This window comes from Pedobacter suwonensis (assembly GCF_900111825.1).
Lineage (GTDB): Bacteria > Bacteroidota > Bacteroidia > Sphingobacteriales > Sphingobacteriaceae > Pedobacter > Pedobacter suwonensis.
The window spans coordinates 1-57671 of sequence record NZ_FOJM01000020.1 but is presented as its reverse complement, the minus strand read 5'-3'; the positions used below and the strand labels follow the sequence as shown (position 1 = coordinate 57671).

At 38.4% G+C, this 57671-nt stretch carries 58 protein-coding genes and 1 riboswitch (1 of these 59 running past the window's edge); of the genes, 35 read left to right on the top strand and 23 right to left on the bottom strand.

Features of this window, described 5'->3' with window-relative positions; translation table 11 throughout:
• Nucleotides 1–644 carry the 5' portion of a 3'-5' exonuclease gene (locus BM107_RS21915; protein WP_090987337.1) on the bottom strand. The gene continues 70 nt to the left of window position 1, outside the view, so only the first 644 of its 714 coding nucleotides appear in the window; the start codon lies at nucleotides 642–644; the stop codon falls past the left edge of the window.
• A 291-nt stretch (nucleotides 645–935) separates the two neighbouring features.
• The gene (locus BM107_RS21910; RefSeq protein ID WP_186462382.1) at nucleotides 936–2132 is read right to left on the bottom strand and encodes a pyridoxal phosphate-dependent aminotransferase; all 1197 of its coding nucleotides are present in this window, start codon (nucleotides 2130–2132) and stop codon (nucleotides 936–938) included.
• Nucleotides 2133–2245: 113 nt separating this feature from the next.
• On the opposite strand from BM107_RS21910, the gene BM107_RS21905 reads away from it, so the two are divergent.
• From BM107_RS21905 to bioA, 3 genes are read left to right on the top strand one after another with little or no spacing between them, the layout of a single operon-like run.
• Nucleotides 2246–3232, top strand: a complete 987-nt coding sequence (locus BM107_RS21905) for a cation diffusion facilitator family transporter (protein ID WP_090987335.1) — start codon at nucleotides 2246–2248, stop codon at nucleotides 3230–3232.
• A complete protein-coding gene (locus BM107_RS21900) occupies nucleotides 3219–3665 on the top strand; it encodes an NUDIX domain-containing protein (protein ID WP_090987333.1) in 447 nt (148 codons plus the stop codon). Before BM107_RS21905 ends, BM107_RS21900 begins: the two co-directional genes overlap by 14 nt.
• Before the next feature lie 6 nt (nucleotides 3666–3671).
• Complete coding sequence (gene bioA / locus BM107_RS21895) at nucleotides 3672–4973, top strand: adenosylmethionine--8-amino-7-oxononanoate transaminase (RefSeq protein WP_090987331.1); 1302 nt, start codon at nucleotides 3672–3674, stop codon at nucleotides 4971–4973.
• 162 nt (nucleotides 4974–5135) lie between these two features.
• Here the strand turns inward: bioA and BM107_RS21890 are convergent, their stop codons facing one another.
• The 5 genes from BM107_RS21890 to BM107_RS21865 all read right to left on the bottom strand — a co-directional run bounded on the left by BM107_RS21890 (nucleotide 5136) and on the right by BM107_RS21865 (nucleotide 9534).
• Nucleotides 5136–5552 (bottom strand): VOC family protein, encoded by a 417-nt coding sequence (locus BM107_RS21890; RefSeq protein WP_090987329.1) that lies wholly within the window; start codon nucleotides 5550–5552, stop codon nucleotides 5136–5138.
• Between the two features lie 604 nt (nucleotides 5553–6156).
• Nucleotides 6157–7530 (bottom strand): exonuclease domain-containing protein, encoded by a 1374-nt coding sequence (locus BM107_RS21880; protein WP_090987326.1) that lies wholly within the window; start codon nucleotides 7528–7530, stop codon nucleotides 6157–6159.
• 125 nt (nucleotides 7531–7655) lie between these two features.
• Nucleotides 7656–8285, bottom strand: coding sequence for an outer membrane beta-barrel protein (locus BM107_RS21875; RefSeq protein WP_134203517.1), 630 nt, complete (start codon nucleotides 8283–8285; stop codon nucleotides 7656–7658).
• Nucleotides 8286–8297: 12 nt separating this feature from the next.
• Entirely contained in the window at nucleotides 8298–8651 is a 354-nt protein-coding gene (locus tag BM107_RS21870) for a response regulator (protein WP_244278888.1), read from the bottom strand.
• Between the two features lie 124 nt (nucleotides 8652–8775).
• Nucleotides 8776–9534 (bottom strand): LytR/AlgR family response regulator transcription factor, encoded by a 759-nt coding sequence (locus tag BM107_RS21865; RefSeq protein WP_090987320.1) that lies wholly within the window; start codon nucleotides 9532–9534, stop codon nucleotides 8776–8778.
• Nucleotides 9535–9957: 423 nt separating this feature from the next.
• Between BM107_RS21865 and BM107_RS21860 the strand changes: the two genes are divergently transcribed.
• Genes BM107_RS21860 through idi form a run of 3 tightly spaced genes read left to right on the top strand, consistent with a single transcriptional unit; the run spans nucleotide 9958 to nucleotide 12227 of the window.
• On the top strand, nucleotides 9958–10851 hold the full coding sequence (locus BM107_RS21860) for a MerR family transcriptional regulator (protein ID WP_090987318.1): 894 nt from the start codon (nucleotides 9958–9960) through the stop codon (nucleotides 10849–10851).
• The gene (locus BM107_RS21855) at nucleotides 10848–11684 is read left to right on the top strand and encodes a phytoene/squalene synthase family protein (RefSeq protein ID WP_090987317.1); all 837 of its coding nucleotides are present in this window, start codon (nucleotides 10848–10850) and stop codon (nucleotides 11682–11684) included. The genes BM107_RS21860 and BM107_RS21855 overlap by 4 nt, the downstream gene beginning before the upstream one ends.
• Nucleotides 11685–12227, top strand: a complete 543-nt coding sequence (gene idi, locus BM107_RS21850; protein ID WP_090987315.1) for an isopentenyl-diphosphate Delta-isomerase — start codon at nucleotides 11685–11687, stop codon at nucleotides 12225–12227.
• A 202-nt stretch (nucleotides 12228–12429) separates the two neighbouring features.
• Here the strand turns inward: idi and BM107_RS21845 are convergent, their stop codons facing one another.
• The 3 genes from BM107_RS21845 to BM107_RS21835 are packed head-to-tail and all read right to left on the bottom strand — an operon-like array spanning nucleotide 12430 to nucleotide 13797.
• Nucleotides 12430–13167 carry a DNA-formamidopyrimidine glycosylase family protein gene (locus BM107_RS21845; protein ID WP_090987313.1) on the bottom strand — a complete coding sequence of 246 codons (738 nt, stop codon included), beginning with the start codon at nucleotides 13165–13167 and terminating at the stop codon, nucleotides 12430–12432.
• 1 nt (nucleotide 13168) lies between these two features.
• Nucleotides 13169–13372, bottom strand: a complete 204-nt coding sequence (locus tag BM107_RS21840; protein ID WP_090987310.1) for a KTSC domain-containing protein — start codon at nucleotides 13370–13372, stop codon at nucleotides 13169–13171.
• A gap of 44 nt (nucleotides 13373–13416) precedes the next feature.
• Nucleotides 13417–13797, bottom strand: coding sequence for a hypothetical protein (locus BM107_RS21835; RefSeq protein ID WP_090987308.1), 381 nt, complete (start codon nucleotides 13795–13797; stop codon nucleotides 13417–13419).
• Nucleotides 13798–13909: 112 nt separating this feature from the next.
• Here BM107_RS21835 and BM107_RS21830 point away from each other — a divergent pair, with 112 nt between their 5' ends.
• The 4 genes from BM107_RS21830 (at nucleotide 13910) to BM107_RS21815 (ending at nucleotide 17625) form a co-directional block, all read left to right on the top strand.
• Complete coding sequence (locus tag BM107_RS21830; protein ID WP_090987306.1) at nucleotides 13910–14098, top strand: hypothetical protein; 189 nt, start codon at nucleotides 13910–13912, stop codon at nucleotides 14096–14098.
• 366 nt (nucleotides 14099–14464) lie between these two features.
• Nucleotides 14465–15256, top strand: coding sequence for a HipA family kinase (locus BM107_RS21825; protein WP_090987304.1), 792 nt, complete (start codon nucleotides 14465–14467; stop codon nucleotides 15254–15256).
• Entirely contained in the window at nucleotides 15234–15617 is a 384-nt protein-coding gene (locus BM107_RS21820) for a DUF3037 domain-containing protein (RefSeq protein WP_090987302.1), read from the top strand. The genes BM107_RS21825 and BM107_RS21820 overlap by 23 nt, the downstream gene beginning before the upstream one ends.
• A 100-nt stretch (nucleotides 15618–15717) precedes the next feature.
• Nucleotides 15718–17625: an AAA domain-containing protein gene (locus tag BM107_RS21815; protein ID WP_090987300.1), complete on the top strand. Its 1908-nt coding sequence runs from the start codon at nucleotides 15718–15720 to the stop codon at nucleotides 17623–17625.
• Between the two features lies 1 nt (nucleotide 17626).
• Here BM107_RS21815 and BM107_RS21810 read toward each other — a convergent pair whose 3' ends face one another.
• Complete coding sequence (locus BM107_RS21810) at nucleotides 17627–19480, bottom strand: DNA topoisomerase 3 (RefSeq protein WP_090987298.1); 1854 nt, start codon at nucleotides 19478–19480, stop codon at nucleotides 17627–17629.
• 202 nt (nucleotides 19481–19682) lie between these two features.
• Between BM107_RS21810 and BM107_RS21805 the strand changes: the two genes are divergently transcribed.
• The gene (locus BM107_RS21805; RefSeq protein WP_090987296.1) at nucleotides 19683–20135 is read left to right on the top strand and encodes a hypothetical protein; all 453 of its coding nucleotides are present in this window, start codon (nucleotides 19683–19685) and stop codon (nucleotides 20133–20135) included.
• Here BM107_RS21805 and BM107_RS21800 read toward each other — a convergent pair.
• On the bottom strand, nucleotides 20132–20917 hold the full coding sequence (locus BM107_RS21800; RefSeq protein ID WP_090987294.1) for a murein L,D-transpeptidase catalytic domain family protein: 786 nt from the start codon (nucleotides 20915–20917) through the stop codon (nucleotides 20132–20134). The genes BM107_RS21805 and BM107_RS21800 overlap by 4 nt on opposite strands.
• Before the next feature lie 243 nt (nucleotides 20918–21160).
• Between BM107_RS21800 and BM107_RS25240 the strand changes: the two genes are divergently transcribed.
• Nucleotides 21161–21283 (top strand): hypothetical protein, encoded by a 123-nt coding sequence (locus BM107_RS25240; protein WP_262987391.1) that lies wholly within the window; start codon nucleotides 21161–21163, stop codon nucleotides 21281–21283.
• Here BM107_RS25240 and BM107_RS21795 read toward each other — a convergent pair.
• Nucleotides 21267–23174, bottom strand: a complete 1908-nt coding sequence (locus BM107_RS21795; RefSeq protein ID WP_244278883.1) for a DUF3857 domain-containing protein — start codon at nucleotides 23172–23174, stop codon at nucleotides 21267–21269. The genes BM107_RS25240 and BM107_RS21795 overlap by 17 nt on opposite strands.
• Nucleotide 23175: 1 nt before the next feature.
• Complete coding sequence (locus BM107_RS21790; RefSeq protein ID WP_090987287.1) at nucleotides 23176–25149, bottom strand: transglutaminase family protein; 1974 nt, start codon at nucleotides 25147–25149, stop codon at nucleotides 23176–23178.
• Between the two features lie 185 nt (nucleotides 25150–25334).
• Between BM107_RS21790 and BM107_RS21785 the strand changes: the two genes are divergently transcribed.
• Together BM107_RS21785 and BM107_RS21780 are read left to right on the top strand one after the other, a co-directional pair.
• Nucleotides 25335–26288 (top strand): exonuclease domain-containing protein, encoded by a 954-nt coding sequence (locus tag BM107_RS21785; protein ID WP_090987285.1) that lies wholly within the window; start codon nucleotides 25335–25337, stop codon nucleotides 26286–26288.
• A gap of 87 nt (nucleotides 26289–26375) precedes the next feature.
• Complete coding sequence (locus BM107_RS21780; RefSeq protein ID WP_090987283.1) at nucleotides 26376–28235, top strand: M1 family metallopeptidase; 1860 nt, start codon at nucleotides 26376–26378, stop codon at nucleotides 28233–28235.
• Between the two features lie 186 nt (nucleotides 28236–28421).
• Here BM107_RS21780 and queG read toward each other — a convergent pair whose 3' ends face one another.
• The gene (gene queG, locus BM107_RS21775; RefSeq protein ID WP_090987281.1) at nucleotides 28422–29357 is read right to left on the bottom strand and encodes a tRNA epoxyqueuosine(34) reductase QueG; all 936 of its coding nucleotides are present in this window, start codon (nucleotides 29355–29357) and stop codon (nucleotides 28422–28424) included.
• A 137-nt stretch (nucleotides 29358–29494) separates the two neighbouring features.
• Here queG and BM107_RS21770 point away from each other — a divergent pair, with 137 nt between their 5' ends.
• A complete protein-coding gene (locus BM107_RS21770) occupies nucleotides 29495–29701 on the top strand; it encodes a hypothetical protein (protein ID WP_090987441.1) in 207 nt (68 codons plus the stop codon).
• Nucleotides 29702–29780: 79 nt separating this feature from the next.
• On the opposite strand, the gene BM107_RS21765 is transcribed toward BM107_RS21770, so the two are convergent.
• Complete coding sequence (locus BM107_RS21765; protein WP_090987279.1) at nucleotides 29781–31289, bottom strand: bifunctional GNAT family N-acetyltransferase/carbon-nitrogen hydrolase family protein; 1509 nt, start codon at nucleotides 31287–31289, stop codon at nucleotides 29781–29783.
• A 216-nt stretch (nucleotides 31290–31505) separates the two neighbouring features.
• Between BM107_RS21765 and gatB the strand changes: the two genes are divergently transcribed.
• The 5 genes from gatB (at nucleotide 31506) to BM107_RS21740 (ending at nucleotide 37695) form a co-directional block, all read left to right on the top strand.
• The gene (gatB, locus tag BM107_RS21760; RefSeq protein ID WP_090987277.1) at nucleotides 31506–32969 is read left to right on the top strand and encodes an Asp-tRNA(Asn)/Glu-tRNA(Gln) amidotransferase subunit GatB; all 1464 of its coding nucleotides are present in this window, start codon (nucleotides 31506–31508) and stop codon (nucleotides 32967–32969) included.
• On the top strand, nucleotides 32969–34081 hold the full coding sequence (locus tag BM107_RS21755) for a TlpA disulfide reductase family protein (RefSeq protein WP_090987275.1): 1113 nt from the start codon (nucleotides 32969–32971) through the stop codon (nucleotides 34079–34081). Before gatB ends, BM107_RS21755 begins: the two co-directional genes overlap by 1 nt.
• A gap of 103 nt (nucleotides 34082–34184) precedes the next feature.
• Nucleotides 34185–34874: a response regulator transcription factor gene (locus BM107_RS21750; RefSeq protein WP_090987272.1), complete on the top strand. Its 690-nt coding sequence runs from the start codon at nucleotides 34185–34187 to the stop codon at nucleotides 34872–34874.
• Nucleotides 34875–35105: 231 nt separating this feature from the next.
• On the top strand, nucleotides 35106–35828 hold the full coding sequence (locus BM107_RS21745) for an RluA family pseudouridine synthase (protein ID WP_090987270.1): 723 nt from the start codon (nucleotides 35106–35108) through the stop codon (nucleotides 35826–35828).
• Between the two features lie 76 nt (nucleotides 35829–35904).
• Nucleotides 35905–37695 (top strand): chloride channel protein, encoded by a 1791-nt coding sequence (locus tag BM107_RS21740; protein WP_090987268.1) that lies wholly within the window; start codon nucleotides 35905–35907, stop codon nucleotides 37693–37695.
• Between the two features lie 168 nt (nucleotides 37696–37863).
• On the opposite strand, the gene BM107_RS21735 is transcribed toward BM107_RS21740, so the two are convergent.
• A complete protein-coding gene (locus tag BM107_RS21735) occupies nucleotides 37864–39267 on the bottom strand; it encodes a sigma-54-dependent transcriptional regulator (protein WP_090987265.1) in 1404 nt (467 codons plus the stop codon).
• A gap of 273 nt (nucleotides 39268–39540) precedes the next feature.
• Nucleotides 39541–39735, top strand: a riboswitch (cobalamin riboswitch).
• Between the two features lie 98 nt (nucleotides 39736–39833).
• On the opposite strand from BM107_RS21735, the gene BM107_RS21730 reads away from it, so the two are divergent.
• From BM107_RS21730 to BM107_RS21700, 7 genes are all read left to right on the top strand, one after another.
• A complete protein-coding gene (locus BM107_RS21730) occupies nucleotides 39834–41699 on the top strand; it encodes a TonB-dependent receptor plug domain-containing protein (protein ID WP_090987263.1) in 1866 nt (621 codons plus the stop codon).
• Between the two features lie 38 nt (nucleotides 41700–41737).
• The gene (locus tag BM107_RS21725) at nucleotides 41738–42328 is read left to right on the top strand and encodes a DUF6580 family putative transport protein (RefSeq protein ID WP_090987261.1); all 591 of its coding nucleotides are present in this window, start codon (nucleotides 41738–41740) and stop codon (nucleotides 42326–42328) included.
• A 126-nt stretch (nucleotides 42329–42454) separates the two neighbouring features.
• Complete coding sequence (locus BM107_RS21720; RefSeq protein WP_090987259.1) at nucleotides 42455–43396, top strand: ABC transporter substrate-binding protein; 942 nt, start codon at nucleotides 42455–42457, stop codon at nucleotides 43394–43396.
• Between the two features lie 7 nt (nucleotides 43397–43403).
• Entirely contained in the window at nucleotides 43404–44087 is a 684-nt protein-coding gene (locus tag BM107_RS21715; protein WP_090987257.1) for an SIR2 family NAD-dependent protein deacylase, read from the top strand.
• Nucleotides 44080–44802, top strand: a complete 723-nt coding sequence (locus tag BM107_RS21710; RefSeq protein ID WP_090987255.1) for a Dph6-related ATP pyrophosphatase — start codon at nucleotides 44080–44082, stop codon at nucleotides 44800–44802. Before BM107_RS21715 ends, BM107_RS21710 begins: the two co-directional genes overlap by 8 nt.
• Before the next feature lie 133 nt (nucleotides 44803–44935).
• Nucleotides 44936–45427 (top strand): YMGG-like glycine zipper-containing protein, encoded by a 492-nt coding sequence (locus tag BM107_RS21705; protein WP_090987439.1) that lies wholly within the window; start codon nucleotides 44936–44938, stop codon nucleotides 45425–45427.
• Nucleotides 45428–45526: 99 nt separating this feature from the next.
• Complete coding sequence (locus BM107_RS21700; RefSeq protein WP_090987253.1) at nucleotides 45527–45865, top strand: Dabb family protein; 339 nt, start codon at nucleotides 45527–45529, stop codon at nucleotides 45863–45865.
• A gap of 826 nt (nucleotides 45866–46691) precedes the next feature.
• Here the strand turns inward: BM107_RS21700 and BM107_RS21695 are convergent.
• Nucleotides 46692–46943 (bottom strand): hypothetical protein, encoded by a 252-nt coding sequence (locus tag BM107_RS21695; protein WP_090987251.1) that lies wholly within the window; start codon nucleotides 46941–46943, stop codon nucleotides 46692–46694.
• A gap of 16 nt (nucleotides 46944–46959) precedes the next feature.
• Nucleotides 46960–47649: a DUF3291 domain-containing protein gene (locus tag BM107_RS21690; protein WP_090987249.1), complete on the bottom strand. Its 690-nt coding sequence runs from the start codon at nucleotides 47647–47649 to the stop codon at nucleotides 46960–46962.
• Between the two features lie 128 nt (nucleotides 47650–47777).
• On the opposite strand from BM107_RS21690, the gene BM107_RS21685 reads away from it, so the two are divergent.
• The 8 genes from BM107_RS21685 to BM107_RS21650 all read left to right on the top strand — a co-directional run bounded on the left by BM107_RS21685 (nucleotide 47778) and on the right by BM107_RS21650 (nucleotide 54046).
• Nucleotides 47778–48257, top strand: coding sequence for a GAF domain-containing protein (locus tag BM107_RS21685; RefSeq protein ID WP_090987247.1), 480 nt, complete (start codon nucleotides 47778–47780; stop codon nucleotides 48255–48257).
• Between the two features lie 13 nt (nucleotides 48258–48270).
• Nucleotides 48271–48876 carry a DNA-3-methyladenine glycosylase gene (locus BM107_RS21680; protein WP_090987245.1) on the top strand — a complete coding sequence of 202 codons (606 nt, stop codon included), beginning with the start codon at nucleotides 48271–48273 and terminating at the stop codon, nucleotides 48874–48876.
• Nucleotides 48877–48930: 54 nt separating this feature from the next.
• Nucleotides 48931–49419 carry a pyridoxamine 5'-phosphate oxidase family protein gene (locus BM107_RS21675; protein ID WP_090987243.1) on the top strand — a complete coding sequence of 163 codons (489 nt, stop codon included), beginning with the start codon at nucleotides 48931–48933 and terminating at the stop codon, nucleotides 49417–49419.
• 63 nt (nucleotides 49420–49482) lie between these two features.
• On the top strand, nucleotides 49483–50772 hold the full coding sequence (kynU, locus tag BM107_RS21670) for a kynureninase (protein ID WP_090987241.1): 1290 nt from the start codon (nucleotides 49483–49485) through the stop codon (nucleotides 50770–50772).
• Between the two features lie 12 nt (nucleotides 50773–50784).
• Nucleotides 50785–51645 carry a bestrophin family protein gene (locus BM107_RS21665; RefSeq protein ID WP_090987238.1) on the top strand — a complete coding sequence of 287 codons (861 nt, stop codon included), beginning with the start codon at nucleotides 50785–50787 and terminating at the stop codon, nucleotides 51643–51645.
• Nucleotides 51645–52547, top strand: coding sequence for a histone deacetylase family protein (locus BM107_RS21660; RefSeq protein WP_090987236.1), 903 nt, complete (start codon nucleotides 51645–51647; stop codon nucleotides 52545–52547). The genes BM107_RS21665 and BM107_RS21660 overlap by 1 nt, the downstream gene beginning before the upstream one ends.
• 41 nt (nucleotides 52548–52588) lie before the next feature.
• Nucleotides 52589–53272, top strand: a complete 684-nt coding sequence (locus tag BM107_RS21655) for a pseudouridine synthase (RefSeq protein ID WP_090987235.1) — start codon at nucleotides 52589–52591, stop codon at nucleotides 53270–53272.
• A gap of 39 nt (nucleotides 53273–53311) precedes the next feature.
• The gene (locus BM107_RS21650) at nucleotides 53312–54046 is read left to right on the top strand and encodes a hypothetical protein (RefSeq protein ID WP_090987233.1); all 735 of its coding nucleotides are present in this window, start codon (nucleotides 53312–53314) and stop codon (nucleotides 54044–54046) included.
• A 199-nt stretch (nucleotides 54047–54245) separates the two neighbouring features.
• Here BM107_RS21650 and BM107_RS21645 read toward each other — a convergent pair whose 3' ends face one another.
• The 4 genes from BM107_RS21645 to BM107_RS24810 all read right to left on the bottom strand — a co-directional run bounded on the left by BM107_RS21645 (nucleotide 54246) and on the right by BM107_RS24810 (nucleotide 57598).
• Nucleotides 54246–55598 carry an MATE family efflux transporter gene (locus BM107_RS21645; RefSeq protein ID WP_090987230.1) on the bottom strand — a complete coding sequence of 451 codons (1353 nt, stop codon included), beginning with the start codon at nucleotides 55596–55598 and terminating at the stop codon, nucleotides 54246–54248.
• A 282-nt stretch (nucleotides 55599–55880) separates the two neighbouring features.
• Nucleotides 55881–56510 carry an AlbA family DNA-binding domain-containing protein gene (locus BM107_RS21640; RefSeq protein WP_090987228.1) on the bottom strand — a complete coding sequence of 210 codons (630 nt, stop codon included), beginning with the start codon at nucleotides 56508–56510 and terminating at the stop codon, nucleotides 55881–55883.
• A 10-nt stretch (nucleotides 56511–56520) separates the two neighbouring features.
• Entirely contained in the window at nucleotides 56521–57006 is a 486-nt protein-coding gene (locus tag BM107_RS21635) for a DUF4442 domain-containing protein (protein ID WP_090987226.1), read from the bottom strand.
• Nucleotides 57007–57292: 286 nt separating this feature from the next.
• Nucleotides 57293–57598, bottom strand: coding sequence for a hypothetical protein (locus BM107_RS24810; protein ID WP_159435297.1), 306 nt, complete (start codon nucleotides 57596–57598; stop codon nucleotides 57293–57295).
• Between the last annotated feature and the right edge of the window lie 73 nt (nucleotides 57599–57671).

Sequence of the window (57671 nt, the reverse complement as noted above, 5' to 3'; positions counted from 1 at the left end):
GTAGTAATTACATCTTTCTGGCAATAGGTCACAATCCGGGGCAGGTTTTTTTCTTCATAATATACCTGTTTTACCTGACTGCCGTTAATGTCATCTTTTGGCGTTGGGATATCAAGAATGGCAGCAAGCAGGTTAAGCGAGGTGAAATGTTTGTAGTCGCCAAATTTCCAGAGTTCCATGGTATCAATATGATTAACTTCCCAGGGTCTTCTGCCCGATAATTCCAGCTGTGCAGGAATTTCTATCTGGTTAATTAAAAGCCTGCGGCACAGGTATGGAAAATCAAATTCCTTTCCGTTATGGGCGCAGAACATCAGGTTAGGTGTTTGCTTATAAAGCAGCGCTGCAAATTCAGAAAGTATTAGATGTTCATCGTGCCCCGAAAAGGATTTGATGCGCAGTTTGTGCGTGTTTTCCTCAATATAGAAAATGCCCAGGCTGATGCAGATAATTTTACCAAATTCAGCCATGATACCTGCACGGTCGTAAAAGTCTTCAGCACTTTGCTCGCCATTGCGTTGATAATGCGTTTTTTGTTCCCAAAGTTCTTGAAAATGGGGTGGTACTTCCTGAAAAGAAGCATATTGCGGAACGGTTTCAATATCAAGCACCATTACCTGGCTCAGATCTAGCGTTTTTAACATATAAACAGTTTTCAGTTAACAATTTACAGTTTTCTGTTTATAATTAAAGCAGGTGGAAAATATTTTATCAGATTTCGATAGGTTGAATAACAAAATCCAACAATTTCTAACAGATATTATGATGCTACGATAAAAAAAGTATGCTGTTAGAAAGGTGATGGCACATTATTCGAATAATCTCAAACTCACTTGATGGCCAAAAATCGTATAATATGTTTATAAATAAAGGCCGTACAATCAGTTTTTATCGTACGGCCTTTATGTTTTTAGTTAACTAAAATCTATGGTGAATCAGGCTAATTTACCTAAAGCTTCCTTAATTCTCCTCAAAGCTTCAACCAAACTTTCATCTGAAGCGGCATAAGATAAACGGATGTAATTATTGTTGCCAAAAGAATCGCCACCTACGGTTGCCACGTGACCAACATTTAATAAATATAAAGCTAAGTCTGAAGAATCTTTGATGACATTTCCGTCAGCATCTTTTTTACCAAAAAAAGAACTGATTTCAGGAAAAAAGTAAAAAGCCCCATCTGGAAGATTAGTTTTTACACCCGGAATATCATTTAACAGGTTGTAAACCAATTCTCTGCGGCGCAAAAATGCTTCTTTCATCTCTAGCACACTCGCTAAGCCTTGCTCGTAAGCTACAATCCCGGCCCTTTGGGCAATGGAACATGTGCCCGAAGTGGTTTGTCCCTGTAATTTATCGTTCGCAGCAGCAATCTCTTTATTTGCTGCAATATAACCTAACCTCCAGCCCGTCATGGCAAAAGCTTTAGAGAAACCATTAACGATAATTACGCGGTCTTTAATGCTGTCGAACTGCGCAATAGACTCGTGTTTATCTACAAAGTTGATATGCTCGTAAATCTCATCGGAAAGGATGTAGATGTTGGGATGTTTTTCGAAAACAGCTACCAATGCCGCTAATTCTTCTTTGCTGTAAACCGATCCTGTTGGATTACATGGCGAAGAAAACATAAATAATTTCGATTTCGGTGTAATAGCGGCTTCCAGTTGTGCCGGCGTAATTTTAAAATCACTCTCTATATCTGTATCTATGAAAACAGATTTTCCTTCTGCCAGGGTAACCATTTCCGAATAAGAAACCCAGTAAGGCGTTGGGATAATGACTTCATCGTCCGGATCGATCAAGGTGAGAATAACATTTGATAAAGATTGTTTTGCACCTGTTGAAACAACGATCTGCGAAATATCATAATCCAGGTTGTTTTCTGTTTTCAGCTTGTTAACAATGGCCTGGCGTAGTTCCGGATAACCTGGTACTGGCGAATAACGGGTATAATTTTCGTCCAATGCTTGTTTAGCAGCATTTTTTACGTGCTCTGGCGTGTTAAAATCGGGTTCACCAACACTTAAACTGATTATATTAATGCCCTTTGACGCTAGTTCGCGACCAAGTTTGGTCATTTTAAGGGTTGCAGATTCTGATAGACTGTTGATTCTTTTAGATAAGGTGCTCATGGTTAATTACTTTGACCGCAAATATATAAACCAAATATTATTCTGCACTAAAAAAGACGCAGTTTTTCTCATTTAATTTATCCGATAAGCGTATTTTTGAAAAAAATATTCGTGTGTCGGTAAAAAAGAAAGCAATAATAATTTCCCTTGTTGTGAGCGTGGTGCTAATGTTGGCTAAGTTTCTTGCGTATTTTATCACAGGTTCAAATGCGATTTTAACTGATGCTGCTGAGAGTATTGTAAATGTAATTGCCGGTAGTTTCGCCTTTTATAGCATTTACCTAAGTACGCGGCCGCGCGACGAAAACCATCCTTACGGACATGGAAAAGTGGAATTTTTTTCTGCTTTTGTTGAAGGAATCCTCATTCTGATTGCGGGAGTAGTAATTATTTTTAAATCATCATACAATCTTATTTATCCTCATGTAGTGGGGGAACTGTTAACCGGAACGTTGATAATTGGAATTACTGGAGTAATTAATATGATTGTAGGCTTATACCTGATCAATGTAGGTAAAGATCAGCATTCAATTACTTTGCAGGCTGATGGGCGACATTTATTAACTGATACTTATACCAGTGTAGGGATTGTACTGGGCTTGATTTTAATTCAGCTGACAAATATAATTTGGCTGGATAGCTTCCTTTCTGCTTTGGTCGGCTTTTATATCATTTATTCGGGTTATACGCTTACCCGAGGTTCGGTAGGAGGCTTAATGGATGAAAGTGATTTTAAACTGGTTGAAGAAGTAGTGGAAGTGCTGCAAAAAAACAGGCATAATCCATGGATTGATGTGCACAACCTGCGCACACAGCAATATGGACCTGAATTCCATATCGATTGCCACGTAACATTGCCTTATTATTTTGATTTAAACCAGGTTCACCGGGAAATCTCTCAGATTGATGAACTGATTAATTCTAACGGTGTACGTAAAGCTGAACTGTTTATCCATGCCGACCCTTGTTTGCCTGAGTGTTGCCATTACTGCCATATGAGCGAATGCCCGGTGAGGGCGGAGGCTTTCAAAAAAGAAATTGTTTGGACACCTGAAATCGTAATCAAAAACAAAAAACATTTCGATAATGAGCTACTTTAATGTCCGTGTTTACGGGATCTTGATTAACCACCATAATGAGGTTTTAGTAAGTGACGAAGAGGAATATGGAATCCGTTTCAGTAAATTCCCAGGTGGCGGTTTAGAATTGGGTGAAGGTTTGATTGATGGATTAAAGCGCGAATTTATGGAAGAGTGCCAGGCCGAAATAGAGGTATTATCACATTTTTACACGACAGATTTTTACGAAAAATCATCGTTTAACGATAGCCAGGTGATCAGTGTATACTATCTGGTTAAGGAAAAAGCACCCCTGCAGTTAGCATTTAAACAAACCATTTACGATTTCGATGGAGAGGGGGAGATCCTTCAGGCTTTCAGATGGGTAAAAATTGATGATTTAAATCTCGATGACATCACCTTTAAAACAGATAAAACTGTAGCTCAGCTTCTAAAAAATCAATATAAATCATAAATTCTGATGTCCGATATCTCCAAACCCCAAACTCCAAACTCTGAACTTAATTTAACTGAGCGCGATAAAAAGGTTATCTGGCACCCTTATACCCAAATGAAAAACGCTTTGCCGCATATTCCGATTGTGCGGGGAGAGGGCGTTTATGTTTTTGATGAAAACGGCAAAAGGTATATTGATGCGGTTTCATCATGGTGGGTGAATATCCATGGCCATGCACACCCTCATATTGCAAAAAAGGTAGCCGAACAGCTTTCGGTACTTGAGCATGTAATTTTTGCAGGCTTTACGCACGAACCTGCCGTATTGCTCGCGGAAAGGCTATTGCCCATATTACCAGGTAAACAGGAAAAAGTTTTTTATACTGATAACGGTTCAACAGCGGTTGAGGTAGCTTTGAAAATGTGTTTGCAGTATTGGGACAATAAGGGGAAGCCTAAAACCCGGATTCTGGCTTTTAAAAATGCCTATCACGGAGACACTTTTGGCGCCATGTCTGTAAGTGGGCGCAGTATTTTTACAGATGCTTTTAATAGTTTGTTGTTTGATGTAGATTTCATCGATCTGCCTGGTGAAGATAATATCTCATATCTAACCGCTTACATCTCACATCTTACCGATACAGCATGTTTCATTTTTGAACCCTTGATTTTAGGTTCTGGCGGTATGCTGATGTATGAAGCAAAATATCTTGATGAACTAATTGCTGCCTGTAAGCAAGCAGGTATTTTGATCATTGCTGACGAAGTAATGACTGGTTTCGGCCGAACGGGCAGTTACTTTGCCTGTGATAAACTAAGCAATAAACCCGATATTGTTTGTTTAAGTAAAGGTTTAACCGGTGGAACTATGCCGTTGGGAATCACAACCTGTATCAATGAAATATATGAAGCTTTTTTAAGTGATGATAAATTAAAAACGCTTTACCACGGACACTCTTTTACTGCAAACCCGATTGCTTGTGTTGCTTCTTTAGCAAGTTTAGATATTCTGCTGCAAGATGAAACAATGGCTAACATTAAAAGGGTAGAGACCAAACACGCCCTGTTCTTACAAGATATAAAGGCGCATCCTAAAGTTAAAGCGGTTAGGCAAACAGGAACCATTATTGCCATTGAATGGGAAACCGGAAATGAAACTTCTTATTTAAGTAACCTTCGTAACCTATTGTATACGTACTTTTTAGACAGAGGAATTATATTGAGGCCTTTAGGGAATATTATTTATATTCTTGCCCCTTATATCATTAGTGATGAAGATCTTGATTATATCTATACAACTATAAAAACAGCCTTAGAAGACGTGTAAATATTCTAGGTCGTAGCGAGAAGCTACGACCAGTGATCAGATTATATCTATTCAAATATAAAAAAGGCCTTAGCAGAAGTGTAAATATTTTAGGTCGTAGCGAGACGCTACGACCAGTGATCAGACACTATAACCACTTATCAGTTTTCTACGAAAAGAAAACTAACCCAAAGGCATCTTACTCATGTCCATGTAAAGAATATTCCATCTTTGGCCATCCAAATCAACAAAACCACAACCGTACATCCAGCCATCTTTGTAACCAGGTTCTCCGTAGAGTGTGCCACCGGCATCCACCACTTTTTGAGCAAGGCTATCTACCTCTTCCGGACTTTCTGCATCGAAAGAAAATAACACTTCGCCTCCATTACGTCTATCGGCAATGTTCATACCTATAAAACTCTCATACAGATTTTCTTCGAAAAGCATGATTGCGAAGTTGCTTTCTCCTACTAAAAGGCAGGCCGAATCCGCTCGGGCGCCATATTGCAGGTTAAGGCTGAAGCCTAAAGCTGTAAAAAACGCCTTAGATTTATTGATGTCCTTTACCGGAAGGTTGATCCATAGTGATTTTGTCATAACGTTTATATTTTGTTTAAGGTAAAGATAGGTAAGTGATAGATAGGACTAGCTTGCTAAAAACGAAAATTTAGAGGGTTGTTTGAGACAATTAGTGTTTCCCTGTTTTTATTCATCAATGGTAATTAAATTATAAGTAATGATTTACGACGAAATTTAATAGCTATTGAAAATGTGCTTCGGCAACTGTTCGCCAATCTGTAATGTTAATAATGACAATTTTTCGTTACTATCATGAAAATAGAGTGTGTTCGACTCTAATTTAAATGGAAGCTCTTCAGGCATATCAAAGTAATATTGCGCGTTAACTTTTTTACTTGAATTGTAAAATATCAGTTTGCTCTGTCCGTGGTATACAATATCAGCCCTAAATCTCATAAATTCTGTAACAACATAAAATCTAACCTTACCACTTGTATCTGATATTTTTCCAAGATAAGTCGACTTTAAATCGCCTCCTTTTGATTTTTTAAAGAGACTTTTCCCGATATTTTGCTGATTCAAATCAATATTTGGGCTATTGTTACTCTGACCCAAACACCACGATGATATTAGTGATAATAGTAAAATTGAAATAACCTTGAGTAGCACTGGAAATAAGTTTTTACAATTTATACAATTTCTGCGGGTTTTGCTCTGCGTAATTTAGAATTAAGTTTAAAATGTAACTATTGGATTGATAGGTTGCTAAATCATTTTTAATTGGCGCTAATCCATCTGATAAATAATTTTGATCCGTAAAGTAACCCATGCCATAAAATTTCCCGTTTTCTACTAACAAACAACTGAATTCATCTTCCTTTCTTCCGTCATCTACCAATGCAAAGCTGGGTTGCTGGTTTTGAACATCCATCAAGGCCGCATTTAGTTTTTTGTTGTAAACACTTACCGTTTCTATTCCACTGCATGCACCAAAACATTGTCCATTCTCATGCGCATAACATTTGGTTGCTGTTTTCTGCAGATAGCAGAGCTTGGCACAAAGCTGGTATTTATCAATCAAATGATTTAAAAAGTTATAACCTTCCAGTAAACTGTTAAAACTTTGCAGGGCATTATTGTTCTTTTTGTGTTTATCTATTGCTAAGCGCAAATAGCCGTTTTGGTCTTCGAAAACGTATAAGTCATATTTATGTTCATAACGTTTCATTGCCCGGTTGTTTTCAGGCCAGAGACGTTTAATTTCATTGGCTTCTAAAATCAGGGCCATCAGTTCGGTTCCACACGTTACATAATCTACATGATGGATGTTACGTAGAAATTCCTGACGCTGCCGATTGGGTGTATTACCGGTAAAGTGACTGGTTACCCGTTTCTTAAGATTTTTTGCCTTTCCGACATAAATAATTTTGCCTTTATTATCCTTGAAATAATAAACGCCAGGCTGTTGGGGCAGTTTCAGGATAGACGCTTTATCTAAATGAGGAGGTAAAACCTGCTCTTTCGATGTTTTTTTAAGCATTTCTGCGATGACGCCCTCCCGGTCGTACTCCAGCAACAAATTGAACAGGATACTGGTTGCGTCCGCATCTCCTGCAGCGCGATGCCGGTTTTGAATGGGGATCTGTAAGGCTGTACAAAGCTTTCCAAGGCTATAAGACGATTTACCCGGAATTAATTTTCTGCTCAATCTTACGGTACACAGCTTTTTGCATTGTAAACCATATCCTGAAGCTGCCAGATGATGCTTTAAAAAGGAATAGTCGAAATTAACATTGTGCGCCACAAAAACCTTATTACTTAAGAGTTGATAAATCTGTAGTGCAACTTCGTCAAATGTCGGGGCATCCATCAACATGTCATCATCAATTCCGGTAAGTGCCGTAATGTGCGCAGGTATTGGCTGCCTGGGATTAATCAGCGTAGTATAAGATTCAACGATTTCGTTACCATCATGAATGTTAATGGCAACTTCGGTAATGCCATTTGCCGAGGCATGACCACCAGTGGTTTCAATATCTACTACTGCGTATAACATTAAAATAATTTGAATTACAAATTTATACTAAAATAATTAGTATAAGAAATATTTTGATTATTTCTTTAACACAAAAAAAGCGGTTACCTATTTAGCGTAACCGCTCTGAAATTTGTATATTACTATTATTTAAGTTTATTAAGCAATTTGCTTAAGTTAGGTTTAATACCCACAGAGATGGGTACAGTATTAAAGGTCCTGTCCTGTATTTTACTAAAACCATACATGTAACCGGCTTCAACAAACAAGTTGGCACCTCCAATATTGTATTCTATACCGGCACCACCTTCAGCAATCCCTAAACCATTAGATTTATTATTTTGTATAACCTGTAAGCTTGATGAATTAACTGTCGCCTGAGGAGTCAGGATAAACCCGCCACCTGCACCGGCAAAACCATAAAATGCCCACTTGTTAACGATTTTACGGTAACCCAAGGCTACGTTTAACAGATAGGTAGTTGCTCTTCCTTTCTGTAAGGTATAATTGTAACCTTCATCTGGCGTAATCTGATTAAAAGTGAAAGCATGTAAGCTTACTTTTGGATAAAGGAACAAACCATCATTACCCAAACCTAAATTCAGGCCTAACGAAGTTGAGAATTTTGGTTTAAAATAATCTGAGGTCTCGCCCACAGGGAATGCAAATCCGATCCCGCTCATGGAATAAAGTTTATCTGGCCTGCTTTGTGCCATGATCCTGGGTGAAGCCATGATCAATAGTAGTAGAAAGGTTGGAAGTAGTTTTAAGCTCATACTTTAATTTTTTTAATTTTCCATTAATGCACCTACTTTTCGAAGTAAATCTGTGATGTTGAAGGGTTTTTCCAAATAATCATCGGGATGGTATTTTTGTGATGCAATATAATTTTCATCATACCTGGCCGATGCCATAATAATAGGTATGCCAGCTGTTTCAGGGTTTAACCTTAATTCTTTAAACACAGCCCGGCCATCCATTCCATTCAACATGATGTCCAGAATAATCAGATCGGGTCTGAAATCTTTAATGGTTTTAAAAATATATCTTGGAGAAAGTAATGGGTAAACCTTATAATGTTCAGTCTCTAATACCTCCTGGAAAACTTCTAATACATCTGGATCATCATCCACAACCAACACTCTTTTCAAAACAGATAAAATCAATTAAATAATAAAATAGTTTATCCTAATACAAAGTTTTGAACGTAATGTTTCAATCCTGCATCAAAATGTGTTGCAGGTGTTGATATCAGACGGTTAAATGCTACATCAGGGTGTTTGGATGAGCATCTTTCTGTAAAGAATTCTGTTCGATAAATTTTGAAAAAAGTTCTATATAAGTTTGTGAAACAGTGAAAGATGTCTCACCCGAAAGGAGTATTTTGTCGTCAAGAACACTTTTAATGTATTGCTTTGCAATCACTACCGTTGGGGTGATCTGAATAAAAGCTGGATTCTCCTTTAGCATCTTAAGCGTTTTCGTGAAGTTATATTTCGAACTCAGGAAAGTATTTTTTGTGGTTTTAAATTGAATGTCTTCACCTATTTCTTCTATAGCAATCAGCTCATTCAAATCTATCCTTACCAGGTCGCCATTTTCTCCCTTTAGGGGTATATAGAAAAAATGTTCATCTAAAATAGAAAAAGGATGTCTGGTTCTTGTCCCGGTGGGATAAAGGTTGTTTATCGTTTTTGCCAGATGTATAATAGAGTAGGGCTTAAGCAAATAAGCATCTGCCTGTACCTTAAAGGCATCGAGTGCATACCTGGTATGTGCTGTGGTAAAAACCAGATAATTTGTTTTTTGCCTTAATAAGCCGGCCAGTTCGATTCCGGAAAGCGAAGGCATTTCAACGTCCATAAAAATAATGTCGACCTGGTTGGACGCCGTTATTTCTGAAAGGGCTTGAAGCGGTTCGGTAAAAGTTTTGATGAGCTTTAAGTCAGGAAGTTTTTCCATATATGTCACCAAGCTCTCCAAGGAATGAGGGTCATCATCAATCGCAATGCAACTTATCGACATTTTTTATAGGTTAGTTGGTGCAAATTACAATTTCATTAAATAAAACAAAAGAAAAACACGTTGCGGAAGTATTTTTTTATGTATTTGAAAAGTTGATATTCTTTTAAATCGTATATACCTATTATAGGGACTCATGACTTGCCATTATCTAGCATTCAGTTTTACTTTTGAATTTCATCAACTTTTTAATTCGATCTTATCACTATTATTTCTTCAGGTTACAAATGGTACCGCCAGGTATACAACAGATATTAAGCTTACTTATTAATGTATGAAATGCCAGAATTCAGGATGCTGCAAATGTAATTTTTTAAATAGGTCATCTGCGGGACCTTAAGTTTAAGGCTGATTTACTGTACATTTAATCAAAAACTTTTTTACCTGCTTTTTGTTTAAGTTTTTATTGTATATATTTAAACAAAAATGACCTACTCTATAGCAGATCTTGAACAGCTGTCCGGCATCCAGTCTCATACCATCAGGATCTGGGAGCAACGTTACCATGCACTGAGTCCGTTGAGATCTCAAGGCAACACGCGTTTATACGATGATCAGCAGCTTCGGAAACTGTTAAATATTGTAAGTTTAAATAAAAGTGGTTTAAAAATTTCAAAAATATGCAGCCTTTCGGATAGCGAAATGGATAAACTGCTTGATGAACAGTTCAATTATTCTCTTGGCGATAAACAAGACGATTATTATGTTGCACAATTGATTAAATATGGACTGGCTTTTGATGAACACGTTTTTAATGAGCTAATGGACCAAAGCATTAATCAATTTGGACTTTCTAACTGCTACCGGAAAATAATCTATCCTTTATTGTTACGCTTAGGGTTGATGTGGCGAAAAGATGATATCTGCCCGGCACATGAACACTTTTTATCCAATATTATCCGCCAAAAAATATTTACCCATATTAACAATCTTCCTTTAACGGAAAATTCCGGGCAAAGCTGGCTGCTTTTTTTACCTGAAGATGAGGACCATGATATCGGACTGCTTTTTGCCAGCTACATGCTGAGGATGCAACATCATCACGTAATTTTTTTAGGTAGCAGAGTTCCGCTGGATTCGATTGAGCGCATATTTTCTACGTTAAATGTAGGTCATGTTATGCTTTTTATGATCAAATCGAGGTTAGCGCCTGCGGCACAACAATACATCGATCAACTGTCTGAAATTTGCTCGGACACAAAAATCCATCTCGCCGGGAATAGTGAGGTGATTGGTAAGCTTGAACATATCGATCACATCAATTGGATTAAAACGCTTGATGAATTTGAAAAAACAATAGAATTACCCTCACATACATGAAAGAAATCTTCGATCAATTATCTGGCAATTGCAGCCGGCTTACCACTAAGTTATACAGCACAAGCTTTTCTTATGGTATTTATTTTCTCGGCAAAGAAATTCGCCAACCCATACATGCTATCTACGGCTTCGTACGTTTGGCAGATGAAATTGTAGACAGCTTTCATCAATATGACAAGAAATTTTTACTGGAAAAATTTAAGGAGGATACTTTTGAAGCCATTAACCTCGGCATAAGCTTAAATCCTATCCTGAATTCATTTCAAAAGGTTGTCAATCAGTATCAGATAGATGAAGAGCTGATTATCCTTTTTCTCAGAAGTATGGAGATGGACCTGTCCACACAAAAATATACGCCCGAACTTTACAACGATTACATTTTAGGTTCAGCAGAGGTAGTTGGGTTGATGTGCTTAAAAGTTTTTACGCATGGAAGTGATGTCGATTACGAATATCTTAAACCGTATGCTATGAAGCTGGGTTCTGCATTTCAAAAAGTTAATTTTTTGAGGGATGTTAAGGCTGATCATCAAACACTTAGCCGAAATTATTTTCCCAATGTGAACTTGGCTGTATTCTGCGATCAACAAAAACAGGAAATTGAAGAAGATATTGAAAAGGAATTTGCTATTGCGCTAACTGGTATCAAACTGCTGCCTGCCTCTTCCAGAAACGGCGTCTATTTATCTTATATCTACTATAAAAAGTTATTCGCGAAGATAAAGCGCTTAAGTGCAGAGAAGATTATGACCGAACGGATCAGGATTTCGAATACCCGTAAGGTTGGGTTGATGTTTGATTCGCTGATCCGCAATAAGCTAAATGTAATTTAAATGGAAGAACAAGTTATTCTCGTAGATGAGGAGGATGTGCCGAAAGGGCAGATGGATAAAATGGAAGCCCACGAAAAAGGTTTGTTGCACCGTGCCTTTTCCGTTTTCATTTTTAATTCCAAACTTGAGTTGTTACTGCAACAAAGAGCGATGAGTAAATATCATTCGAGGGGCTTGTGGACGAATACCTGTTGCAGCCATCCGAGAATTGGCGAAAGTAATATGCAGGCCGCTAAAAGGAGGTTAATGGAAGAAATGGGGATGGATTGCGAATTAAATTACCTGTTTAAATTTGCCTATAGAGCGACATTCGAAAACGGCTTAACTGAACATGAGATCGATCATGTGTTTTTTGGTATGAGCGACAAATTACCGGTGATCAATCGTGAGGAAGTAGAAGCCTTTAAATATGTTGATCTGGATACCTTAGCGCAGGATATCGCGCTTAATCCCGACGCTTACACCCCCTGGCTGAGGATCTGTTTGAACGACGTAATCGCACATGCATCAACGGCACAAATAAAAAACGGGCATACAGCCTAAGCCATATACCCGTATCTAAATTAACGCTCTCGAGGACAAATATAAGGCTAGTTTGGAAAACTCCAAAAATTATTTTAAATAAAACATTTCTTTTACTTTAAGATTATAATTATTGTTATGAGTGGGCGCCAGCTGAATTTAATTCGCTGATATTTAGTATTTTAATTGTTGCGTAAAAACAGAATATTTATAGTTTTTTGTATTAACTATAAATTTTTTGACATTTTTTGCAAAAGTAAGTCTGGCGGTGTGTTTTGCCCAATTCTTTTTTATCGATTTTATGTTTAAGAGGACAAACTTTCTGGTTATATACCTCCCAATGTTTACTTAACGTATTTTCCTTTTTCCATTTTAAAAAATCAAAACTATAATTCCTGGCCTCGGTAACCAATGCCTTTAATTTTACAGGCGACAAGTCTTCAACTTTATTTAGTGGATGTATGCGGGTACGGTATAAAACTTCATTTTTGATAATGTTGCCCAATCCGCTGAAAATTTGCTGGTCGAGCAATACGTCGCAAACCATTGCCTGAGGTTTGTCTTTCAGTTTTTTAATTGCTGCCTTGCTATTCCATTCATCAGCCATTACGTCGTTTTCCCAGGAGTAATGTTCTTTGACGTTTCCTTCCAAAAGGTCAACTTTGCAGGTATAAAAGTTTAATTCATCTTTTTTAAAAACAATGCCGAGTTTTAAAGGTGTTTTTTTTCGGGCATTAATAAGATAGCTGCCAAAAAGCATGAAATGGATCCGGATGGTAAAATCCTTGAAACAGATCAAAAAGTGTTTTCCCCAGCTTTTAAAATCCTCAACCTTTTGATGGAATAATTTATCCTTATCAAAATTGTTTACATTACCCGTTACTTCCAGCACCTCGGGCTTGCCTAAATGTAACTCTTGTATTAAATCTTTTAAAATTACGATTGATGGACCTTCGGGCATATTATGTTTCTTCTATTTTTTGAAATTTAAATTTATCTTTAATATTGCTATTAAAATATCGCCCTTTTGATCCTGACGCCTTTAACATCTTGTAGATATTTTCAGGAACATTTTTGTATAGATAAACCATGTCGGTCACAAAAATGATTTTTAAGGTTTTTGTAACTTCATCATAACTGAAATACTTAATTACTGATGATGGCATAACAATAGGTTATGATTTCAAAACATCAGTAATTAGAATTGGTTTCAGTCATTTTTTAGCGTTGATTCCTCTTTCTGAACTTTTATTTTTTCTTTCTTCAGATCAATGCGGATAATGTTATACAAGCTCATGTAAACATTTGCTATCCATACGATGGAGAAAAACGCGATGATATAACCACGCCAGTCTGGATAAATTAAGGTAAACCTGGTAATGAAAAGCAAGATCAAAGTTACATAGTGGCTAAAACAGTATTCACAGGTAAATACATAAAAAAACTTCCTTTTTAACAGTTTATTGCAGTTTTTAGAACGGTCTACACAAAATTCACGGGCTTCTCTGAAAATCTCTTCCTTTGTAACTGTCCAGGCGATGCAGGCTACGGGCAAAGCCATAAAAAAAAGATAATACAGGTGTGTTTCCATAGTAATTAAATCAAGATATAGATACAACCTTAATCCCTCGAAAATGTTTAATTAAGCAGTAAACATTTTAATTGCCTGTATGTTAATTAAAAAATAACTAATTGACAATGTTATGGAAAGATCAGAAATCATATCTCTACTTGAGGTAATCAATCAACAGGTTAGTTCTTCGGTTTTGGGCGGGATGGAAGAAGAATATGAAGAATTGGAAAGTATGGGGCTAATTAAGATTAATCGCGAATCGGTACAATGGTCATCTGCTATAACGCCTGCAGGCATAGCCTATTTAGGGCATGATTGATGCGCTTATTTAATACCGAAAATCGTTTGCCAGTCTGATTATAGCCGAAGTCGTTTTAAGCTAAATTCCTGACCATATAAAAGAGATAAAGTCTTTTGTTATTATATAATTAAAATCGTCTGGAATCCGTTTAATCTCATTTTAATAACATTCTGATTGTAATTGCTACTATTGCCCAATGTCCTCAACGTTGATCAATAGCATTGCCATTCAACAAAATTTTTTTATTTTAACAATTGATCTGCAGGGTTGCTACCAAGATCTTGCCTCTTAAACTTTAAACGATTAATTGTTGAAATTCTAGTAGTTTTGCGGTAAGTTTAGATTGTGCCGCAATAAATCATAACGGCTTTTCTAGCTGAAGATATGAACGATTTACAACTTAGAACGGTAAATGTAACCAGATACGTTACACCATTGCGAGAAGGTGGGTCCCTGCCTGCCATTGCAGAGGCTGATGATCATTTTTTATATGTACTGAAATTTAGAGGGGCAGGACAGGGCCCGCGGGCTTTAATTGCCGAATTGATTGGTGGCGAAATTGCCCGCTATTTAGGATTGCGCGTACCTGAGTTGGTTTTTGCCAATTTAGACGAAGCTTTTGGGAGAACTGAGCCCGACGAGGAAATTCAGGATCTGCTTAAGGCCAGTGTAGGGTTAAATCTGGCGCTGCATTATTTATCGGGAGCGATAACATTCGATCCAACCGTAACTAGGGTAGATGCCAAACTTGCCTCGCAAATTGTGTGGCTCGATTGTTTTTTAACCAATATGGACCGCACCTGCCGAAATACCAATATGTTACTTTGGCACAAAGAACTGTGGTTAATAGACCATGGTGCTGCGTTATATTTTCATCATTCATGGCAAAATTGGGAAGAACAGGCAATTAAGCCTTTCTTTTTGGTAAAAGATCATGTATTGTTGCCATGGGCCTCTGAATTGGAAAGTGTAAATAAAGAATTCAGCGAATTACTTAATCCCGAAAAGATAGCATCAGTGATTAACCTGATCCCTGATGACTGGCTGGAAGGTGAAACCAGCTTTGACAGCAAAATAGCCCATCGCGAGGCCTATAAAAATTTTCTTACAAACAGATTGGCACATTCTGATATATTTTTAAAAGAAGCACAGCATGCAAGAGAAATTTTTATTTGAGTATGCTGTGATTCGCGTAATGCCAAGGGTAGAACGTGAGGAATTTATTAATGTGGGTATTATTTTGTTTTGTGCCAGGCAAAAGTTTCTGAAAAGTATTTTTTCTTTGGATGAGAAAAAAATAAGGGCTTTTTCTGCAGAAACAGATTTAAACGAACTTAGCTTAAACTTGTGTGCATTCGAAAGAATAAGTTTGGCTGCGGAGGGTTCTGGTCCAATTGGTCAATATGATCAGGCTTCCCGTTTTAGATGGCTTACTGCAACCAGAAGTACAGTAGTGCAGTGCTCAAAAGTGCACCCTGGTTTTTGCGATGATCCCGAAGAGACGTTGTTAAGGTTACACCAGGAGCTGGTTTTATAGCGTTATGCTCGTGGCGCCTGGCACATAGCGTTAAATTTAAACAATCCATTATTTTAGCAATCGCATAATACAACAATTAACCATTTAACCTACTTTCTCCTTGCCGAAAGAATATTTTAAAAATCTTCAGGATCTGCTTGATACCGAACGTAAAGAAGATTTACAATCGTATTTAAAACTTACTGAAAACACTTCGCCTGCCGACAGAAGGGCTTTAGGCTTAACCTGGTACCCGATTGCCATCAGAAATACGGAAGTTGGCCGTGGTGATTATTTAACAGTTGAGCTGGAAAGAACTACCCATCAGGATTTTTCTCATCAGTTCCGTTTTGGCGCTGCTGTGGTATTATTTTCGAATCATGATGCCAAAGAAAATCGGCTGGAAGGGATTATTAATCATCAAAGTAGCAGCAGGATGAAAATCAGCTTCCGTGTTGATGAACTGCCCGATTGGACGAGAGATGGCAAATTGGGTGTGGATCTGCTTTTTGATAACAACAGCTATGATGAAATGCAGCGTGCACTTAAGCAAGCTTCAAACTTAGCCGAAAATGATGCAGACAATAAACTGATCCGTATTTTAACAGCAGGAGATAAACCGTCCTTTCGGGGAGAAGAGAAGTTTGTTATTCCCAATACGCTAAACGATTCACAGCAATTGGCCGTGAATAAAATCATTGCAGCTGATCATCTGGCTATAGTTCATGGCCCGCCAGGTACTGGAAAAACAACTACGCTGGTGCATGCTATAAAATCATTGGTGAAGCATCACGATCAAAAAATGCTCGTGGTAGCACCAAGTAATACCGCTGTTGATTTACTTACAGAGAAGTTGGCTGCCGAAGGACTAAAAGTAATCCGGGTAGGAAATCCTGCAAGGGTTTCAGAGAAGTTAGTAGCAGCTACGCTTGATCATCAGATGGCCGATCATCCGGAGATGAAAACCATTAAAGCCTTAAAAAAACAGGCGAGTGAGTACAAAAATATGGCGCACAAATATAAGCGGAGTTTTGGTAAAGCAGAACGCGATCAACGTAAAGCCTTGTTTGATGAAGCACATAAAATCGGAAGAGAAGTAGAAAAAACGGAGCAATACATGATGGATAATCTGTTTAACAAAGCGCAGATTATTACCGCTACTTTAGTAGGTGCTAACCATTATACCGTCCGGAATTTAAAGTATAATACCATCGTAATTGATGAGGCCGGGCAGGCTTTGGAACCGGCTTGCTGGATACCGATTTTAAAGGCGCAAAAAATTATTTTGGCTGGAGATCATTTTCAGCTTTCGCCAACGATTAAATCAAATGAAGCTGCCAGAAACGGCTTAAGCAATACTTTATTGGAAAAGGTAGTAAATCTTCATCCAGAAGCAGTTGTATTATTGAATACACAATACAGAATGAATACTGCTATAATGGGTTATTCATCTCAGGTGTTTTACAAAGATGCGCTAAAGGCTCATCAGTCTGTTGCAGACCGCTTATTATTTTCGGGCGATGAACCGATCCAGTTTATTGATACGGCAGGTTGTAGCTACGATGAAAAATCAGACGGAACCAGCACGACCAATCCTGATGAAGCTGGGTTTTTGGTTAAACATCTCATACACCTTGTTGCTGATTTAGGTAGCAAAAATGAGAGCTTTCCTTCTATTGCCATTATATCACCTTATAAACAACAGGTTCAGCTATTGAACACCCTGATTGAAGAAAGTGAAGCATTGATTCCCTATCGCGACAAAATTGCGGTAAATACCATTGACAGTTTTCAGGGACAGGAGCGGGACGTAGTTTATATCAGCCTGACCAGAAGTAACAGCGATGGAAACATCGGCTTCTTATCGGATACACGTAGAATGAATGTGGCCATGACCAGGGCGAAGAAAAAACTGGTTGTAATTGGCGATAGCGCTACCTTATCGAAATCTGCTTTTTATGCTGATTTTATCCGCTACGCAGAACAACTGGATGCTTATCATAGTGCGTGGCAGTTTATGGACTTATAAGCTAAACTTTTTCCATCTTCTTTTCTTCCTCGAGCTTGCCTGATATGCTGGCGCCTGCAATTAAAAGTTCGTGTGTAATGGTTTTGGTGTATTCAGTAATTTCAGATTTAAAATCTTTTACTGATGAACCTGAACGGATTTCTTCCAGTCTCTTTTCCCATTGTCCTGTAAGTTCTGCCTGTGCAATTTGTTTATCTTTAACTACTTCGTAAACCGCCAGGCCTTTATTGGTGGGTACTAGATTCCTTTTTTCCCTGGTAATGTATTCTCTGGTAATTAAAGTTTCTATGATAGATGCACGTGTTGCCGGTGTGCCTAAACCACTATCTTTCATGGCATAACGCAATTCTTCATCTTCAATTTCTTTGCCGCACGTTTCCAGTGCTTTTAATAACGAAGCCTCATTATACATGGGCTTAGGCTTGGTTTGTTTTTCCAAAAGGGATTTTTCAGTGATAGGCAATTGTTCGCCAACCGCCACCTTTGGCAATGCTGCATTGTCTTCATCCTTTTTATCATCTTCAGGGTCGTTAAAAACGGCACGCCAGCCTGCAGAACGGATTACCGTTCCATTAGCCACAAAAGTAACGCCTGATTGAATGGTTATTTTGGTTAATTCCTTCATGCATTCCTGATGAAATGACTCAATCATACGGCCAACAACCATATCGTATATCGCCTGTTTATCCGGACTCAATCCGTAGGCCTGTTCGCCGGTCGGCAGAATTGCATGGTGATCGGTTACTTTTTTGGCGTTCACACTCCGCTTATTAAGGGTTACCGTTTGTAAAAACTGCGCTTGTTTTCCAAAATCAGGATGACTGGTAAATTTTGCAATCAGATCCGGAACGCCGGCAAAAATATCATCACCGATATATCGCGAGCCGGTACGGGGGTAAGAAACCAGTTTACTCTCATACAGGTTCTGTAAAATACTAAGTGTCTGGTCGGCGGTATATCCTTTTTTCTTATTGGCTTCTTGCTGCAAACTGCTTAAGTCATGCAGTAGTGGAGGAGGTTCTTTCCTTGGTTTCGCTTCTACAGCCGTAATATTTCCACCAATTGGAAAGCCGGAAGCCACATCTTCTACCAGGGCAAATAATTTTTCAGCCTCTTCCTTTTCCTTGTAGTTAGCGGTTGATATGGCTTTAAAAACCTGTTCATCTTTGGCCAGCAAAATACTGATCTGATAATAGGTTTGAGGAACGAAATTTTTAATCTCTAAAAAACGCGCACAAATCATCGCCAGGGTAGGTGTTTGTACCCTTCCTAAGGAAAGAACTGTTCTGTTGCCTGCAGATATGCTGAGTGCCTGCGTGGCATTCATGCCCACCAGCCAGTCAGACTCCGAACGGCAATGGGCCGAATTAAATAAGGTATCGTAATCGGTTCCGGGTTTTAAATTCCTGAATCCATCTTTTATGGCTTCATCGGTTTGTGAAGAGATCCAGAGGCGTTTAAATGGTTTTTTGCATTTGAGGTAGTAATAAATGTACCTGAAAATCAATTCACCCTCGCGCCCCGCATCCGTTGCTACGATAATTTCACTTGCTTCATCAAAAAGTTTTTTGATCGTGTCCAATTGTTTGCGTACCGCAGGATCTTCCACAAAACCATCTTTTGTTTTAATCTTTCTGACAGCGAGTTTAAACTTCTGCGGAAGCATGGGCAAATGTTGCTTTCGCCAGCCAATAAAACCATAATCCTGAGGAGGAGCCAATTGCAATAAATGCCCGAATGCCCAGGTAAAAGAATATCCTTTACCTTCAATGTATCCATCTTTTCTGGTGGTTGCTCCGAAAACTTTAGCAAGTTCACGACCAACAGAAGGCTTTTCTGCAATTACAATCTTCATGAATGGGCTTATCTTTTCAAACCCCAAAGATGATTAAAATATTGGCAATAGCTTAAAAAAATTACTCACAATGCCTTTTAATAAACCTTTTTGTAAACAATTACCAGATAAGTTTGTCCATCAGTTGGGTCGGCGGTTTTTATATCGGATTGATTAACAATTCGGTAATATGTCTATCTAACCTTCACAATTATTTTAATGAATGGATAAAATTTACCAACTGAAAGAAAAACAAATTAAAGTGGGACTTGAACCCAAACTAATCCGGGTGTACAGTAATGCACAACTCTGGTCTTATCTTGAAGGAACAGCAGTGGTCAGGCTAGAACGGTTTGAAGTTCTGGTCAATACCATTAAGGCTGATTATGAACAACATTTTGGAAAGAAACTCGCAATATCAAATGCCTCGCTTATTGTAGAGATTCTTGTACATGTATATTGCGACTATTTGGGATTGCACTTTAACCGGATTGTAGGGATAAAATGGATTCAGGCGATTGTTAAAAAATTACTCAAACGCGCTGAGGTTGTAGATTGCGGTGAAAAAGATGTTGATGGGAACCGTTGGGTTTGGGATTTGCTTGCAGGCAGCCAATCACTTTTTATCAAAATTTTTCCAAAAAAACTAAACGCCAAAAACATTAAACCTCATTAATCTGTCTTTGAGGCAAAAACCTGTGGTTGGTTTAAAGCCACACTTGCCGCAAGCGTTTCGTTTAAAAAAGAAGAATAATACAATTGGTTTGAATTATTGATATAAAGCACCGTATGGTCTGAAATGGTGTTAATGATGTCATCTGCCAGTTTAGCCGGAACAGCAGGACAACCCTGACTTCTGCCCAGTCTTCCCAATTCGTCTATGCTTTTCTGACTCACATAACTGGCACCGTGCACCACAATTGATCTTTCCCTGGCATTGTTGTTAAAATCTTGATCCATACCGTCTAATTTAAGCGAACGGCCATGTTTGCCATAATATATCTCACCTGTTAAATAGAAACCCAGGCTGCTTTGATTTGAATTTATCTTATTTGAGAATGATGAAGGTTTATCGCCACCGCTGTTTTGCCCGTGTGCTACCCAGGTATTTAGAATCAACTTTCTATCAGCTAAATCAATGATGTATAGCCGCTTTCTGGTACTTTCCTGATCAAAATCGGCAATGGTTAAAATGGATTTGGTATTTACCAGGCCGGAATATTTCATGTTGTAAAAACCGGTTAATGCTTTTTCAAAAACCTGCTGTGTTAATCCCACAGCATCTAAATGAATTTCATGGTATATACTGGAAACGAGTTGGCTGTACAGACTATCTGCCGCTATATTTTTAATTACATCGTGTTGTGTTTGTTGACGATCTATTGCTTTCCAGCTTGTTCCGATAATGCTCATGACCATTAAAAAAGCCGTAGCAAAGCGCATGACATACTTCTTCATTCAGTTTGGTTTATTTTAATTCAGCATTATTTATACGATGGTATTATATAAATATTGCCTGCATTTAGTTTGTAATGCTAATATACATGATGTTTTAAAAAATACTGGCCATATCCCAATAGCTTTTTTGAATATTTTGAATTTTTTATGGTTTTAAAAGGAGCTTTTGAGATAGCGAGAAACTAAAATATATCTTTTGTTCTAAATCTATTTGCCTATTTTTACAGCACAAAATAAATAAGCATGCCAAACAACGAAAATGATTATTCTTTCTGGACGAAGTACAAGAAATTTGCCACGACAGAGATTTTGATGTACCTGATCATGATCATCGGTATTGGACTCGGAATTATTTTTTTAAGCTAATGGCTAATTTTAGATAATCGGCAGCATTTACGTCATTTATAAATTTCGAAAATTCAGCATACCGTTCTGCTGGGAATGTCCCATCGTTTAAAATAAATTTTCGGTAATAGGTTAACTTATTTCCTTCTACACTCGCTTTGCAGGTGTACTCGCCAAATGCATTTTTAAAGGTTTTATTTTGCCCGGTTATTAATTCTGAATCTACATTATCAGGCAGCGTATAAACAATAGTGTCCTCATCGGTATAACCACGGTTGATATAAACGGGTAATGTCCTGTTTTTTACTTCGGGGACTGATCGTTTTACGTTAAAGGCATTAAGCTGTAAAAACATCTTATTCCCGTTTACAGGTGCATAATTTCTGATACTGACGGTTATATCTTCTATCAGTTTAGGCTTGATGTCCTTTTTTTGAACGAATGAAACCGTTTCAAAATCGATATTATCAATATTATAAGTCTCTTTTAATGATTTATGCTGTTCTGTTACCGGTTTATCGATCAGGCGTTCCTGGTTTTCATATTGTGATCCAGTGTAAGCGGTATGCATTTTGCCGGCTATACTTCCGTCTGGCTGTAGTGTCAACTCAGCCTTGCGTATCTGCAGGTTTTCATCTGTAGTCAGTTTTGGGGTACGCAATAATTTTCCGCCATCTGCTGTGCAGGCCAATACCAGTCTGTCATCAGTAAAATCACTTAAATAACCAAATGGAATTTTTTGGCTGGTGCATTCCAGCCAGGTGGTATCACCATCTAACGGCATGCAGAGAATAATATGATTGCCCTGATCCATACTGGCATATGATGGGTCCATGCTCTTCTTTTCAGAACCAGCTGATACCACACAGTAATAAGATGTTATGTTTACAGCCTGGAGCAAACTTTGCATGTAATTGACCAGCGCTTTACAGTCGCCATAACCCAGTCGGTCTACCTCGCTTGCTGCAACGGGCTGAAAACCACCAATACCAATCTGGACGCTGATATACCTGGTTTTATCCTGTAAATACTGATAAATTTTACGCGCTTTATCTTTGTCTGTTTTTTCGTTTTTTACCAGGTCTTTGATCATCTCAATGGTAGATGCGGGCAAAGCTTTACGGGCTACCAGTAAATCGTCATAAATCCATTTGCCCAGTTCTTTCCAATCGGTATAAATGCCTTTATGATTGTAATAATAAAACGCTTTTGGGGCAATCTGTATGTTGGTAAAATAGGTATCCCTAGCCGGGCTGTAGGGTTCGGGTTTAACAGCTAAAATGTTATTCACTTTCCAAACAGATTTCTGCTGCTTTTCATCTGTTATAACTTCTGGTTTTCCGGTATAATTTTGCGTTTTTATTCTAACGTCGTCCGTTGGCTTGCAGATCAAGGTATAAGTACTTTTTTCCACCGAAACGTCATCTGCGGGTTTAGGTGTCCAATCAGGGATGATTAGATTTTGCTTATTTCTAATCTCATAATTATATACAAGCGTATAAGGATACTCAGTTACCGATGGTAGATAGTGTTTAACACGGCTATCAACAAAAAGCGAAAACCCATCTGCGGCGCTCATGTCCGCAAAATCATTTTGAGAGAATTTATGCGTCAGTTTGCCAACACTGTTGTAAACTTCTCCCTTGATGCTTTTAATCGAAATATTTTTATCGTAGAAGATTACTAAACGTGCCTGCGCCTCACCATTTTGGTTAAAAACAGTAATGGCCTTTTTCACATTTAGTAAAACGTTATCAGGCGAACGCATGTCGACAGTTGTTTCCTCATTACGGATACAGGCGTTGGCTCGGTTACGGAGATTTGATGGGATTAAATCAACATCGTAGTTATCTTGTGCAAAACTTGCAACAGAAACCAAAAATAAGGCAAGAATGGTAAATAATAACCTCATTTTAATTTGTCTTTTTTAATAAACACTCTGTTTTTTGGTTTTGAATAATTTTGCTATAAAATTCTTTTAGGAAAAGGTATTCTTCGGGCTGGTATATAGCGTTGTTGAACTGCAAAATCTGGTTCATTGAAATGGTATTATCATCCAGAGCGGTTTGCAACAAATACTTTCCGCCCGCATTAGGTAAAGCGATGGCCATATCTTTTGGTTTTTCCAGTAACAGGTATTTTTCGGGTAAAAGCACGTTAATGGTAATGCGCTCATCAGACGCTGCACCTAAATCAACAGGGTAGGTACGCTCGTTCAAATTAAATGGATTTTTCGAGATGGTATGGATAAAAAAAGGACTAAAATAGAACTGATCATTATTTGTGCCATCGTTTATGGTGAGTTCTACCTCATATTTCTCTTCCAGAGAATTCTCAACACTATCAAGATTTGAAATTTGATGATCCAATATTTTTATTCTGGTTAATCGCTCATCAAGTTTCTCTACATATTCATCGGGAGAACTGTGTTGAAGGATTTCTTTCCGCTTTCCATACGCCGCATATCCCGTTGTATAGGTGGTTAAAGTACCAATAATTTTTCCATCAACGGTCATCTTTCCGGTCATGATGTAACTGGTTGTCGATTTTTGACTCGCAATTAAATCGATCCAATAAGATGGTTTTTTTAAGTTGATTACACGTCCCTGGTCATTTATGCAGCGTAGCGGTAGTAAACCGAAAGGCAGTAGTGGTTCTGTAGCATCCAGTAAATAACTTTTATCGCCAATATTTACTTTGGCAATCAAATAGTTAAAATCGCTCATTACCGGGTAAAGCTTGTTTACTGTTCCATTGTCACGGGTTGATAGAATTACGGCTTCAGCATCCAAACCGGCAGCAGAAAGCGCTGCAATTAAGCTTAGGTTAACATCTGCTACATTGCCCGATCTGCTATCCAGTGCTTTTTTGATGTTATCTTCTGAGTACTTTCCGTAGTAATTATTCCACTTGATCTGCTTTTTGATATAATTATAAACGGACTTCGCTTTATCTAAATCTGATGAACTTCCTTTTGTGATTTCCGGGATAAGATCTTTAAAAACATCTTTTCTTTTCATCTGGCTGCCCAGTGTTTTATAAGATGACAGCTCGAAATCAATATCTTTCCAGGTTTTGGTGTAGGATGTTTTACTGCCGTTTAAGTTCTGAACATCAGAAAGTTCAAAATAAATCGCCGATTTGAAGTTACTGGGCGCGGTCATATTATCTTCTTCGATAAAAGCCGGAATATTCTTCATCGTGTAATTGATTTTGGAACAATCAATCGGTACGCCAGATAGCCTTAAACATTCCCTGCTGATTTCAGCTTTTTGATCCGTCAGTTTCTGAAAACCACGTAACGATACATTGTAATTATAAATGCCGGGAATATAAACCAGATACTCACTTATGACCTTCGGAATATTGCTCTGAAATTCCCAAGTTCTGAAATTAAATAAGTTGGGCGATTTTAATTTATAACTGTATTCAATAACCGATCCTTCTTTAAGGTTTGGAAGTGTAAACTTGGTCAGTCTGGTATATTTAGACCTGTTCTCGACGAAAATGGCTTTTTTATCCATAATTGTTTCGGTAAAATCATTACCGATATGATTAAAAGTAGATGCCTTTATTTCACTGATCGTCTCCTCGCGGGATTCATCTTTATAGGTTGGAATAACAATATTGGCCTCTTTAAAGCCTTCCTTGTTAAAGATTTTGATTTTTACATGGTGTTCAAAAACCAGTTCTAAACTTCCTGTAGCATCATCTTGCTGGATTGAGGCGGTGCCGAATTCTTTTAAAACGATGGCATTGGCATTACTGTCTAATTTCTTTTTGTCGAATTCGTAATCGTCGTAGGTAATAGAACCGAAGGTAAAGTTTTGTGCCTGAGTAGTTAGTGATAGAAAAAAAAGGGGTAACAGGGCGAAGATTTTATTCATTTGAGCGTGTGTAAATTGCCGCAAGTTAATGTTAGTAACGAATATTCTAAAATAATTTGACAATTAAATTTATAAATTAATAAAGGTGTTTTACAGAACTAATGAAACCTTTTTAGCACTTTTGAAAAAAAAGAATTTTGACATTCCGATCCAAATCTAATGTCGCTAATCTCACATCTTAAGAAATGAAATTAAATTTAAAGCGCCCTTTAGCATTTTTTGATTTAGAAGCTACTGGAGTTAATGTTGGAGCTGACAGAATCGTTGAAATAGCGGTTTTAAAAGCCATGCCAGATGGTTCTGAAATTGTTAAAACCTGGCGCGTCAATCCAGAAATGCCCATTCCTTTGCAAACTTCATTAATACATGGTATTTATGATGAAGACGTTGCAGACAAACCTACCTTTAAAACCCTGGCCGCAGAAATTGCAGCATTTATTGGTGATAGTGACCTGGCCGGATACAATTCAAATAAATTTGATATTCCCATGCTTTTGGAGGAATTTTTAAGGGCTGAAATAGATTTCGACATGAGCAACCGTAAATTTGTTGATGTACAGAATATTTTCCACCAGATGGAGCAACGTACCTTAAAAGCAGCCTATAAATTTTATTGCCAGGAAGATTTAATTAATGCACATGCGGCTGAAGCTGATGTGATTGCCACCTACAAAGTTCTGCTTGGCCAGCTTGAAATGTACAAAGAAACTGAGTTTGAGAATAAACAAGGTGTAAAATGTATTCCGGTGGTAAACGACGTAGATGCACTGCATATTTTTACCAATATTAATAAACCTGTAGATTTTGCCGGTCGTTTGGTTTACAATGATAAGGATGAGGTTTGTTTTAACTTTGGTAAACACAAGGGTAAAACCACTGCGCAGGTATTTTCAGTAGAACCTAGTTATTATGCCTGGATGAAAAATGGCGATTTCCCTTTATATACAAAGAAGAAATTAGACGAGGAGTGGGCAAAATTCAATGCAAAGAAAAATGAGAACAGGCCGGCAAAACCCCAGCATAACGCACCCGCAAATAAACCGCAATATCAACAGAAACCTCAGCCAAAGCCCGAAAAACCTGCTCAGCCAATCAATTCGGATATGCTGGAGCAGTTAAAAATGAAGTTCGGCAAGTAATAATTAGCTGGCGAATCGGTTAATTGTTTAAAATGGTTAATTGAAGTTAAACGCTATGCGCACTGCGCTCAGCCCTAAGCTCAAAAGATGAAATCTATAAAAATATTTGGCATTTTATTCTGTACTGCAATCTATGTCAGTGCGCAGACTACCTTACCGATAGCGTCCGTTTTTCAAAAGGCTTATCAGAAAGAAACCAGAAATGTAAATGGCAGGCCTGGCAAAAATTACTGGCAAAATACCGCCAGATACGATTTAAATATAAATTTTAATCCAGCCAGCAGGTTGTTGAAAGGAAAGGTTCAGGTAACGTACACTAACAATAGTCCGGATACGCTGAAAGAGATCTGGTTTAAATTATATCCAAATTTATATAAAAAGGGAACGCCAAGAAAATCTAAACTGGCGGCTTCTGATCTTGGCGACGGTGTGGCAATAGAGAAAATGGTAGCAAACGGAAAAACCGTTACTGATTTTACGATAGATGGAACAAATATGACCGTTAATGTTCCTGCTGTTCTACCAGGCAAAACCGTTAGTTTCGCAATTGATTATAGTTATTTTCTGAATAAAGGATCACATGTCCGTACAGGTCAGGTAGATGATGGTTCGTATTTTATTGCCTATTTTTTCCCCCGTATTGCAGTTTATGATGATATTGATGGCTGGAATAAATTTCCGTATACGGGTGCTGAGGAATTTTATAACGACTTTGATCAGTTTAATGCTTCTATTACCGTTCCGGGAACTTATGGGGTATGGGCAACCGGCGATCTGAAAAATCCTTCAGAAGTTTTTGAGAAAGATATCGTTTCGAGGATGTTAACTGCAGAAAAAAATGATGCTGTAATTGATGTGATTACCGATAAGGATCTGGCAGATAAAAGAGTGACCAAACCCAATGCATTTAATACCTTTAAGTTTGAAGCTAAACATGTAACTGATTTTGTATTTGCTTTGAGCGACCATTACTTATGGAAATCGAGCAGTTTGGTGGTTGATCCTAAAACAAAAAGGAGAACACGGGTAGATGCGGTTTTTAACCCCAGACATAAGGATTATTATGAGGTGATAGATTTTGCGCGTAAGACGGTAGAGGCCATGAGTTATACTTTCCCTAAATGGCCTTTTCCTTACAACCATGAAACGATATTTGATGGTTTGGACCAGATGGAATATCCGATGATGGTAAATGACAATCCGGTAGATAACAGGGTTGATGCCATTACCTTAACTGATCATGAAATCTTCCATACCATGTTTCCCTTTTATATGGGCATAAACGAAACCAAGTATGGTTGGATGGATGAGGGCTGGGCAACTATTGGTGAATGGTTGATATCACCAATGATTGATTCTACCATTGTGGATGAATATGGCGTGCAGCCTACGGCTTCATCTTCTGGTGGTAAAGATGATACACCAATTATGACTTTAACACCCGACTTAAAAGGATCGGGATCTTTCACCAATTCGTATCCAAAACCGGGTTTAGCTTATTTATATGTCAAAGATTATCTGGGTGATGAACTGTTTACCAAAGCTTTGCACACTTATATCCAAAACTGGAACGGCAAACACCCAATGCCATACGATTTCTTTAACAGCATAAATACAGGCAGCGGAAAAAATTTAAACTGGTTTTGGAAGGCCTGGTTCTTTGAGGATGGTGTAACCGATATGGCCATTAAAGCGGTAGATAAAACTTCAGCCGGATATACTGTAACTGTTGAAAATAAAAGTGTTAAGCCATTGCCTGTCGATTTAGCGCTGACCTTTGAAGATGGTACTACAGAAAAAAGTCACAGCACGATTGGCGTATGGGAAAAAGGCGACCGGCTGGTAAAAATTGAAGTGAAGACTAACAAAAAATTATCGAAAGTAGTGATGGGAAATCCACACACACCAGATAAGGTTAAAAGTGACAATAGTTTTTCGGTGAGATAGATAAATGCCAGGGAAGTCATGTTTTTTGGTTAATCTGCTTAGTTTATCTTTACATGATTAATACGGCCAAGTATTACAGCGATCGTCATCCTGAACTTGTTTCAGGATCTATTTAACCAATTATTAAATGGATGCTGAAATAAATTCAGCATGACGCTCTATTAATTTATATGCCAACAAACATGCTTATTCAGGTTTCAAAAAATCGATATTTCTTTTCAAACCTGTAAACTTGGTACGCTTAACTGGCGAGCCTTTAAAAACCTTTTTAAAAACATCCTCTGTAATTTCCATCAGGTCTTTGTGATTCAAATCCAGTAATCCATTCTCTGGCTTAAAGGCATCTTCATTGTGCGCTTTAGAAAAACGGTTCCATGGGCAAACATCCTGGCAAATATCACAGCCAAACATCCAGTTGCTCATTTTATCTTTAAACTCATTTGGAATTTCGTTTTTAAGCTCAATGGTGAGATAAGAAATGCATTTAGATCCATCTACCACCTGTGGAGCAATAATGGCATCAGTAGGGCAGGCATCTAAACAGCGTGTACAGCTCCCACAATAATCAGCCTGGTAAGTATGATCGTAACCCAATTCGAGGTCGACTATCAATTCTGCCAAAAAGAAAAAAGAACCATCTGTTTTACTTATGAGGTTAGAATTTTTACCGATCCAGCCAATGCCCGATTTTTTTGCCCAGGCACGGTCTAACACAGGAGCAGAATCTACAAATGCCCTTCCTGAAACTTCTCCGATATTTTCTTCAATAAAATAGGTGAGTTCCTTTAATTTTTCTTTGATAACCGTGTGGTAATCCTGACCGTAAGCATATTTAGAAATTTTTGGTGCGTTCGGGTCAGACTGTTTTTCTTCCGTATAATAGTTTAATGATAAGGAAATTACAGACTTAGCGCCGTCAACCAGCAATCTGGGGTCAAGGCGTTTATCGAAATAATTTTCCATGTATTTCATTTCGCCATGGTGGTTCTGATTAAGCCATTTTTCCAGCCTCGGCGCTTCCTCTTCAAGAAATTCGGCTTTGGCAATACCACAAGATAAAAAGCCCAAACGGAGGGCTTCTTCTTTAATCAGCTGGCTATATTTTGCTTCATTGTTATACACCGATTTGCAAAGATAAGGCTTAGGATTTAAAACATTTTCAATAATCGCTTGTTTTACATGCAGAAACTAAATTAATTAATTATGGTTCATCCTTGGCAGGTAAAAACCAAAAAAGGAGAGCTTTCAGGAAATTAACTATGGAAAATATAGATCCACAACATACGGAATCAGGAGCAGCTCCCAAACCGATAGAAAAAGATTACGAAAATCACAAAGAAGATCCAGGACCAGCACAACCCGCGGTGACCGAAAGAGACGAAAATGGTGCCGGCCAGGCATTAAAATGGGTGATACCAATAGCGGTAATTATTGGCCTGATCATATGGTTTGTGATGAGAAAATAATTAGCTTTAGATTAAAAACAGAAATGCCGGTACATTAATTTGACCGGCATTTTTTATAATAGTTGTTATTGTATAGTGTCTACTTCAAAAGTTTTACCTGATAAAGGTCTTTTCTTCTGTCTTTCAGCACTTTAACCGTGCCATAATGGTGCAGTTCATCTAGTAAATGCAAGTCAACGTCTACCACGAGCACCATCTCTGTATTTTGTGTGGCTTCTGCTTTGATGGCGTTGGTTGGAAAAGCGAAATCAGACGGGGTGAAAACTGCAGATTGGGCAAACTGGATATCCATATTGTTTACTTTGGGTAAATTGCCCACGCAACCTGCAATCGCCACGTAACACTCATTTTCTATTGCCCTGGCCTGCGCACAATGTCTCACACGCGTATAACCATTTTGGGTATCAGTTAGAAATGGCACAAATAAAATCTGCATGCCTTGTTCGGCATAAATGCGGCTTAATTCCGGAAATTCTACATCATAACAGATCAAAATACCCACTTTACCGCAATCGGTATCAAAAACCTGCACTTTATCGCCACCAATCATGCCGTAATACTTTTGCTCATTCGGGGTAATATGAATTTTTCTGTATTCATCTATTTTACCTGTACGATGGCAGAGGTAAGTGGCATTGTATAGCTTGCCGTCTTCAATAAGCGGCATACTGCCCGTAATAATATTGGTATTGTAGCTCAATGAATATTCATGCATTTTCTGTACAATCTCTTCCGTTTTTTCGGCAAGTTTGCGCATGGCCTCAATTTCAGGTAAATGATTGTAGGGTTGGAGCAGGGGGGTGTTAAATAACTCAGGAAACATCACAAAATCCGATTTGTACCCGCTCAAAGCATCCACGAAAAACTCTACCTGTTCGTAAAACGCTTCCATATTAGGAAATAAACGCATTTCCCATTGTACCAAACCTAAACGAATGGTCATAGCCGAACGGGCTGAAGCATCAACACCCTGATAATAAATATTATTCCACTCAATCAGGGTGGCATATTCTTTCGATTCTTTGTCTCCGGGCAAATAGTTCTTTAATACTTTTCTAACGTGAAAATCATTGGAAATCTGAAAGGTAAGTGTTGGATCATAAATTTCTTTTGACTTAACTTTGTCTATGTATTGCCTCGGACTTAACTTTTCTGCATATTGATGGTAACCAGGGATCCGCCCGCCGGCAATGATACTTTTAAGATTAAGGCTTTCGCAGAGTTCTTTTCTTGCCTCATATAATCTTCTTCCTAAACGCAATCCCCGGTATTCCGGGTGTACAAAAATTTCGATGCCATAAAGTGTATCACCATTTGGATCGTGTGTGGTAAAAGAATAATCACCAGTAATCAGTTTATAGGTATGCCGGTCTCCATATTCATCATAATTTACAATAATGGCCAATGAACAGGCTACAACTTTATCATCAACAGCAATACAGAGCTGCCCTTCAGGGAAAATATTTAAAAGTTTTGCGATGCTTGATTTTGGCCAGATGGAGCCGCCCATACTGTCGTAAGCCTGTACCATTGATTCCTTAAGGTCGGCATAGTCTTCGAGCGTTATTTTGCGTAATTCAATATTCATACAGTTTGATTTGTATTAATGAACACAGAAAAGGCTTAAATGTTCATATTGATTTTGTTTTCTCAAATTGCGGCGGAAAGAATTCCTGAAAAATTCTACATCAAGCCTTTTTAACGAAAAACTAAATAATGACTATATTTGGCACATATTAACCATCGCTAATGCGGTTTCAGCTGTAAAACTTTGGTTATAACTTATCATATTAAGAAGCTTTAGATGCCTTTACAAGAAACAAGCCCCCAAACTGCTTTCGAACTCGTTTCTGGATTAGAAATCCACGTTCAGTTGAATACAAACACCAAAATATTTTCTGCTGACAGTGCATCTTTCGGGGCTTCACCTAATGAAAACATATCTGCAGTTTCGCTGGCATTACCCGGGGCCTTACCCAAGTTGAACAAAGAGGTTGTGGCAAAAGCGATCCGTATTGGCTTAGCTTTAAATTGTACCATCAACCAGATCAACCATTTCGACAGAAAAAACTATTTCTATGCCGATTTGCCAAAAGGATACCAGATTACTCAAGATAATCAACCGATCTGCGTAAATGGCTTTTTAGAACTTGAATTGAGTAATGGTACCAGGAAAAAAGTAGGGATCAATCGAATCCACCTCGAAGAAGACGCCGGCAAGAGCATTCACGATCAGGATGACAACTATTCTTTGGTTGATCTGAACCGGGCAGGGGTACCGCTGATCGAGATTGTGACTGAACCCGATATCCGGAGTTCAGAAGAAGCTTCCGTTTTGTTGAGTGAAATCAGGAAACTGGTCAGGCATTTAGATGTAAGCGACGGCAATATGGAGGAAGGTAGTTTGCGTTGCGATGCCAATATTTCGATACGCCCAAAAGGTACCATTGAATTTGGAACACGCTGTGAGGTTAAGAACTTAAACTCCATGCGCAACGTGCGGAGAGCAATGGATTTTGAATTTGGCCGCCAGGTAGAAGTGATCAGTAACGGAGGAATAATTATCCAGAGCACTTTAAATTTTGATGCCGACAAAGGAACCACCGCCCCTATGCGAACCAAAGAAGAAGCCAATGATTACCGTTATTTTTCAGATCCCGATCTCCAGCCCATTTATGTTTCTGATGATTGGCTGGCCGAAATTAAATCTTTGATGCCGCCGTTACCCAATGAAATTTCACAACAGATGGTTGCCGATTTTGGGATCAGTAAAGCCGATGCGGCACTTTTTGCAGAAGATTTAGATCTGTTAAATTACTTTAACCAAGCTCAATCAACCGTTGAAAACAAAAAAAGTTTAATAAACTGGTTAACCGGCCCAATTAGAGCGGTTTTAAATGAAAAAGGGATTACGATAGCTGATTTCAGGGTGAATCCCGCTCAGCTGGCAGAAGCGATCAACCTGGTAGATGATAAAAAAATAACGCAGCAAATTGTGATACAACAATTATTGCCAGCTGTTGAATTAGCTGATGATGCAAAAGTGATTGATCTGGCACAATCACTAAACCTGTTGATTTCTGAAAACGGAGATGAGTTGAATACATTTATTGATGAAGTGTTAAATAAATATCCACAACAGGTGGAAGCGTACAAGAAAGGAAAAAAAGGCGTTTTAGGTTTATTCGTGGGCGATGTGATGAAACTGGCCAAAGGAAAAGCTGATGCTAAAAAATTAAATGAATTAATACTTGAAAAACTGAAATAATGAGAATAAAACAATTGAGCCTGCTCATGCTGATCGCGATTGCTTTCATGGCATGCAAATCTAAAGATAGCTTTACAATTGACGGGAAGTTCCAGAATCCGGGCACAGAGAAGAAGGTATTTTTGTACGGTATGCAAAATAGCAATATGGTTGCAATCGATTCAACCAATCTATCAGAGAAAGGTGAATTTAAATTCATTCGCAAAACACCATCTGTTGATTTCTTCAGGGTGTCTGTAGGTAACCATGAGTTCATGTTAATTGCAAAAAACGGCGATGAAATTAAGTTGGAAGCTGATTTGGCTGATAAAAATATGGCTTATAAAATCTCAGGGGCAAATGAGGTAGAAAAATTGTCTGAACTAAATGCCATTAGAAATAATTTTGCCAAACAGGTTGAAAAGTTACAGGCAGATTTCGAAGCAAAAGTAGCAACACAACCTCAAAATAGGGCGGCCGTGTTGGAATCGATGAAACCACAATACGAATCTTATATTAATCAATTGAATGCACAAATCATAAAATTTGCAAAAGATAATAAAGGTACGCTAGCCAGTTTTTATGCCATGAATACCTTGAGTCCGCAGGAGTTTGAAGCTGAATTGGTGCAATTTGCCGATGAGGTAAAAGATGAGATTAAAGGTAATGCTACGGTAGATGCTTTTGTAAAACAGATGGCACTTTTAAAATCCGTTCAGGTAGGGCAGGTTGCCCCTGCATTTACCATCAATACAGCAGATAATAAGGCGGTAAGCTTATCAGATTACAAAGGGAAATACGTATTGATCGATTTTTGGGCATCATGGTGCCAGCCTTGCCGCCAGGAAAACCCAAATGTAGTTAAGGTTTACAATAAGTATAAAAATAAGAACTTTGATATCATTGGTATCTCACTTGATACCGACAAAGCTGCATGGTTAGGTGCGGTAAAAGCAGACGGATTAACCTGGACCCACGTTTCGGAACTAAAAGATTTTAATGGCGAAACGGTAAAAAAATACCAGGTGCAGGCCATACCAACTTCTTACCTGGTTGATCCTGCAGGAAAAATAGTGGCCAAAAACCTGCGTGGAGAGGAACTGGATGCATTTTTAGCCAAAACGTTACGTTAAAACTAATTCCATGTTAAACTAATTTAAGTAATTAACAATTTCTTAACTTAGGCTTAACTAAATATTGCATCATGGATACTACTTTCGTAACAAATATTTAACTATGAACAACGCAGGTCAGAAAATATTAATTGTTGATGATGAACCAGATATTCTGGAGCTTATTGAATATAATCTTAAAAAAGAAGGTTATCAGGTTTTCACAGCTACCAATGGCCAGGAAGGAATTACTGTTGCGAAGAAAGTACATCCGGATTTGATTATTCTGGATATCATGATGCCTAAAATGGATGGCATTGAGGCTTGCCGTTTAATGCGCGCCATACCTGAATTTAAAAACACATTTATGGTTTTCTTAACCGCCAGAAGTGAGGAATATTCAGAAATTGCCGGTTTTAATGTGGGTGCCGATGATTACATCGCAAAACCGATTAAACCACGTGCTTTAGTTAGCCGGATCAACGCGATTTTAAGAAGAAATGCCGGCACCGAAGAAGTGTCTGAAAACAAACTGGAAATTGGCGATTTAGTAATCGACCGCGAAGCTTATCTGGTTTTTCAGGGTGGTAACAAAGTGATATTGGCCAAAAAAGAGTTTGAACTTTTATACTTGTTGGCTTCAAAACCTGGTAAGGTGTATACCCGTGAATCGATTCTAAAAAATATATGGGAAGACTCTGTCGTGGTAACCAACAGGACAATTGATGTGCATATCCGTAAGTTGAGGGAAAAGTTAGGTGAAACTTATGTTTCAACTGTAAAAGGCGTAGGTTATAAGTTTGAGCTTTCTTAAATTATTAAAGTTAAAGATATTAAGCCGTTCTGATCAACATTCAGGGCGGCTTTTTTTATCTACTTAAAATCTTCAATCAGATCCTGAAACAAGTTTAGGATGAAGGTAAAAAATCGTCATGTTGACTTCATTTTAACAACTTTGTTCATAAAGACCCTGAAATAAGTTTAGGGTGACGAGCGCCTTAAAAAATAAATCGTATTTTTGCGCTTCATTAAATTACTGCACAGTTTGAAGTTTCCAAATTTTAAAGACCTTATTCTTTTTGAAGACAACGATTTTATCGTGATCAATAAACCTCCTTTTTTAGCCTCGCTTGATGAACGGGGTGGATCTGGAGAGACCAATGTGTTGCGTTTAGCCAAACAATACAGCGATGACGCACAAGTTTGTCACCGTTTGGATAAAGAAACTTCTGGTGCATTGATTATTGCCAAAAATCCGGAAGGTTACCGCCATGTTTCTATGCAATTCGAAAGAAGAAAGGTAAATAAAACTTACCATGCGGTGGTAGACGGACAAGTTATTTTCGATCAGTTAATGGTTGATCTGCCAATCCTGAACGATGGCAATAAAAATGTGACCATTGATAGGGCGGAAGGTAAACGAGCTGAAACTATTTTCGACTCGTTAAAATACTATAAACACTATACGTTGGTAGAATGTAAACCCATTACCGGTCGTATGCACCAGATCCGTATCCACCTGGCCACTCAAAGAGCAGCCATTGTAGGTGATGAGATGTACAAAGGTAAACCTGTTTTTCTTTCATCTATTAAGAGAGGTTATAAATTAACCAAAGGTGAAGAGGAACAACCCATTATGAAACGTTTCGCGTTACATGCCAGACATTTGGTTTTTAAAGGATTAGATGACCAGGACATTGTTATAGATGCTCCTTATCCAAAAGATTTTGCAACCTTAATTAAGTTATTGGATAAATTTGATGCGTAAAAGCAGTCTTTAAATTGACTTCTGTCTTTGTTTTTCTTACTTTTGGGCATCCGCCCTCTATCTAAAAAACAATAGAATGTACATCAGATTTGTAAATTACCTTGATAAGATAAACCAGTACCGGAAATCTAAAATATCAAACCGTAATTTCTTAGTTATTCTCGCCATAATTGTTGGAATTTTAGCCGGATTGGCTGCCGCTGTTCTAAAAAGTTTAACCCACCATATCGAAGAATTTCTGCAATCGGATTGGCACTGGAAATATAAATATTACCTGTATTTTATATTTCCGATGATCGGTATTTTCTTTACAGTTTTATACATCAAATACTTTATCCGGAAATCGAAATTTGAAACCGGGTTAACGCCTTTGCTTTATTCCATTTCCAAAAAGTCGAGTAAGGTAGAGGCCCACAATATTTATTCGCAGATTATTACTGCAGCAGTTACAGTTGGTTTTGGCGGTTCAACAGGCCTCGAAGCCCCTATTGTAACCAGCGGATCAGCAATTGGCTCTAATATTGGTCGCATATTAGGCTTATCTTACCGCGAAATTACCATGCTGGTAGCCTGTGGTGCTGCAGCGGGTATTGCAGGTGCCTTTAATAGCCCGGTGGCGGGCATTGTTTTTGCAATCGAAATTTTATTGCCAGAGTTTACTATTCCTGCATTTATACCACTGCTATTATCAGCGGCAACTGCAGCGGTAGTGGCGAGGTTATTTTACACTCAACAACTTTTCTTTTTGGTTACTGAAGGATGGAAGGTTGATGCCTTGTTTTATTACGTTATATTGGCCTGCTTTATTGGTTTGTTTTCTATTTATTTTACAAAAGCAAACTATGCCGTAAAGGGCCTGTTTTACAAAATCAAACATCCTTATACAAAAGTAATTGTAGGCGGTTTAATGTTGGGGGCGCTGGTTTTTCTGTTCCCAACATTATATGGTGAGGGATATATCACTATAAAAGGATTGTTAAAAGGCGACTATCAGACCGTTATTAATAATAGTATTTTTGCCGATTATAGTTCGATTTCGGCTGTGGTTGTGCTGTTCACTATCGTAACCATTTTCATGAAATCAATTGCTACGCTGGTTACCCTGGGTGCTGGTGGTAACGGTGGTACATTTGCGCCCAGTTTAATTATGGGTGGTTTAATCGGTTTTATATTTGCTTACGTGGTTAACCTTTCAGGGATAGCACAGCTAAACGTATCTAACTTTATTGTAGCTGGTATGGCCGCCGCCCTGGGTTCTATTATGCATGCTCCTTTGACAGGTATTTTTCTGATTGCAGAAATTACAGGAGGATACGTGCTAATGGTACCATTGATGATTACCACTGCTATTTCTTATGCCATCAACCGTAGCTCGCAAAAACACTCCATTTACACCAAAGCACTGGCTGATAAAGGAGAGTTACTGTCTCATGAAGATAAGGATACCACTGTTCTGAACCAGATGAAGCTAAAATACCTGATTGAGAAAAGTTATCCTCAGTTGCAGATGAACGATCTGATTTCGCTGAAGATGAACGAAATTATGCAATCGCATAAAAATGTGATTGCTGTTACGGATGAGGTGGGAGATTTTAAAGGGATCATTTATATTGAAGAACTGTTTAACGAAATGGTTAATCATCCCGAAAAGGAAAATCTGAAAGCATCTCATCTGGTACAAACTGCACCAAATACCATTACCGAAAATGAGGGCCTGAAAACAGTTTTGGAAAAAATGGAGCAGGAAAATGTATGGATTTTGCCCGTGTTGACCATAAAGAACCAATATTTAGGCTTTGTTTCTAAAACAGCAATCTTTAATAAATACAGGGCTTTGCTGATGAGACAGAATGATTATATGGGATAGATGTTGTTTTTAATGTTGAAGGGTTGAAACGTTGTAAAGTTGATCAGTTCTATAAAGATGAGTACCTTGATTAATCTTTAAATTACTTTTGAAACCTTGGAACTAAACAAACGTTGGAATGCTGTCCGGATAACCTTCAAACATTCCAACTTTTAAACCTAATTAGTGCTATTCGGCTCTTTTCAAACCAAACTTTTCTATTTTACTATATAAATGGCTTCTTTGAATATCAATTTCATCAGCTGTTTTTGATACATTCCAGTTGTTTTTTTCCAATTTGAACTTGATGAATTCTCTTTCTGCATAATCTTTATAATCCTGAAAATTATTGAACGAATCGAAAGAAGAAGCAAGGCCGTTACCTCCGGCAGCCGCAATCTGCGTACTGGTTGCAGCACCAATGTTTGTACCCCCCCCCGGATTAGCAAAGGCACGGACATCATTTTCGGTAATAACCTTGTCGCTCAAAATAATCAGGCGCTCAATCATATTGTGCAGCTCGCGTACGTTACCTGTCCATGGTAAAGCTTGCAAGGCGAGCATACCGCCTTCATTTATTTTTTTAACAGGCATTCCATAATCGCTGCAAATGCTTTCTAAAAAGCTTTGGGCAATAACGGGGATATCATCCGTACGTTCAGTTAAATGCGGCACATGGATATTGATTACATTTAAGCGGTGATACAAGTCCATACGGAAGTTACCATCCTCAATTTCTTTCAGTAAGTCTTTATTGGTTGCAGCTAAAACACGAACGTTTACATCAATTTCTTTTTCGCCACCCACACGTGTAATTTTATGCTCCTGTAAAGCACGTAAAACCTTTGCCTGGGCAGAGAGGCTCATATCGCCAATCTCATCTAAGAATAACGTTCCACCGTTGGCCAGTTCAAATTTACCGATGCGTTGCTTAACCGCAGAAGTAAAAGAACCTTTTTCATGTCCAAACAGCTCACTTTCTATCAGTTCTGAGGGGATAGCCGCACAGTTTACCTCAATTAAAGGGCTATCGGCACGATTCGATTTTTCATGCAGCCAACGGGCTACCAACTCTTTACCACTACCATTAGCACCGGTAATCAATACACGGGCTTCGGTTGGCGCAACACGCTCAATGGTCTCCTTAATTTTAGAAATACTTTCAGATTCACCTAAAATTTCCCGGGTTTTACTGGCTTTACGTTTTAGGACCTTGGTTTCGGTAACCAAATTTCCACGGTCTAAACCGTTTCGTACGGTAATTAATAAGCGATTTAAATCAGGTGGTTTCGAAATAAAATCGAAAGCGCCTTTTTTGCTGGCTTCAATGGCAGTTTCAACTGTGCCGTGACCGGATATCATAATAAAAGGCAGATCTGGTTTAATGATCTGTGCCTGCTCCAGCACTTCCATACCATCCATCTTATTCATTTTGATATCGCAAAGAACCAAATCGAAATTTCCTTTTTTGATCATTTCGAGGCCGTCGATACCATTATCTATATCTTCAACATCGTAATTTTCATATTCCAGAATTTCACGCAAGGTACTCCTTATTGCCCGCTCATCGTCAATTATTAATAATTTAGCCATTAGAGATGTATTCTTTAATTTTTAAAATGCGAATATATAGTTTTTTAATTAATGTATAGTTTTTTGTACAATAATAGGCTATAAAACCTAAATTGAGCTGAAAAGTTTTAATCTCATCAGAAATAATCTTCTAAATATCTATTCTAATCGGTAATGCGTGTTTCCTGCACATTAATTCAACTGCTAAAAACGACTTTTCATTCAGCAAACACAGGGATAATTGTTAGTTAAAATACTATTTATACATCCATTTTGCATATTGGTTAATTTTATTACTTTTGCGGCGCTTTTGGTTCCCGGTCTTACACCCGGGATTAAAAGGGAATACAGTGTAAATCTGTAACTGTCCCGCAGCTGTAAGCTCCTTAACGGATTTTCAATCAATTTGCCACTGTCCCGATATGTAGGGATGGGAAGGCCGGAAAACCGGGAGTAAGTCAGAAGACCTGCCTTTAGCGATTAATTTCATAGCTTTCGGGGATTGAAGCTAGGATTGAGATATCAACGTTGTTCGTATTTTCATTTCCTTTTCTGATCTGTTGGCTGTGGGCAAAACTCACAATCAAATGAACAAAAAATGTATGCTAACTGTAGCCGGGCTAGGGCTCGCACAGTTAATGATCGGCCAGGTGGCCAATGCGCAAACTCAAGATAGTTTGCAGCTCAAAGATGTTGTCATTTCTGCAACAAAAAACGACCAGAAACAATCACAGACCGGAAAAGTGGTCACCATTATCAGCCGGGAAGTGTTGGAACGCAGTAATGGCAAGTCATTACCCGATTTATTGAGTGAGCAGGCTGGTATCGTTATTAGTGGGGGGAATAGTAACCAGGGCAAGGACAAAAGTATATTTACGAGGGGCGCACTTGGCGGCTACACCCTGGTCCTTATTGATGGTATCGTACAGAACGATCCCGCAAGTATTAGCGGAACGTTTGATCTGCGTCTTTTCTCAATCGATCAGATTGATCATATCGAAATCTTAAAAGGCGGCCAGTCTACTATTTACGGATCTGATGCTGTTGCAGGAGTAATCAATATCATAACTAAAAAGGGTGGGCCTAAAGGAAATACCATTTACGGTGTGGCCAGTGCCGGAAGCTTCGAAACTTACAAAGGAACGATCGGCTTAAATGGTGGTGTAGAAGGGTTTTCATACAACATCAATTATACCCATTTGAAAACCGATGGAATTTCTGAAGCCACGGTACCGCCAGGAAGTGCAGCTATATTTGATAAGGATGGTTTTAAAACTGATGGTTTAAATGCGAATTTCGGGATCAAACTCGACAAAAATTTCTCCGTTAATCCTTTTCTGCGTTATTTCTATGGCGATTATAAAATAGATCAGGATGGATTTACCGATGGTTTACCGTCCAATAATTCTATTTTGAAACAGTTTAGCGCAGGTTTTAATTCAGAATACAAATTCAACACCGGTAAAATAACACTAAATTATAGCCACGAAAGCAACTCAAACGATGTAAACTCTAGTTATGCAGGTTCTCCAAGTAATTTTTTAAATTTCGGCAAACTTAATGTGGTTGATTTATTCTATAACCAGAAACTTGGAAATAAACTGGATTTATTAATAGGTATCGACGATAGAAAAATGAAGTTGATTACCGATACCAAAAATCCAACAACTAATATCTTCGCTGCTTACGGATCAGTGTTTTTACATGATTTAAGTGTTTTTAACCTCGAAGTAGGCGGACGTTACAACAAACATGATCAATATGGCGAAAATTATACTTATTCGATTACTCCAAGCATCAACATCATTAAAGAAGTGAAATTATTTGGAACAGTATCTACTGCATTCAAAATTCCTACACTGAATATGTTGTTTGGGCAATATGGTGCCAATCTGGATCTGAAGCCAGAAAAATCTCAAAATTATGAGGCTGGTGTAAACTTAAATCTTGCTGACGATGCCTTTACTTTGCGCATTGCAGGTTTCAAACGCGATTTAACTAATGCTATTGTTTACACAACAGGTTATATTAATGAGGGTAACCAAAAATACAAAGGTTTTGAAGTTGAGCCAGCGGCAAAATTTAGTGTTTTCAATATCAATGGTTATTATGCTTTTGTTGAGGGAAATACAGGAAAAACCGACTTTTTAATCCGCAGGCCAAAGCACACGTTCGGTATTAATGCAGGTGCACAGGCAACTGGCAATTTATATGCAAGTGTTAACTTCCGCTATTTTGGCAAACGTTTCGATACCAATTTTACCACTTATTTAAGCGAAGAAATGCCATCATACAATTTATTTAATGCGTATATAGAATATGCACTGGCTAAAAAACGCGTGAAAGTATTTTTTGATGCCAAAAATATCCTGAACAAAAAATACACTGAAATTATTGGCTACAATACGCCTGGCTTCAACTTTAATACAGGTGTAAGTTTTAATATCCGCTAATAAAATTTAACTTTGCATAAATATTAACCAGAAGTAGTATGGCTCATTTAAAATTTAATCCCCGCACTTTAATATTGCTGTTGATGATCCTTGCCATAACGGCTTTCCGTTTGCTGGTAACATTCAACTCTGATGAATTACAGTTTGCCAATTTTTCATCAATCGGAGCGGTGGCTTTGTTTGGAGGCGCCTATTTTAAAGATCACCTAAAGGCTTTCGCATTTCCTATACTGAGTTTGTTTTTAAGCGATTTCATTTTATCAATCACTATTTTTAGTAAATACAGTAACGGTTTTCTTTACGAAGGCTGGTATTGGACATACATTGCATTTGCTTTAATGGTGTTGGTAGGCAGAATGCTGCTTAAGAACATAAATGTAGTAAATTTATTGGCTTCAACATTGAGCATTGTGCTAATTCACTGGTTGGTTACCGACTTAGGTGTTTGGATTAACAATCCTGCATATACTCAGGATTTGCCTGGTTACTGGAGCTGCCTGATAAAAGCTATTCCGTTCGAAATCAGGTTTTTAGAAGGAACAGTAATTTATGGTACTTTACTTTTCGGAGCTTTTGAGATCTTAAAAGCAAAATATCCGGTATTAAAATTGCAAATGCAAAAGTCATAGTAATTGATTTGGTAGCTCAGCAACCAATCGAAAAATAAACAGAAATCCTCTTTTGATTTAGTTCAGAAGGGGATTTTTTTTATCTTAGATAGCTAATTACATTTTACCTTTTACATCTTACATCAAATGAAAGTTGTTTCCTTTTTACCCGCTGCTACGAAAATGATTTATGATATGGGCCTTCAGGATTACCTGTATGGGGTAACCTTTGAATGCCCGAAAGAGGCGGCCGAACACCCGAAAATCGTAAGGTGTATTTTGGAAGGTAAAAATTATTCCAGTATAGAAATCGACAGGATTTTTTCGGCATCCAAAGCGCAGGGCAAAAGTCTTTATTGGGTAGATGATGCCCTTTTAGAAAGCATAGCACCCGATGTGGTTTTTACACAGGACATCTGCGAAGTTTGTAACATCGACACGGTTTGTACCGAAACGGCTGTAATGAAACTGACTAAGCAGCCAACGCTGGTTCCGCTTTCGCCAAATAATCTGCAGGATGTTTTCGAATGCGCGGTTACCATTGCCAGGGCTTTGGGAAAGGAAGAAGCTGCTTTTAGTTATCTGGCAGGTTTACAGCAGAAAACTGATCAGATTCTGGATCGACTACGTGCAAATAAATCACCATTAAAACGGGTAATGCTAATGGAATGGATCGAACCGATCTATAATTGCGGACATTGGATTCCTTTTCAGATTGCTGCAGCTGGTGGTGTTGATATGCTTTCGAACCCTGCGGGAGACTCAATTGTTACGCCATGGGAAAAAATATTAAAATACAATCCCGAGGTTCTGGTAATTGCACCATGTGGTTTCGACCAAAAAAGAAGCCTGGAAGAAATGCCGCTCCTTACTTCAAAACCGGGTTGGGATCATTTTGCAGCAGTAAAAAGCAATCAGGTTTATATTGCCGATTTTGACATGTTCACTCAGCCAAGTATTGGTACTTTGGTTGAGGGTATTGAGGCGCTAGCTTGTATGTTTCATCCTGAAATTTTTAAGGCTGATAAAAATATTGCAGATAAATTTATTAATTACGCCCGACTTGTTCGATCGCCACAATCTGTTTAATCATTATATGAGGTTAGTCGTATTAACAGGCGCAGGAATCAGTGCCGAAAGTGGATTAAAAACCTTTAGGGATGCCGACGGTTTATGGGAAGGTTATAATATATATGATGTAGCAACACCCGAGGCCTGGGAGAGGAATCCGGAATTGGTGCAGGAATTTTACAACGAAAGAAGAAAGCAGGTTTTAGCGGCAAAGCCCAACCGTGCACACCAGTTGCTGGCCGAACTCGAAAACCAATTTGATGTTGAAATCATTACCCAGAATATCGACGATCTGCATGAAAGAGCGGGTTCAACCAAGGTTACTCACCTCCATGGCATAATTACCCGGTCGCAGTCCGACCTTAAACCTCATTTAACCTATCCCGTTACAGGATCAAAAATAAAAATGGGCGAATTGTGCGAATTCGGGTCACAATTGCGGCCCCATGTGGTGTGGTTTGGTGAAGCTGTACCGATGATTGAGGTTGCAGCTAAAATTTGCGGGAAGGCTGATTTATTTGTGCTGATCGGCACTTCATTGGCGGTTTATCCTGCAGCCGGACTTATCGATTTCGTACCGCGTCAAGTCAGAAAATATATCATCGATCCCAAAACTCCGGACGTGAAGCGCTATCAAAACGTAATAACCATTGAACAAAATGCAGTGAATGGAATGGAGCAGCTAAAAAGCATTTTAATAAATGGATAAAAAAATCTGTATTTTTAACTGGAGTGGTGGTAAAGATAGTACGCTGGCATTACATTACGCTCTCCAAGATCCAACGCTTGAAATCCGTTATCTGGTTACCACCGTCACAGCGCAATATAATCGAGTTTCAATGCATGGAGTAAGGGAAAATTTGCTCATTAAGCAGGCTGAAAGTATTGGTATTCCTTTATATCAGATCCGTTTGGGTGAAATGCCGGATATGGAAACTTACGACAATACCATGCGTATTCATCTTGACAAATTTAAATCAGAAGGAATTTCATATGCTATTTTCGGAGATATTTTTCTCGAAGATCTGCGTAAATACCGGGAAAGCAGGCTGTCTGAGATTGGCATGAAGGCCATATTTCCACTTTGGCATAAAGATACCAGAGCTTTGATCAGCGAATTTATTAATCTGAACTATAAAACCATCATTGTCTGTACCCAGCATAATCTAAAAGACCTATGTGGGAAAATAATTACTGAAGACTTAATTGATCAGCTCCCGCCAGAAATTGATCCCTGTGGGGAAAACGGCGAGTTTCATACTTTTGCCTTTGAGGGTCCAATCTTTAAAGCAAAAGTTGATTTTTCCGTTGGTGAACAGGTATTCAGGACATATAATTCACCTGCAAGAACTACCTCAGTAGATGATGATTCTTGTGCCAAACCTGCACTTTCAGGCTTTTGGTATGTCGATCTGGTTGACTAATTTTTTGATTTGCAAAACATTTTGGCATCATTTTTTCTTTAGTAGTGATAATTAACTAAATCATATATCACAAATGAAACTCGTTTTAGTGAGGTTAGGTAGCTAAATGAGTGTCATGCTAAAATTAAAAATTATGAAAAGGATATTGGTAGTAATCGCATTAAGTTCTGTTATGTTTGCTTGTAATAACAAAGCAAAAGAAGAAGCTGCATTGAAACAGCAGGAAGCAGAAAAACAATTAGCCATTAAAGCCGTAAAAGATAGCTTACGCCTGGACAGCTTTAAAAAAGCTGAAGTGGCCAGGGTAGAAAAAGAGAAAGAAGCCCAACACCAGGCAGAATTGGCAGCCGCAAGAAGATCAAGTACCAGCGCCAGAAGATCATATGCCAGTTCTGGCGGAAGCTCAACCAGTGCTTATGGCGGTACACAGCCAACTGCAAAGAAAAAAGGCTGGAGTGATGCAGCTAAGGGCGCTGTAATTGGAGGTGCTGCTGGTGCAGTTGGTGGTGCTTTAATTGATAAGAAAAAAGGAAGAGGTGCAATTATCGGTGGTTTAGTTGGTGCTGGCGGTGGTTACCTGATCGGTAGAGGTGAAGATAAAAAATCCGGACGAGTACAAAACTAAGAAGGTTTCAATCATACTTGAAAGCGTTGCGATTCAAAATCGTGACGCTTTTTTTGTACACCAAAAAATCATTTCTATATTGCAAAAAATAAATTCGTTATGACAGAACATACTACTACAGATAAAGGTCAGATTCAGCATTTTGTGATGTTTTGGTTAAAACCACAATTAACCAAAAACGAAATTGCCGATTTTGCCAATTTTTTCGAAAGCTTAAAGCCAATCAAATACATTAAAACATTAAGTTATGGACTGGCGGCCAATACACCGGTACGTCCGGTTACAGACAACTCTTTTACTTATTCACTTACCATTACCTTTGCGAACATTGCAGATCATAATGCCTACCAGGAGGATAAAATACATTTAGATGCAGTAGAAAAATTTTCTAAAAACTGGTACAGGGTAGTGGTGCATGATACGGCAGTTTCTGTTTAAAACCCATTTTTTATTTCTGTTCCAAACGATAAATCTACTGTCTAACCACAGATGTATACAGGTAACCACAGATTTACTGATGTACAACCTGGCTATACTGTGAAGTCAGGTTTAGAAAAACAAAAAATCTAATGAGACAAGTACAGATGGATTGTCATTTCGACTGAAACGTATCGAAACGGCTGCCCGTACATGCTGCAGGCACTGCGGTCGAAAGTAAGATCGGTGCTGTAGGATAATCCCAACGGTCTTCAATCCTGAACTTGTTTCAGGATCTTTAGACTAAAATATTTGTGGTATCAAATGTCGCCATCTGACACTCAGAAAATTCGAGTTTTAACTGTCGGATGATAACATCCAACAGCACGGTAATTTCCCCTGGAATCGTCATCCTGAACTCGTTTCAGGATCTTTGGACTGAAGTAACCGATTACCGATCGTGATAGAGGAGAGGCTGGATTAAGGCAATGCTTCGGTTACTTTCATTTCACAATTCGAGATTTTGACGGCAGCGGAAAATTATCAATTAAATTTCTCCGTTCCATTGCGTTCCAATCGATGAACTATACATAAGTTTTTTTGAAATATTTAATGCTTGTTTCAACCCAAAATTGCTAACCCCCACCCATTTATTTGGTTTAACCAAATACCAAATTATATTTTTTGTAGAGATTTAAAACTCAATATATCAGTTATTTATATAGATTGATCTTAATAAAGACTGTCGATAACAACTCCGTTTAACTCAAAAAATCTACAAAAATTCAGAATATTATTTTGAATATTTAAATAATACGCTGTATATCAGTATATTGAAGTGATTATTTTAATATTGATGCCTGTTGTAAGCTGCAGTAAAATCAGAACGCATCGATTTGAAGCGGGCAATAACGGTCTGGATAAATTCTTCATCAATAATTTCAAAAACATCATTTACGCCACCGCCACTCAGGTCTAGTTCAGCAAGTTTATAACTTTGCTCAAAAGTACCTTGTTCAAATTTTACAATGTATTTTTGGTTCATTGAAAAAATGGTGATCTTACATTCCGGATGCGGAAGTTCTGCTACAACTCTCATTTAGGATATATTTTATTTATAATTCAACTGATGTTCCGTTAAGTGTTCCCCAGCTATCAATAATGGAGAAACGGGCAAAAAGTTCTTCTTTGTACCATTCTCTCGCTCTGGTAAGCTTAATCACATCGGCATGGTCGAAAGTTTTATAGGCATAGTTTTTTACACTCTCCGCATCGTCCCATATCGAGAAGGTGGCCTGGTCAAAAAATGGATTTTCTCCCATACCTGCAGATAGGACAAATCCTGGTGCCGTATGCATCGCATCTGCCGCCCGTTTAATATTATGCCTGAACTCTTTTAGTCGGTTAAATTTAATCGCAGCCCTGGTAATTACAGCAATTTTCCCAGAGGAAACTTTGTTTGTCTTATCAACTTTAAAAGGCTGTGATTTTGACCATAAGCCATGACTTGTTAAAGGATTGAGTAAGATGGTGAAACTTTCTTTTGCGAAAAAATTGAACCATTTCATCACTATAGAATTGTGGTTAAAATGATCGTAATCTTTACGGTCATTCCAGGTCGTTAATACAGCCCAGTGTTTGTAATCCGCAGATAAGTCAACCCTTGCATCTTTGCCACTTCCCATTAATTTCCAAAAACTACACTTTTTATTTAGCCATAAGGGTAACCTTAAAACCGCCATTCCTATAAATGCGAAGGGGATAGTTAGACCACGAAATTTAGTAATGGTTAAGGCTACGATCATAATAAGCGGTTAAGGGATCAAAACTAAGCATTTTAAGGATAGGTTCTCATTCAAATTTTTGTCATTAAAAACCATGCTGTCTTACAACTCGCATTTCATTATTAACTTTGAATTTATAAATAAAACAAATGGCAGAAGATTTAGTTATTACAAGAGATGCCTCTAAAGAAGCGCAGTATCAATCCATTATCCCTCAAATTAGAGCGTTATTATATGGCGAAACAGATTTTGTTGCCAATATGGCAAATGTTGCCGCCGCACTTAAAGAGCAGTTTGGTTGGTTTTGGGTTGGCTTTTACCAGGTAAAAAACGATGAGCTTGTTCTTGGGCCTTTTCAGGGGCCTGTTGCTTGCACAAGAATAAAAAGGGGTAAGGGCGTTTGTGGTACTTCCTGGGCTGAAGCCCAAACCATTATTGTACCAGATGTGGAAGAATTTCCTGGCCACATCGCTTGTGCATCAGCCTCAAAATCTGAAATCGTTCTGCCGCTTATTGTTAACGGTGAAGTAATCGGAGTGTTAGATATCGATAGTGAAGTATTGAATAAGTTTGATGAAACAGATCAACTTTATTTAGAGCAGGTTATTGCAATTTTATTAAATAGATAATTTAGATTACAAATTGAAATTAAGTCCTGAATATTATCGGAATGAGGATGTGGTGAGCCTTGCGAAAGATTTACTGGGTAAGGTACTCTATACCAAAATTGGTGAAGAAATTACTGCCGGTATCATTGTAGAAACAGAGGCTTATTTCGGGGTAAAAGATAAAGCATCTCATGCATATGGCGGTCGCCGTACCCAGCGCACTGAAACCATGTATGGTGAAGGCGGTGTTGCTTACGTATATCTCTGTTATGGTATGCATCATCTTTTCAATGTGGTTACGTCGGTTAAAGACGACCCGCACGCGGTTTTGATCAGGGGGATAGAACCAATTCTCGGATTAGAAATTATAGAACAGCGAAGGAATATGTGTCGTTTAAAAGGTGCTATTTCCGCCGGACCTGGTTCCGCAGCAAAGGCATTGGGGATCGATAAGACTTTTAATGCCAAAAATCTTTCCGATGAGGAAATCTGGATTGAGGACCATGGTATCCGGTATGCAGAAGAAGATATTGCAGCAACACCACGTGTTGGCATCGCTTATGCCAAAGAGCATGCGTTACTACCATGGCGATTTTTTGTAAAAGGCAATAAATATGTAAGTAAACCGAATAAGGTTTAATTTATAGAAACCTTTTAAGGCGCTTGCTGTTTTTCTCTATAAACAATCAAAAACATGAAAAACGAGAAAAATATAGCCATCTTAAAAGAAATGGCAGAAAGTGTGAGAACCTGTATGTTTACTACCTTTTCTTCAAACGATGAATTTGGAAGCAGGCCAATGGGTACTGCGAAAATTGAAGACGATGGCACCTTGTGGTTTTACACTAACGAGTACTCCTTGAAATCGAAAGAAATTTCAAAAGAAAATAATGTATTGCTGGCTTATAGCGATCCTTCTAAAAATACTTATTTAACGGTAAAAGGTAAAGCTGAACTTGTAGACGATAAAGTACGCAAAGAGGCTTATTTTTCCCCATTTGTAAAAGCCTGGTTTCCTGATGGCATTGACGATCCGAGATTAATTCTGATAAAGGTTACCCCTGAAGAAGCAGAATACTGGGATTCATCTTCATCAAAAATTGTGGTGTTATTTAGTATTTTGAAAGCGGTAGTTACCGGAGATACGCCAGATTTGGGTAAGCATGATACAATGAAATTCTAATAAATTTAAAAGAATTGAAAGGCAGGATTGGAAACAATACCTGCTTTTTTGTAATATTGGCTGATGAATTTCGAAAACACACTATCGTTTGCCCAATTACAGGATGAGGCTGATCAGCTTCATCACTTCAGGTCTCAGTTCTTATTTCCAAAACATAATGATAAGGATTTTATCTACCTGTGTGGCAATTCATTAGGCCTTCAGCCTAAAGTGGCTGAAGAAGTCCTGAAGGGACAACTTAACAATTGGGCCAACTACGCTGTTGAAGGTTGGTTTGATGGAAACGAGCCCTGGATGTTCTATCACAAGGCGCTTAAAAAGTTAATGGCTCCGATTGTTGGTGCGTTACCCTCTGAGGTTTGTCCGATGAATACCCTGACCGTAAACCTTCATCTGTTAATGGTTAGCTTTTATCAGCCTAAAGGCAAACGCTTTAAAATCATTATGGAGGGCGGTGCTTTCCCATCCGATCAATATGCAATAGAAAGTCAGGTGAGGTTTCATGGTTTTGACCCTAAAGAAGCGATTATAGAGGTTTTTCCTAGCGAAGGTGAGGAAATACTCCATACCGAAGATATCATAGCTAAAATCAAAGAAAATGCTGATGAAATTGCTTTGGTCTTGTTTGGCGGAATAAATTACTACACCGGGCAATGGTATGATATGGAAGCCATTACCAAAGCAGGACATGAAATAGGTGCAGTAGTAGGATGGGATCTGGCGCATGCTGCAGGTAACGTTCCTGTAAAATTGCACGACTGGGATGTTGATTTTGCATGCTGGTGTTCGTATAAATACCAGAATTCAGGTCCGGGTGGAATAAGCGGAATCTTTGTTCATGAAAAACATTTTGGCAACTCCGAACTAAACCGGTTTGCGGGATGGTGGGGCTATCAGGAAAGTAAGCGTTTTAAAATGGAAAAAGGCTTTGTTCCTGAAGCCGGAGCAGACGGGTGGCAGGTAAGCTGTACGCAGGTAATGCCGATGGCATTATACCATGCTTCACTTCAGATTTTTGAAAAAGCAGGATTCATTGAGCCTTTAAGAAAAAAAAGTATCACTTTAACTAAATATCTGGAATTTATTATAAATGAAGTAAATAAAGAATTAGGATTCGAGCAATACAAAATTATTACGCCAAAGAATCCTGTAGATAGAGGCGCGCAGTTATCCATTATTGCTCAGCACCGTGGTAAAGCGATTTTTGATGGCTTAATGGCGAATCACATTCTTGGCGATTGGCGCGAACCCGATGTAATCCGTTTAAGTGCCGTACCGCTTTATAATTCTTATGAGGACGTTTATTTGGCAGGGCAAGCGTTATTAAAAGTCAGTAAAGATATTTTAACGTAGAAAAGAAAAACAATGATTAACTATAACCCTAAAGACTGGAGTACGTTCATTTTTCATATCGATAAAAGTGACACTTTTAGAAAACTTTGGCCTTTAATGCTTGGTGTAGCTGTATTTTCGGGGCTGGTTGCCTATGCCGAATTGAATTACTTTCAGCTTTCTAAAACGAGCAATGTAACCAATATTGGCATGATGCATAGTTTATTGGGTTTTGTATTGTCGCTTTTACTGGTTTTCAGAACAAATACAGCTTACGACAGGTGGTGGGAAGGCCGGAAATTGCTTGGATCATTAACCAACGTGAGCCGTAACCTGGCTATAAAGATTAAGGCGCTTAAACTGACAGATGAGGATGTTCGCTTTTTTGAATACGGCATCCCTAAATATGCTTTTGCATTAAAAGAACATTTAAGAGAAAAGATGTATTTTGGTAAGAATAGCTTGCTGATCGAAGTTGAAGAAGGTAAACACATTCCAAACCAGATAGCAGGCAGTTTAACCAACAGATTCTATGGACTGCTGGAAAAGGGGGCGATTTCGCAGGAACAGTTTATTGTTCTTTCCGGTGACTTTAATCAGTTCACCGATATCTGTGGTGCCTGCGAAAGAATTAAAAATACGCCAATCCCGTTTTCTTATAGTGCATTTATTAAAAAGTTTATTTTTGTTTATGTGATTACTTTGCCGTTTGGCTGGGTGTTCAGTTTGGGTTATTTTGTGGTGCCAATTGTTCCTTTTATCCTCTATGTATTAGCGAGTTTAGAGCTGATAGCTGAAGAAATAGAAAACCCGTTTGGTTACGATGCGAATGATCTTCCGGTGGATCAGATCTGTACCAATATCGAAAAACACGTAGGAGAAATTTTAGGCTAATGATCAGAATTGCCTGGCATCCGCTCTACGCCCATCCTTTGCCTGAGGGGCACCGTTTTCCGATGCTGAAATATGAACTGATACCGGGGCAGCTCTTACATGAGGGAACTATAACGTCTCAGAATTTATTTAGTCCAGAACCCGTTTCGGAAGAGATTATTCTCCTCTCTCATGAAAAAGCATATTGGGAACAACTGAGGGACTTAACACTTTCTGCTAAAGATCAAAGGCGGATTGGATTCCCGTTAAATGCGCAGCTTTTAGAGCGTGAGCTAAGGATTACACAGGGCACAATTGACGGAGTTCATTTCGCTATAGATAATGGTATTGCTTTTAATGTTGCAGGTGGCACCCATCATGCAGGAAGCAATTGGGGTGAGGGTTTTTGTTTGTTAAACGATCAGGCTATCGCTGCTAATTATCTGTTAAACAAAAAATTAATTAATCGCATATTAATAATTGATTTAGATGTACATCAGGGAAATGGTACGGCCGAGATTCTCCAAAATGAGCCGAGGGCATTTACTTTCTCCATGCATGGCGAAAAGAATTTCCCGTTTAAAAAAGAAGTTTCAAATCTTGATGTTCCTTTAGATGATGGAATAGCTGATGATGAATACCTGTCCATATTAAATGTCAATCTGAAGAAGGCTTTTGAGATGGCCAAACCTGATTTCGTATTTTATTTATCGGGAGTGGATGTGCTTTCAACAGATAAGTTGGGTAAACTGGCTTTAAGCAAAGTAGCATGCAAAGAACGTGACAGGATGGTGCTTCAGGCGTGTAAAGATAAAAATCTGCCTTTGCAGGTAAGCATGGGCGGAGGCTACTCAGCAGATATCAGGGATATTGTAGATGCACATTGCAATACCTATCGTCTTGCTTTTGATTTATTTGGATGAGCGCTTTTGCAAAGCCATAATATCATTATCTTCGCGCCTATATGTTGGAGATTATTTATCAGGACGAAAATCTAATTGCGATTAACAAACCTCATGGCTTATTGGTGCACCAGTCTTCCATTGCCAGAGACGCGACAGAATTTGCCCTGCAATTGTTAAGAGATCAGGTAGGGAAGCATGTTAGTCCCGTACATAGGCTAGACAGAAAAACCAGCGGTATATTGTTGTTTGCTTTTGATAAGGAGTCTGAAATTGCTATGCATCAGCAATTTATGAATGCTGAAACCGATAAGAAATATTTGGCCATTCTGCGTGGTTTTACACCCGATCAGATGGAAATTGATTATCCTTTAGCCAAAGAAAACGGAACCATGCAGGAGGCTTTAACTTCATTTCTTACACTTCAAAAAGCGGAGGTAGCAGTAGCTTTTGGTAAACATTCAACCTCCCGGTATTCACTGGTAGAAGCCACACCTAAAACCGGACGGATGCATCAATTGAGGAGACATTTTAGCCATATTTTACATCCGATTATCGGCGACAGGACACACGGCTGTAACAAACAGAACAAATTTTTTAAAGAACAGTGGGATATGACGACCATGTTGTTACATGCATCAGAGTTAACCTTCGTTCATCCAGCTACAAAAGAAAAAATCCATTTAAAAGCCGGTTTACATGACGAGTTTAAAAGAGTGATGGATTTCATGAAAATGGAACTTTAGCACAATTTTTAACGCCAAAATCTGTTTATATAAACATCTATGATCAAATACCTACGTTTTACACTCCCAGTTTTAGTGCTTTTTGCAGCCAGTTGTTCTTCCGTATATATGCCGAACGTTCCAAATACGCCCATGTTAAGTAAACAGGGTGAATTTAGTGGTGGTGCGCACATCTCTTTAAAAGGCAATGCCAGCGTTAACGGTGCTTATGCCGTTTCTGATCATATAGGCTTGCTTTTTAGCGGCTCAAGGATGAACAGTGAAAGAAAAACCAAAGATTTCGGGCACAAACTGATTGAAATCGGAGGAGGTTATTTCGATACTTTTGGTCCGGATGATAACCGCATTATCGAAATTTATGCGGGTGTAGGAAAAGGTTGGAGCGATATTACATTCCGTGATTATAAAAATGATATCCTCATTAGTTCTGAACTGCAGGAAGTGGATTACAGAAAAACATTCTTACAGGTAAACTACAGCTCGAAGAAGAAAAATAATTTGCGCTTGTTCGGAACCGATTTCCCCATTAATTATGGAACCGCTCTGAGGATTAGTCATGTTAAAATGGATCGGTTCTTTTTAAATGGTGCAGTGCAGCCTAAAGAAGATAATATTTTCTTTGAGCCGGTTTTTTTTACGCGGATGGCGCTCAGCAAAACCTTTCAGCTTCAATATACCACAAGCAGCAATATAGGCTTAAAGAATCGCAAATATATGTCTGCTGGTAACTCCATTTTTACCATAGGGGTTGTGGTGAATGTTGGGGGAAAATAATTTAGTTATTCCTCTTTTCTAAAGTCATTTGGTATGACATCGAAGAGACGTCGTTATTGCACGCCACAATTACCGTCATTTCGAGTGAAGTGCAACGGAGTCGAGAACCCGAAGGCTCCGAGAAGCTAAATCGATCTCTAGGGTATCTTTGATTATAGATCTCTCCATTGCGCTGCGCTTCAGTCGAGATGACGATCGTTTAATTCAAACTCCTCGTCTTGTTCTGAAACCTTAAAAACAACAGCATAGAGGCCGTTAATAAGCCCAATGTTAATCCATACCAGATTCCATTAACGCCTAAGTTGAAATGAAATCCCAAAACATAGCCAATCGGGATCCCAACTACCCAATAGGCTAAAAAAGTAATTAAGGTTGGCATGTTTACGTCGCCCATACCGCGTAAAACCCCCAATCCAACCACCTGTGTGCCATCAAAAAGCTGAAAGAATCCTGCGATGATTAATAGTTGTGCCGCAATTGGAATTACTGTGGCATCTTCGGTATAGATAAAAGGCATCAAATCATTAGCAATTACAAAAATTACCGCAGTACACGACATAAAAAGCAATATTACATGATAGCTGGCGATTGCCGATTTACGAAGGTCATCGAAATTATTTTTACCAAAGTTATTTCCGGTTTTAATGGTTGCTGCCGATGCCACGCCACTGGCGATCATATACGTCATAGCCGCTAAACTAATGGCAATCTGGTGTGCGGCCTGTTCAATCGCACCAATGGTACCGATTAATAGTGCAGCACCACTAAAAGCACTGATTTCAAAAGAATATTGCATCGCTACCGGCATTCCGATTTTTGCGATTTTAACCGCCCTTATCTTATCAAAAAAAGTTGCCTTAAAACCGGTCAGATACTTTTTAAAATGCTTCGAGCGTAATACATAAAAGCACATCACAGCAGCCATCAAAATCCTGTCTATCAGCGTGCTTAAACCCACACCGCTAACGCCCATAGATTGGATGCCAAACATGCCTTTCACGAAGATAATTCCTAAAATAATATTGATGGCATTTCCCCAGATGGAAACAAACATGGCTTGTTTGGTAAAGCCTAAACCTTCGGCAAATTGCTTAAATGTCTGGAAAATCAACAAAGGAATAATCGAAACAGATAAAAGATTGAGATAAGGTTTTGCATAGCGTACTACCTCGGGCGTCTGGTCCAGGCGATCAATAACAAAAAATATCCCCACTTGCACCAGCACATATAATAATACGCCAACACAAATGTTAATGATCAAACTGTTTGACAAAAGCTTCCCGCATTCATCATAATGTTGCCGGCCGTTTTCCTGTGCAATAAGCGGGGTTAAACCATAAGAGATGCCAAGGCCAATTACGAGAATGAGCATAAAGATACTGTTCACCAGCGAAACAGCAGCTAACTGAATGGTATCGGTAAAATGACCCACAATGATGCTATCGGCCATATGCACCAAAGTATGACCCACCTGCGAGCCCACAATTGGCAATGCCAAATGAAGATTTTCTTTATAATAGGGCTTATACCGGTTGTAAATTTTAGAAAACATGAGTTTGCAAAGATCGGTTTTTTAAACCTCATAAAATAGGGATGTAGAAAAGTTAATATATGATGGCCGACCTGGTGACTGAAGTACTTTGAATTTGGAAATTTAGAGAGATAGATTTTTCTTCCGAATTTTCTGGATTGTGCTCAGTTAGAATACTTAGCAAGCGGAATCGTCATTCCCAACTTGATTGGGAATCTTAATGCAATAAGTCTAAAGATTAAGATTCCCGCCTGCGCGGGAATGACGACTAACCTAATTAAATCAACTTATAACGATACTTAACTACCTCACGGCCGTAAAATACTCTTCCTTTTCGGTGGTATGCGATTTGATTACGTTAGTTAAAATTAAATTAACCAGTACTTTCTGGGCCTTGCGGTACGAACTCCGCAAAAGTTTGCTAAATTCTTTCAGGGTAATCTTTCCATTTTGCTCGAGGTATTCGAGCAATTTTTTTTCATTATCAGAATAGGAGATGAGTACACCATTGTTTTTATCCTCCTGTTTTAGCACTTCGAGAATAATCCGGCTGGCTAAAACGCTTTTATCATCAATGCGGATATATGCCCACCATTTTTTTTGATGATCAAGTGCATAGTGCGGTTTGGTATCACTTTCAGGAATTTCAACCACCAAAACCAACTTATCATCTACGTAAATCTCTTCAAAATGAGGTTCAATAGCCGGTTTGCAGAACTGATGTGCAGCAGTTAAAATCATGTATTTCTCTTCCTCTTCAGATTTCACTCCCTTAATGGATCCATTATCTGCAATGCCAATTAATAATTTGCCACCTTTATTATTGGCGAAAGCAACCAAACTCTTAGCTATTTTTTCGGTACTCGTAATGGTTTTTTTGAAATCCAGCATCACGCCCTCACCCTGCAAAATTAAATTCTTAATACTCGGCATAATCTAAAAATTAGTAAGCAACTCTTGGTGTTTCGCCCTGGTGCAGGTTTCTGATGTACACTTCATTCATTACGGTTGCACACAATTCGCCTTTTTTATTGGTGATCTCCATAGGGTAGGCTTTTACGAACTTTCCAATGGTTCTTAAAGCATGCTCAGCTTCATTAAGCATATCATCAGTTACTGTAATGGTGAAATATAAAGTAGAACGTCCGGGTTTTAGATATTGTATAGAAGCACTCTTAAGCCAAACCCGGACTTTAAATCCGCGACGCTGCATCAGCTGATCAAATAAAAGCGCGTAAAATGGATCTGTAGCTGCGTAAATAGTTCCTCCAAAAATAGAACCATTGTAATTTTTATTCAGAAAACTCTTGCTCAGTTTAACCGTACAGCTTCTAAAGTTGTTTTCAAATTTCTGAACCCAAATGCGTTGAAAAAATAGGGGTGGGTAAAAACGCATTACCCATTTAAGGGTGTTTTGAGAAATAATCATATTTACTAATATCAGAAAGTTTTATCACCTTTTAAAGTTTTACCGATCTTGTTTTGGTCATATTTTTCTGAAATGACAGCTTGCCTGTTTATGGCATCGCGATCAAGACTTTTGGTTATATAGTTGTTTTTATAGCAGCTTAGCTTATGGTTAAACAGTATTTAGGGAAATAATATACTGGAATGTATGATGATATTATCTCGAAAATTAAAAATGACAATAAATACCGTTTGATCTTCTTCGTTAACGCTCAATAGCTGGTGTTTATTCTCGAAAATATTATCCTTTATCGGATAATATTTAAAACCAAATGATTGTAAGGTTGTTTTGGATGATAGATAACATTAAAAACTATGAAAAAGATAATTTTAAGTTTTGCTTTTGCTGGTTCTCTTATGATAGCCACATCAGCATGCAATTCGTCAAAAAACATGGCTGGGTCTTCAGACAGCACAACAACGGATTCGACAACAACGGCGCCAATGGATACAACATCCAAATCAATGCCAGACACGACAACAAAAATGCCACCTGACACGACAAAACAAAATCCTCCTATGTAGGATCTTAAAGAAGCCGTCTCATAAGTCAATTATGGGGCGGTTTTTTGTTTTAGGGGATTAAGATAGGCCATTAGTCAAGCCGGACCGTAATGACTTAATTTG

Bases quoted from the DNA above. Each gene is read 5' to 3' on its own strand.
- BM107_RS21910 (WP_186462382.1), bottom strand. From the start codon at position 2,132: ATGAGCACCTTATCTAAAAGAATCAACAGTCTATCAGAATCTGCAACC.
- BM107_RS21900 (WP_090987333.1), top strand. From the start codon at position 3,219: ATGAGCTACTTTAATGTCCGTGTTTACGGGATCTTGATTAACCACCAT.
- bioA (WP_090987331.1), top strand. From the start codon at position 3,672: ATGTCCGATATCTCCAAACCCCAAACTCCAAACTCTGAACTTAATTTA.
- BM107_RS21890 (WP_090987329.1), bottom strand. From the start codon at position 5,552: ATGACAAAATCACTATGGATCAACCTTCCGGTAAAGGACATCAATAAA.
- BM107_RS21880 (WP_090987326.1), bottom strand. From the start codon at position 7,530: ATGTTATACGCAGTAGTAGATATTGAAACCACTGGTGGTCATGCCTCG.
- BM107_RS21875 (WP_134203517.1), bottom strand. From the start codon at position 8,285: ATGAGCTTAAAACTACTTCCAACCTTTCTACTACTATTGATCATGGCT.
- BM107_RS21865 (WP_090987320.1), bottom strand. From the start codon at position 9,534: ATGTCGATAAGTTGCATTGCGATTGATGATGACCCTCATTCCTTGGAG.
- BM107_RS21860 (WP_090987318.1), top strand. From the start codon at position 9,958: ATGACCTACTCTATAGCAGATCTTGAACAGCTGTCCGGCATCCAGTCT.
- BM107_RS21855 (WP_090987317.1), top strand. From the start codon at position 10,848: ATGAAAGAAATCTTCGATCAATTATCTGGCAATTGCAGCCGGCTTACC.
- idi (WP_090987315.1), top strand. From the start codon at position 11,685: ATGGAAGAACAAGTTATTCTCGTAGATGAGGAGGATGTGCCGAAAGGG.
- BM107_RS21845 (WP_090987313.1), bottom strand. From the start codon at position 13,167: ATGCCCGAAGGTCCATCAATCGTAATTTTAAAAGATTTAATACAAGAG.
- BM107_RS21840 (WP_090987310.1), bottom strand. From the start codon at position 13,372: ATGCCATCATCAGTAATTAAGTATTTCAGTTATGATGAAGTTACAAAA.
- BM107_RS21835 (WP_090987308.1), bottom strand. From the start codon at position 13,797: ATGGAAACACACCTGTATTATCTTTTTTTTATGGCTTTGCCCGTAGCC.
- BM107_RS21830 (WP_090987306.1), top strand. From the start codon at position 13,910: ATGGAAAGATCAGAAATCATATCTCTACTTGAGGTAATCAATCAACAG.
- BM107_RS21825 (WP_090987304.1), top strand. From the start codon at position 14,465: ATGAACGATTTACAACTTAGAACGGTAAATGTAACCAGATACGTTACA.
- BM107_RS21820 (WP_090987302.1), top strand. From the start codon at position 15,234: ATGCAAGAGAAATTTTTATTTGAGTATGCTGTGATTCGCGTAATGCCA.
- BM107_RS21810 (WP_090987298.1), bottom strand. From the start codon at position 19,480: ATGAAGATTGTAATTGCAGAAAAGCCTTCTGTTGGTCGTGAACTTGCT.
- BM107_RS21805 (WP_090987296.1), top strand. From the start codon at position 19,683: ATGGATAAAATTTACCAACTGAAAGAAAAACAAATTAAAGTGGGACTT.
- BM107_RS21800 (WP_090987294.1), bottom strand. From the start codon at position 20,917: ATGAAGAAGTATGTCATGCGCTTTGCTACGGCTTTTTTAATGGTCATG.
- BM107_RS25240 (WP_262987391.1), top strand. From the start codon at position 21,161: ATGCCAAACAACGAAAATGATTATTCTTTCTGGACGAAGTACAAGAAA.
- BM107_RS21795 (WP_244278883.1), bottom strand. From the start codon at position 23,174: ATGAGGTTATTATTTACCATTCTTGCCTTATTTTTGGTTTCTGTTGCA.
- BM107_RS21790 (WP_090987287.1), bottom strand. From the start codon at position 25,149: ATGAATAAAATCTTCGCCCTGTTACCCCTTTTTTTTCTATCACTAACT.
- BM107_RS21785 (WP_090987285.1), top strand. From the start codon at position 25,335: ATGAAATTAAATTTAAAGCGCCCTTTAGCATTTTTTGATTTAGAAGCT.
- BM107_RS21780 (WP_090987283.1), top strand. From the start codon at position 26,376: ATGAAATCTATAAAAATATTTGGCATTTTATTCTGTACTGCAATCTAT.
- BM107_RS21770 (WP_090987441.1), top strand. From the start codon at position 29,495: ATGGAAAATATAGATCCACAACATACGGAATCAGGAGCAGCTCCCAAA.
- BM107_RS21765 (WP_090987279.1), bottom strand. From the start codon at position 31,289: ATGAATATTGAATTACGCAAAATAACGCTCGAAGACTATGCCGACCTT.
- gatB (WP_090987277.1), top strand. From the start codon at position 31,506: ATGCCTTTACAAGAAACAAGCCCCCAAACTGCTTTCGAACTCGTTTCT.
- BM107_RS21755 (WP_090987275.1), top strand. From the start codon at position 32,969: ATGAGAATAAAACAATTGAGCCTGCTCATGCTGATCGCGATTGCTTTC.
- BM107_RS21750 (WP_090987272.1), top strand. From the start codon at position 34,185: ATGAACAACGCAGGTCAGAAAATATTAATTGTTGATGATGAACCAGAT.
- BM107_RS21740 (WP_090987268.1), top strand. From the start codon at position 35,905: ATGTACATCAGATTTGTAAATTACCTTGATAAGATAAACCAGTACCGG.
- BM107_RS21735 (WP_090987265.1), bottom strand. From the start codon at position 39,267: ATGGCTAAATTATTAATAATTGACGATGAGCGGGCAATAAGGAGTACC.
- BM107_RS21730 (WP_090987263.1), top strand. From the start codon at position 39,834: ATGAACAAAAAATGTATGCTAACTGTAGCCGGGCTAGGGCTCGCACAG.
- BM107_RS21725 (WP_090987261.1), top strand. From the start codon at position 41,738: ATGGCTCATTTAAAATTTAATCCCCGCACTTTAATATTGCTGTTGATG.
- BM107_RS21720 (WP_090987259.1), top strand. From the start codon at position 42,455: ATGAAAGTTGTTTCCTTTTTACCCGCTGCTACGAAAATGATTTATGAT.
- BM107_RS21715 (WP_090987257.1), top strand. From the start codon at position 43,404: ATGAGGTTAGTCGTATTAACAGGCGCAGGAATCAGTGCCGAAAGTGGA.
- BM107_RS21710 (WP_090987255.1), top strand. From the start codon at position 44,080: ATGGATAAAAAAATCTGTATTTTTAACTGGAGTGGTGGTAAAGATAGT.
- BM107_RS21705 (WP_090987439.1), top strand. From the start codon at position 44,936: ATGAAAAGGATATTGGTAGTAATCGCATTAAGTTCTGTTATGTTTGCT.
- BM107_RS21700 (WP_090987253.1), top strand. From the start codon at position 45,527: ATGACAGAACATACTACTACAGATAAAGGTCAGATTCAGCATTTTGTG.
- BM107_RS21695 (WP_090987251.1), bottom strand. From the start codon at position 46,943: ATGAGAGTTGTAGCAGAACTTCCGCATCCGGAATGTAAGATCACCATT.
- BM107_RS21690 (WP_090987249.1), bottom strand. From the start codon at position 47,649: ATGATCGTAGCCTTAACCATTACTAAATTTCGTGGTCTAACTATCCCC.
- BM107_RS21685 (WP_090987247.1), top strand. From the start codon at position 47,778: ATGGCAGAAGATTTAGTTATTACAAGAGATGCCTCTAAAGAAGCGCAG.
- BM107_RS21675 (WP_090987243.1), top strand. From the start codon at position 48,931: ATGAAAAACGAGAAAAATATAGCCATCTTAAAAGAAATGGCAGAAAGT.
- kynU (WP_090987241.1), top strand. From the start codon at position 49,483: ATGAATTTCGAAAACACACTATCGTTTGCCCAATTACAGGATGAGGCT.
- BM107_RS21665 (WP_090987238.1), top strand. From the start codon at position 50,785: ATGATTAACTATAACCCTAAAGACTGGAGTACGTTCATTTTTCATATC.
- BM107_RS21660 (WP_090987236.1), top strand. From the start codon at position 51,645: ATGATCAGAATTGCCTGGCATCCGCTCTACGCCCATCCTTTGCCTGAG.
- BM107_RS21655 (WP_090987235.1), top strand. From the start codon at position 52,589: ATGTTGGAGATTATTTATCAGGACGAAAATCTAATTGCGATTAACAAA.
- BM107_RS21650 (WP_090987233.1), top strand. From the start codon at position 53,312: ATGATCAAATACCTACGTTTTACACTCCCAGTTTTAGTGCTTTTTGCA.
- BM107_RS21645 (WP_090987230.1), bottom strand. From the start codon at position 55,598: ATGTTTTCTAAAATTTACAACCGGTATAAGCCCTATTATAAAGAAAAT.
- BM107_RS21640 (WP_090987228.1), bottom strand. From the start codon at position 56,510: ATGCCGAGTATTAAGAATTTAATTTTGCAGGGTGAGGGCGTGATGCTG.
- BM107_RS21635 (WP_090987226.1), bottom strand. From the start codon at position 57,006: ATGATTATTTCTCAAAACACCCTTAAATGGGTAATGCGTTTTTACCCA.